Origin of the sequence: Ruminococcus sp. YRD2003, from assembly GCA_900109435.1 — a bacterium.
In the GTDB taxonomy this organism is placed as follows: domain Bacteria; phylum Bacillota; class Clostridia; order Oscillospirales; family Ruminococcaceae; genus Ruminococcus; species Ruminococcus flavefaciens_G.
In genome coordinates, this window is sequence record FNZT01000018.1 from 1 (window position 1) to 57671 (window position 57671).

47 protein-coding genes, 1 pseudogene and 1 riboswitch (1 of these 49 running past the window's edge) are annotated in these 57671 nt (G+C 45.8%); of the genes and pseudogenes, 18 read left to right on the forward strand and 30 right to left on the reverse strand.

What is annotated here, in order from left to right:
• Both BMX22_RS13735 and BMX22_RS13740 read right to left on the reverse strand, forming a co-directional pair.
• Window positions 1-638 (reverse strand): annotated as a pseudogene (locus BMX22_RS13735) (zinc-binding protein); the annotation flags it as partial.
• A 55-nt stretch (window positions 639-693) separates the two neighbouring features.
• Window positions 694-978: a DUF960 domain-containing protein gene (locus tag BMX22_RS13740; RefSeq protein ID WP_074742998.1), complete on the reverse strand. Its 285-nt coding sequence runs from the start codon at window positions 976-978 to the stop codon at window positions 694-696.
• A gap of 295 nt (window positions 979-1273) precedes the next feature.
• On the opposite strand from BMX22_RS13740, the gene BMX22_RS13745 reads away from it, so the two are divergent.
• The 6 genes from BMX22_RS13745 to BMX22_RS13790 all read left to right on the forward strand — a co-directional run bounded on the left by BMX22_RS13745 (window position 1274) and on the right by BMX22_RS13790 (window position 18559).
• Window positions 1274-1543 (forward strand): plasmid mobilization protein, encoded by a 270-nt coding sequence (locus BMX22_RS13745; protein ID WP_031562038.1) that lies wholly within the window; start codon window positions 1274-1276, stop codon window positions 1541-1543.
• Window positions 1534-2034 carry a relaxase/mobilization nuclease domain-containing protein gene (locus BMX22_RS13750; protein WP_074743000.1) on the forward strand — a complete coding sequence of 167 codons (501 nt, stop codon included), beginning with the start codon at window positions 1534-1536 and terminating at the stop codon, window positions 2032-2034. Before BMX22_RS13745 ends, BMX22_RS13750 begins: the two co-directional genes overlap by 10 nt.
• Window positions 2035-2524: 490 nt before the next feature.
• Complete coding sequence (locus BMX22_RS13755; protein WP_074743002.1) at window positions 2525-3088, forward strand: DUF6935 domain-containing protein; 564 nt, start codon at window positions 2525-2527, stop codon at window positions 3086-3088.
• A 49-nt stretch (window positions 3089-3137) separates the two neighbouring features.
• Complete coding sequence (locus BMX22_RS15930; protein WP_177173038.1) at window positions 3138-9347, forward strand: leucine-rich repeat protein; 6210 nt, start codon at window positions 3138-3140, stop codon at window positions 9345-9347.
• Between the two features lie 593 nt (window positions 9348-9940).
• Window positions 9941-10225: a hypothetical protein gene (locus BMX22_RS13785; RefSeq protein WP_029534795.1), complete on the forward strand. Its 285-nt coding sequence runs from the start codon at window positions 9941-9943 to the stop codon at window positions 10223-10225.
• 15 nt (window positions 10226-10240) lie between these two features.
• Window positions 10241-18559, forward strand: coding sequence for a YodL domain-containing protein (locus tag BMX22_RS13790; protein ID WP_074743004.1), 8319 nt, complete (start codon window positions 10241-10243; stop codon window positions 18557-18559).
• 24 nt (window positions 18560-18583) lie between these two features.
• Here BMX22_RS13790 and BMX22_RS13795 read toward each other — a convergent pair whose 3' ends face one another.
• The 5 genes from BMX22_RS13795 to BMX22_RS13815 all read right to left on the reverse strand — a co-directional run bounded on the left by BMX22_RS13795 (window position 18584) and on the right by BMX22_RS13815 (window position 22752).
• Window positions 18584-20137: a recombinase family protein gene (locus BMX22_RS13795; RefSeq protein WP_074743006.1), complete on the reverse strand. Its 1554-nt coding sequence runs from the start codon at window positions 20135-20137 to the stop codon at window positions 18584-18586.
• Window positions 20138-20258: 121 nt separating this feature from the next.
• A complete protein-coding gene (locus BMX22_RS13800; RefSeq protein ID WP_009985237.1) occupies window positions 20259-20447 on the reverse strand; it encodes a hypothetical protein in 189 nt (62 codons plus the stop codon).
• 4 nt (window positions 20448-20451) lie between these two features.
• Window positions 20452-20937 (reverse strand): hypothetical protein, encoded by a 486-nt coding sequence (locus tag BMX22_RS13805; RefSeq protein WP_074743008.1) that lies wholly within the window; start codon window positions 20935-20937, stop codon window positions 20452-20454.
• 17 nt (window positions 20938-20954) lie between these two features.
• The gene (locus tag BMX22_RS13810; RefSeq protein ID WP_074743010.1) at window positions 20955-21293 is read right to left on the reverse strand and encodes a hypothetical protein; all 339 of its coding nucleotides are present in this window, start codon (window positions 21291-21293) and stop codon (window positions 20955-20957) included.
• 214 nt (window positions 21294-21507) lie between these two features.
• On the reverse strand, window positions 21508-22752 hold the full coding sequence (locus BMX22_RS13815) for a hypothetical protein (protein WP_074743012.1): 1245 nt from the start codon (window positions 22750-22752) through the stop codon (window positions 21508-21510).
• 653 nt (window positions 22753-23405) lie between these two features.
• Here BMX22_RS13815 and BMX22_RS16200 point away from each other — a divergent pair.
• The 5 genes from BMX22_RS16200 to BMX22_RS13840 all read left to right on the forward strand — a co-directional run bounded on the left by BMX22_RS16200 (window position 23406) and on the right by BMX22_RS13840 (window position 27362).
• Window positions 23406-24158 (forward strand): plasmid mobilization relaxosome protein MobC, encoded by a 753-nt coding sequence (locus BMX22_RS16200; protein ID WP_074743014.1) that lies wholly within the window; start codon window positions 23406-23408, stop codon window positions 24156-24158.
• Window positions 24062-25369 (forward strand): relaxase/mobilization nuclease domain-containing protein, encoded by a 1308-nt coding sequence (locus tag BMX22_RS13825; RefSeq protein WP_074743016.1) that lies wholly within the window; start codon window positions 24062-24064, stop codon window positions 25367-25369. The genes BMX22_RS16200 and BMX22_RS13825 overlap by 97 nt, the downstream gene beginning before the upstream one ends.
• A gap of 15 nt (window positions 25370-25384) precedes the next feature.
• On the forward strand, window positions 25385-25978 hold the full coding sequence (locus BMX22_RS13830) for a recombinase family protein (protein ID WP_074743018.1): 594 nt from the start codon (window positions 25385-25387) through the stop codon (window positions 25976-25978).
• A 134-nt stretch (window positions 25979-26112) separates the two neighbouring features.
• Window positions 26113-26325, forward strand: a complete 213-nt coding sequence (locus BMX22_RS13835; RefSeq protein WP_074743020.1) for a hypothetical protein — start codon at window positions 26113-26115, stop codon at window positions 26323-26325.
• A gap of 281 nt (window positions 26326-26606) precedes the next feature.
• Window positions 26607-27362, forward strand: a complete 756-nt coding sequence (locus BMX22_RS13840) for a restriction endonuclease subunit S (protein WP_074743021.1) — start codon at window positions 26607-26609, stop codon at window positions 27360-27362.
• Here the strand turns inward: BMX22_RS13840 and BMX22_RS13845 are convergent.
• The 7 genes from BMX22_RS13845 to BMX22_RS13875 all read right to left on the reverse strand — a co-directional run bounded on the left by BMX22_RS13845 (window position 27341) and on the right by BMX22_RS13875 (window position 37449).
• Complete coding sequence (locus BMX22_RS13845) at window positions 27341-27901, reverse strand: restriction endonuclease subunit S (RefSeq protein ID WP_074743023.1); 561 nt, start codon at window positions 27899-27901, stop codon at window positions 27341-27343. The genes BMX22_RS13840 and BMX22_RS13845 overlap by 22 nt on opposite strands.
• 31 nt (window positions 27902-27932) lie before the next feature.
• Window positions 27933-29786 (reverse strand): DUF262 domain-containing protein, encoded by a 1854-nt coding sequence (locus tag BMX22_RS13850; RefSeq protein WP_074743025.1) that lies wholly within the window; start codon window positions 29784-29786, stop codon window positions 27933-27935.
• Between the two features lie 25 nt (window positions 29787-29811).
• On the reverse strand, window positions 29812-30795 hold the full coding sequence (xerA, locus tag BMX22_RS13855; RefSeq protein WP_074743026.1) for a site-specific tyrosine recombinase/integron integrase: 984 nt from the start codon (window positions 30793-30795) through the stop codon (window positions 29812-29814).
• 114 nt (window positions 30796-30909) lie between these two features.
• On the reverse strand, window positions 30910-32142 hold the full coding sequence (locus BMX22_RS13860; protein ID WP_074743028.1) for a restriction endonuclease subunit S: 1233 nt from the start codon (window positions 32140-32142) through the stop codon (window positions 30910-30912).
• Window positions 32135-33766 carry an HsdM family class I SAM-dependent methyltransferase gene (locus BMX22_RS13865; protein ID WP_074743030.1) on the reverse strand — a complete coding sequence of 544 codons (1632 nt, stop codon included), beginning with the start codon at window positions 33764-33766 and terminating at the stop codon, window positions 32135-32137. Before BMX22_RS13865 ends, BMX22_RS13860 begins: the two co-directional genes overlap by 8 nt.
• A 19-nt stretch (window positions 33767-33785) precedes the next feature.
• Window positions 33786-36977, reverse strand: a complete 3192-nt coding sequence (locus BMX22_RS13870; RefSeq protein ID WP_074743032.1) for a type I restriction endonuclease subunit R — start codon at window positions 36975-36977, stop codon at window positions 33786-33788.
• Between the two features lie 166 nt (window positions 36978-37143).
• On the reverse strand, window positions 37144-37449 hold the full coding sequence (locus BMX22_RS13875; protein ID WP_143055541.1) for a helix-turn-helix domain-containing protein: 306 nt from the start codon (window positions 37447-37449) through the stop codon (window positions 37144-37146).
• Between the two features lie 155 nt (window positions 37450-37604).
• On the opposite strand from BMX22_RS13875, the gene BMX22_RS16575 reads away from it, so the two are divergent.
• Window positions 37605-38078 carry a hypothetical protein gene (locus BMX22_RS16575; protein ID WP_318259764.1) on the forward strand — a complete coding sequence of 158 codons (474 nt, stop codon included), beginning with the start codon at window positions 37605-37607 and terminating at the stop codon, window positions 38076-38078.
• An 86-nt stretch (window positions 38079-38164) separates the two neighbouring features.
• Here BMX22_RS16575 and BMX22_RS13885 read toward each other — a convergent pair whose 3' ends face one another.
• The 6 genes from BMX22_RS13885 to BMX22_RS13915 all read right to left on the reverse strand — a co-directional run bounded on the left by BMX22_RS13885 (window position 38165) and on the right by BMX22_RS13915 (window position 42258).
• Entirely contained in the window at window positions 38165-38395 is a 231-nt protein-coding gene (locus BMX22_RS13885) for a DUF6809 family protein (protein ID WP_074743036.1), read from the reverse strand.
• 335 nt (window positions 38396-38730) lie between these two features.
• Window positions 38731-40356 (reverse strand): recombinase family protein, encoded by a 1626-nt coding sequence (locus BMX22_RS13895; protein WP_074743039.1) that lies wholly within the window; start codon window positions 40354-40356, stop codon window positions 38731-38733.
• 88 nt (window positions 40357-40444) lie between these two features.
• Window positions 40445-40651, reverse strand: a complete 207-nt coding sequence (locus tag BMX22_RS13900) for a hypothetical protein (protein ID WP_074743040.1) — start codon at window positions 40649-40651, stop codon at window positions 40445-40447.
• 144 nt (window positions 40652-40795) lie between these two features.
• Complete coding sequence (locus BMX22_RS13905) at window positions 40796-41245, reverse strand: hypothetical protein (protein ID WP_074743042.1); 450 nt, start codon at window positions 41243-41245, stop codon at window positions 40796-40798.
• 17 nt (window positions 41246-41262) lie between these two features.
• Window positions 41263-41601, reverse strand: coding sequence for a hypothetical protein (locus BMX22_RS13910; protein ID WP_074743044.1), 339 nt, complete (start codon window positions 41599-41601; stop codon window positions 41263-41265).
• 243 nt (window positions 41602-41844) lie between these two features.
• Window positions 41845-42258, reverse strand: a complete 414-nt coding sequence (locus BMX22_RS13915; protein WP_074743046.1) for a hypothetical protein — start codon at window positions 42256-42258, stop codon at window positions 41845-41847.
• Between the two features lie 661 nt (window positions 42259-42919).
• On the opposite strand from BMX22_RS13915, the gene mobC reads away from it, so the two are divergent.
• From mobC to BMX22_RS13930, 3 genes are read left to right on the forward strand one after another with little or no spacing between them, the layout of a single operon-like run.
• On the forward strand, window positions 42920-43672 hold the full coding sequence (gene mobC / locus BMX22_RS16205) for a plasmid mobilization relaxosome protein MobC (protein WP_074743048.1): 753 nt from the start codon (window positions 42920-42922) through the stop codon (window positions 43670-43672).
• Window positions 43576-44883, forward strand: a complete 1308-nt coding sequence (locus BMX22_RS13925; RefSeq protein WP_074743050.1) for a relaxase/mobilization nuclease domain-containing protein — start codon at window positions 43576-43578, stop codon at window positions 44881-44883. The genes mobC and BMX22_RS13925 overlap by 97 nt, the downstream gene beginning before the upstream one ends.
• 14 nt (window positions 44884-44897) lie before the next feature.
• The gene (locus BMX22_RS13930; protein WP_074743052.1) at window positions 44898-45491 is read left to right on the forward strand and encodes a recombinase family protein; all 594 of its coding nucleotides are present in this window, start codon (window positions 44898-44900) and stop codon (window positions 45489-45491) included.
• Between the two features lie 3 nt (window positions 45492-45494).
• Here BMX22_RS13930 and BMX22_RS13935 read toward each other — a convergent pair whose 3' ends face one another.
• From BMX22_RS13935 to BMX22_RS16210, 3 genes are all read right to left on the reverse strand, one after another.
• On the reverse strand, window positions 45495-46694 hold the full coding sequence (locus BMX22_RS13935; RefSeq protein WP_074743054.1) for a cation:proton antiporter: 1200 nt from the start codon (window positions 46692-46694) through the stop codon (window positions 45495-45497).
• Window positions 46695-46737: 43 nt separating this feature from the next.
• A riboswitch (Fluoride riboswitch) is annotated at window positions 46738-46811 on the reverse strand.
• A 282-nt stretch (window positions 46812-47093) separates the two neighbouring features.
• Window positions 47094-50150, reverse strand: a complete 3057-nt coding sequence (locus BMX22_RS13940; RefSeq protein WP_074743056.1) for a type I restriction endonuclease subunit R — start codon at window positions 50148-50150, stop codon at window positions 47094-47096.
• 12 nt (window positions 50151-50162) lie between these two features.
• Window positions 50163-50828 (reverse strand): hypothetical protein, encoded by a 666-nt coding sequence (locus BMX22_RS16210; protein ID WP_074743058.1) that lies wholly within the window; start codon window positions 50826-50828, stop codon window positions 50163-50165.
• On the opposite strand from BMX22_RS16210, the gene BMX22_RS13950 reads away from it, so the two are divergent.
• Complete coding sequence (locus BMX22_RS13950; RefSeq protein ID WP_207645886.1) at window positions 50816-51487, forward strand: restriction endonuclease subunit S; 672 nt, start codon at window positions 50816-50818, stop codon at window positions 51485-51487. The two genes, BMX22_RS16210 and BMX22_RS13950, sit on opposite strands and share 13 nt — an antisense overlap.
• Here the strand turns inward: BMX22_RS13950 and BMX22_RS13955 are convergent.
• Genes BMX22_RS13955 through BMX22_RS13965 form a run of 3 tightly spaced genes read right to left on the reverse strand, consistent with a single transcriptional unit; the run spans window position 51484 to window position 53578 of the window.
• Window positions 51484-52035 carry a restriction endonuclease subunit S gene (locus BMX22_RS13955; protein WP_074743062.1) on the reverse strand — a complete coding sequence of 184 codons (552 nt, stop codon included), beginning with the start codon at window positions 52033-52035 and terminating at the stop codon, window positions 51484-51486. The two genes, BMX22_RS13950 and BMX22_RS13955, sit on opposite strands and share 4 nt — an antisense overlap.
• 11 nt (window positions 52036-52046) lie before the next feature.
• Entirely contained in the window at window positions 52047-53033 is a 987-nt protein-coding gene (xerA, locus tag BMX22_RS13960) for a site-specific tyrosine recombinase/integron integrase (protein WP_074743064.1), read from the reverse strand.
• Window positions 53034-53080: 47 nt separating this feature from the next.
• Complete coding sequence (locus tag BMX22_RS13965) at window positions 53081-53578, reverse strand: hypothetical protein (protein WP_074743066.1); 498 nt, start codon at window positions 53576-53578, stop codon at window positions 53081-53083.
• Between the two features lie 93 nt (window positions 53579-53671).
• Between BMX22_RS13965 and BMX22_RS13970 the strand changes: the two genes are divergently transcribed.
• Entirely contained in the window at window positions 53672-54262 is a 591-nt protein-coding gene (locus BMX22_RS13970; RefSeq protein ID WP_318259770.1) for a restriction endonuclease subunit S, read from the forward strand.
• On the opposite strand, the gene BMX22_RS13975 is transcribed toward BMX22_RS13970, so the two are convergent.
• From BMX22_RS13975 to BMX22_RS13985, 3 genes are all read right to left on the reverse strand, one after another.
• The gene (locus BMX22_RS13975; protein WP_318259766.1) at window positions 54259-54816 is read right to left on the reverse strand and encodes a restriction endonuclease subunit S; all 558 of its coding nucleotides are present in this window, start codon (window positions 54814-54816) and stop codon (window positions 54259-54261) included. The two genes, BMX22_RS13970 and BMX22_RS13975, sit on opposite strands and share 4 nt — an antisense overlap.
• The gene (locus BMX22_RS13980) at window positions 54806-56314 is read right to left on the reverse strand and encodes a type I restriction-modification system subunit M (protein WP_074743069.1); all 1509 of its coding nucleotides are present in this window, start codon (window positions 56312-56314) and stop codon (window positions 54806-54808) included. Before BMX22_RS13980 ends, BMX22_RS13975 begins: the two co-directional genes overlap by 11 nt.
• A 157-nt stretch (window positions 56315-56471) precedes the next feature.
• Window positions 56472-56777, reverse strand: a complete 306-nt coding sequence (locus BMX22_RS13985) for a helix-turn-helix domain-containing protein (protein ID WP_143055541.1) — start codon at window positions 56775-56777, stop codon at window positions 56472-56474.
• Window positions 56778-56932: 155 nt separating this feature from the next.
• Here BMX22_RS13985 and BMX22_RS16580 point away from each other — a divergent pair, with 155 nt between their 5' ends.
• A complete protein-coding gene (locus tag BMX22_RS16580; protein WP_318259767.1) occupies window positions 56933-57406 on the forward strand; it encodes a hypothetical protein in 474 nt (157 codons plus the stop codon).
• A gap of 86 nt (window positions 57407-57492) precedes the next feature.
• On the opposite strand, the gene BMX22_RS13995 is transcribed toward BMX22_RS16580, so the two are convergent.
• A protein-coding gene (locus BMX22_RS13995; RefSeq protein ID WP_074743071.1) for a DUF6809 family protein crosses the window boundary here: on the reverse strand, window positions 57493-57671 show its 3' portion. Its footprint extends 52 nt past the window's final position; the window shows 179 of its 231 coding nt (coding positions 53-231); its start codon lies beyond the right edge, outside the window — the gene reads right to left on this strand; its stop codon occupies window positions 57493-57495.

Below are 57671 nucleotides of genomic sequence, written 5' to 3' on the forward strand. Positions count from 1 at the left end.
CGATTGACATGGATGTGAAGTCCACAGGTAGATGTCTGATGGCTGCGATATCCCAATGATATAGCCTTTTTCATCAGTTCCTCCCAGCAGAACTGCTTGTGATATTCCAGGGACATCGGGTGCGTGACAATTTCCATTCCGTCGTCTAATGATCCGTCACCTTTGATGTAGATATGATCCTCGTCCCTGTTGGCGATTGCAAGTATTTCATCAGCATTATCGCTGTCTTTTCCTGCACCGTCTATCTCCAGCTCAACGCCGAAGAAGCGATTGGAATCACCATACATGATAGGCTCAGGCTTGTAACCGTAGTCATGTATCGAACGATTTCTGTCAACCTCGTCATGATAGCATTCTCCACAATAATCTTCCCCGTCAAGGTGGTAGGCGTCATCCTCATGGAGCAGGGCGTCGCAGCAAGAACATCGTGTATAGTGGTTTTCGTAGCAGTGATGGCAGAGTGTTGTATATTCGTCGCCATAGCTGTCGTCTGTCCAGATGACCGATCCGCATCTGTCACAGGTAGTGGTGTGCCGCTCGTAGCAGTCGGTACACACGATTTCACCATTAACCTCTTCGTAGTCTTCATCCTCGCCGATAAGCGCTCCGCAGTGGGAGCAGTATAATTTTTCTTCCATTGTTTTACCTCCATAAATAGAAAGAACCAGCCCCCGAAGGGGCTGGCATTCGTGTTTAATATTCGTTTGCTAGGAGCATTGTGCTGTGATCGCCATCATCAATGATGTACAGCTTCTCTTTGATTGGAGTATCCAACGGGAGCAGGTACTCCATGTGATACTCCGGTTCTTCTGAACTGTGCGTTATCGACTGTAAGCTGCCAACAGGCTTCAGCTCGAACACCTGTAGATAGTCTTTCGGAGCAGGCAGTCGGTCAACACACTCCCACAGGAACAGCTGTAATTCAAGTGGTATAGTGCTGTCTACGCCGCACGTCAGATAGCGATTGTTATTGAACATTGCTGTTTCTCCTTTCTCAGTAATATCGATGATAACTGCTTTCATCACGATAATAATATATGTTTCTGGAAAGGAAAAAACAGGAATTTCATATGTATATAATTAAAGAGAAGAAGAAAATACCATAAATATCAAAAAAATACCACATTTGTATAATAAGGAGCGAAGCGACGCCTGCAAGAATAATTATAGATAATTATATTGATATAATTGGTAAGATGTAATGTCAATAGAATATCTATTAGCATAGATAGGCGTTATATCGCCCCTTAAATATACTTAGGAGGGCTTTTATATGAAAGCTGAAAATGACAAGAAAGACAAGAATACGTCCGTTTCAATGACGGCAGAGGACTTTGCTGTTATTAAGCAAAACGCTCAAGAGAGAGGGCTGAAAATCAGTCCATATTTGGTGGAATGCGGCGTTCACAGGCAAGATAGCATGAACCCTGAGAAAAGAGCAAAATTACAGAATCTTGTAAACAGAGCCTGCATGATAGTCGAAGAATCCTCCCCCGAGATGGTTGATGAAATAAGAAAGGAGGCCGCAGAGATATGGTCATAATCAAGTCAAAGAAGTATACTGACGGATTCCACAGCAATTACCTTTTGAACGCGCTAAACTATCTTTACGACAACGAAAAGGCGCTTCATATAGGCGGATACGGGGTTGACCCATATGACCTTAACAAGACCTATGAGCAGATGCTATATGTTAAAAATTATTACCATAAAACTCAGGACAATCCCCTGATGCACTTCATCGTCTCCTTTGGCGAGGAGGTACGTACATACGAGAAAGCTAAGGCGTGGGCGGTACTGATAGGAGCATTTTTCAAGAATGAATACCAGCTCCTATGGGCTGTTCACAAAAAGAAGCGTGGTGAGTCGCTGTTCCACGTTCATTTCATAATGAATACGGTGAGCTTCGTTGACGGCAAGCTCTACAATAGCTCCCGCGCACATCTCACAGACTTCTGCAAATATGTGGAGCGTGTCACTGGTACTCCTTGCAGATACTATTTTTCGGATCCGCGAACCTCAGATGATGTGTGAGATTTATTTAGTGAGCGACTACTATTAAAAATCAACTGACAAACAGCAAGGGTATTTGATCGTTTCCTCCCCATATGGGGAGGAGCTGTTTGTCAAATCATACCATGGCAAAGATGAAAAGACAAGTCAAATCTATGTCTTTCCTTGCAAGATTTAGTATTCACTCAAGATTATAGTATTCTCTCAAGTTCTATTGACTTTTTCTCTGATATATGGTAAAATAATACATTGAGGAATTGTAGTATTTGTTCTTCAACATCTACAATAGTTCTCTCAAAAGGGGTGGAAGGCGTATGACTATGCGGTATAACAGCACAATCAAGTACAGACAGCATAACTGCGCCCTTTTCAATGTTTTATACAATAACGCAAGCGTACTCTATGGGATAACTGCGTCCCGTGGGGTGCGCTTTTTATATTTTTTTAATCAGATAGGGTGGTCATATCAGGAAAAATTTGCCTTTTTTAGGTTAGGTTAAGGAGGAATACTATGGGACTATTTGACAAGCTGAAACAGGCGACCGAGAGTGTTGCCCGCGATGCGGTGCAGACAGCGTCCAACAAGTCTGTGGACGTGCAGTTCGCGAAGCTGCCCGACACGCTCGACGAGTTTAAGGCTCTGCCGCAGGCGCAGCTCGCGACGCCGTTCGATACGGCGGCAATGACGGTGCTTGCGCTCTGCTTCTACCCGCAGAATGCCGAGCTCTCGCTGCAAATGCTGGGCTATCTGAAGGGACCTCAGCCGCTGTCGGAGCACGACAAGCAGTTCATTCGCGACCGATTCAGGGACAAGGACTACGTTCCGCGCTCGTACTTCGTCGGAGCAACGCCGCAGAACGACTACACTCCCGCAGAGCCGTACACGGTCAAGGTCAGCGAGAACCCCTACTCGTATCAGGAGCAGGGTTATGCCAAGCTGTTCATACAGTCTGGCGGAGCTGATTCTCCGCGGTATGTGCAGCTCAGGCAGGCAAAGGACGGCAAATGGTATCTCTGGGAGCAGTTCCTGCTCGCGGACATAAGACAGCCCGACAGCGCAGACCCTTGGGCGTAAGGAGGAAAATATGGGAATCATAAAACGGAAAGTAACAAGAGGTAAAAAAATGGAATTCAAACGAATAGCTGCGGCAGCGCTCGCGGCGGTGACCGTGTTCGGCTACAGCGCGGGCTATTATCCTACGGGGCTTATCAAGCCCGCAAGCAGTATTACTGCGGAGGCGGCAGGAGAATATGGCACGGAGATAGGCTTTATTTCACAAACTGATTTTGAAAAATATCTTGATGACAATTTTTATTATACAAAACTGGATACAATATCAGGAACAGGTTATATTTCGCCTGATGTAAAGAACGTATATTGTTATTATATCAACAAATATAAAGGCTCAGATGCAAATGTTACTATCCCGCAGCCTGCGTTTCTCCACAAAGGAGCTGGAAAAAACGGATATTATGATGCATGTGCAGTTACCGGTATTAGCAATGACGCTTTCAAAAACAAAAACACTATTGAAAAAGTTTACATTCCATTTACCGTTGAAAGCATAGGGAAAAATGCTTTTGAAGGCTGTTCAAGTCTTACAACTGTTGATATTGGCGAATCTGTCATATTTATCGGTCACAGCTATCCAAACCCCAGTAAACTTGCAACTATCGGACAGTGGGCTTTCAAGGGCTGCTCAGCGCTCACATCATTCACTCTCCCCAAGAATGTGACATCTGTAGACAACTACGCATTCGAGGGCTGTTCGTCGCTCGCGAGCTTCAGCGTTGACGCGGATAATACTACGTTCTACACTGATAAGGACGGCGTTCTTTATCAGAACTATTCCGAGGAAAGCGGCAGCGGAAAAATGCTGCACTTTTTCCCGCCTGCAAATAATGCAGAGAGATATTACGTCCCCGATGATGTAGATTTGATTGGCTTAAATGCTTTTACCTCTGTAAACAACAAAAATCTGAGTGTTTACACCAATAAAGCTACAAGAATAGCCCCGCACGCATTCTATAACTGTAGTAATATCGGTAATGTTACCATACAAGGCTCTCCTCTTATCTATAACGAGTTCATGTACGAATCAAATGTGACGGACACGCTCACATTCGACGGCACGCCGAAATGGAATACGAGCGGCGATGAGGCTTACTGGTTCGAGAACTGCTCGCTGAAAAATGTCGTATTCACTAAGAATTTCGTGCTCAGACAGCCCACGGACAGCCTCACTGACTTTCAAAAATTCTCGTTGTTCGGTGTGTCAAACAAAAATGGCTGCTATGACCTAAAAGAGGGTCACACTTACGCTGATATGAAGGATTCCTACTACAACTCTATCGAAAAAGTACAGATAGAGGGTAAGTGGAACGTCAGATTCGCAGGCGAACTCTTACAGTTCAACACCGGCGAAAAACAGCACTTCTTCCACGGCGTAAAGAAGATACTTTTCACCGCCAACGCCTCCGACTTTGAGCTGGGCGAGATGATGTTCTGGGGCGACCCCGAGCTTGAAACGGTTCAGCTTCCCGCAAATCTGAAAGAGATACCCAAATACGCTTTCATGGACACATACAACCTCAAGGAGCTCAATATCCCCGAGACTGTTAAGACTATCGGCGCTTCTGCGTTCGAGAATACGGGGGTAACAGAGCTGTATATTCCCTATGGCATAGAGGAAACAGGCATAGGCACTAACGCATTCCAGATGACGAAAACAAAGTATATGCGCGACGACGAGATAACGCTGCATTCGCTCGTTGACCTCTATGTGCCGCCGTATGTTACGGATGGGACGCTGCTCGACGCTAACTACGGCAACTCGAAAGAGAAAGACAGTGAGAAGTATAAGGTCACTATCCATGCTCCCGCAAAAACTGCTGGTTTGCTGGAATCGGGCGCAAGCAAGTTCGCTAACGCAAACAAAAGCAACGTTAAATTCGATCCTATAATCGACCTCACGGATTATAAAGTAGACAAGGTTGACGGTGCTGCTCCCGTAACACACACTGGCGTGGACGGCTCGACCTACTACATCACTAACAGCGTAACCCCCACCTTTACATTATCAAACGGCACTTCTACCATGGATAATAGTCTTCTTGACATTAATATTGAAAAGGAGAATACTATCTCAGGTGGCGTAAGGGTAGGCATTGCTACTATAAAGTACAAGGACAAGACCAAAGCTATCGGCACTATAAAGATATACTTCCATAGCAACTTATGCAATGAGGAGCAATGTGCAAAGGGGCTTCACACCTACAACTTCGACCATATCTACACGGCAACTCCTACCTGCACTGAGGGCGGCTTTGATTTCTATCACTGCATCTTCTGCGCTGATAATATCATGAAGATATCGGGCACTGAGACCCCGTCCCTTGGCGGACACATATGGGGCGAGCCGCAGGTCGACGCCGAGACAGGCAGGAAATACCGCGAGTGCTCGGTTTGCGGCGAGAAGGAAATAATAAAGTCCGTTTCCTTTGACGAGGAGACAGGCACGCTCACGCTTCTTGCGGGCAATGTGTTCAAGGAAGATGTTCTGGAATATAAGAGCAACGAAAAAGTTAAGGCTGTTGTTGCTGAGACAGGCGCTGTCCTTCCAGAGGATTGTTCCATGATGTTCGCCAAATTTACCGCTGAAACTATCGACCTCTCAAAGGCAGATACAAGCAAAGTCACTGATATGAGCGAGATGTTCTCTCGTTGCAAGAATCTGACATCGCTTGATTTAAGCAGTTTTGATACAAGCAATGTTACTGATATGCACGGTATGTTCAGCAACGTTCCACTGATTTCTCTTGATTTGAGCAGTTTTAACACGCTCAACGTCACCGATATGTCCTATATGTTTGCGGGGTGCGACTATTTGACATCGCTCAATTTGAGCAAGTTTAATACAAGTAATGTTACTGATATGCAACGTATGTTTAGCGATTGCAAGAATCTGACAGTTCTCGATTTAAGCAGTTTTGATACAAGCAAAGTTACTTATATGGGCTATATGTTCGGGGATTGTCATAATCTGACAGCTATCAATTTAAGCAGCTTCGATACAAGCAATGTCACTGATATGGACGGTATGTTCAGCGGTTGTAAGAAGCTGACGGCACTCGATTTAAGCAGTTTTGATACAAGCAAAGTCTCTCATATGTATTCTATGTTTGTAAGTTGCGAAAATCTGAAAACTGTAATCGTTTCTGAGAAATGGACTACAGAAAAAGTGACAGATTCATTCAGAATGTTCGGCTATTCATACGGTAGTTCAGAATACTATGCAAAGAGCCTCGTCGGCGGAAACGGCACAGTATTCGACACCAAGCACACCGACGCTGAATACGCCCGCATAGACAAGCCCGGTCAGCCCGGCTACTTCACTGGCAAGCCCGCTATCGAGGCTGTTCCCGCAAAGGCGGCGACCTGCATCGAAGCAGGCAATATCGCTTACTGGCATGACACAGCAAACGACAAGTATTACTCCGATGAGGCTTGCACTAAGCAGATTACCAAGGAGGACACTGTCATTGCCGCAAAGGGTCACAAATGGGGCGAGTGGTCGCTCGACGAGACAGGCGCTGGCTCGACCTCCTGCGCAAACTGCGGCGAGAAGTTATACCGCATAGGTATAAAGTACACAGACGCCGATATCACGCAGAACAGCATTAAGGTGCAGTTTGTTGTCCCCGAGGGCGCAAAAATGCAGCCTCCTGTTATCTTAAAGAATGTCCCTGAGGTAGATACGGATAAATACCTGAAAGCGCTCGCGGAATATGATACAGCGCTCAGAGACGTCTCGGAAGACGAGCTCCCAACCGCTATGGCAGCGGCTCAGGCGGCTATCAAGGTGAAGTACGGCGAGACTATCCTCGAGGCAGTCCTTGCAGTGAACGAAGAAAATGTGATAAAGCCTGCACCTGAAGATTGTGATGAGGCTACTTACACGATAACAGTGAAGGGTCTCGAAAAGGATACTCTCTATTCATTCGCTTGTTCAGCCAAGCTCCCCAAGGGCGTGGACGAAGATATCCCCGAGGCAATAAACTTTGTTCAGATAAAGACAAAGGGCGACGTTGTAACGACCACTACCGAAACAACTACGACGACCACGACCACGACCACAACTACTACGACTGCTACAACTACTGCGACTACAACTACAACAGCAGCTACAACCTCTGCGGCTGCAACCACCACGACTACAGCCGTTACTACAGCGGCATCTACAACGACAGAATCCACAACGACCACAATTGCACGCATTAACGTTCCTATCTCAGCAGTTGACGTCAGCGACCTGCTGATAGAGGGTGCAAAGCTCCAGCTCACAGGCGTCAAGCCCGACGGCGTGACCCCGATAGTATTCAGCGATGAATTCGTACAGGTCGGAGAGGGCGGAATGCTCATCAACGCCGCAGGAGAGACTCTCGTATGGCTCAGCGGCAAGAATGCGACTATCGTATTCTCCGAGGACGGCACATACACGCTCAAGGAGCTTGTAGCTCCCACAGGCTATCTCATGGCGGACGATGTCACATTCATCGTCAGCGGCGGAAAGATACTGATAGCAGGCAATGAAGCCGCGGGCGTAAAGCTGGTGATGAACGCCGAGACTACGACCACATCAGCAACTACAGCAGCAACTACAACGGCAACTACGACAGCTCCCGAGACTACTACCACTGCTGCAGTAACAGCAGCTGCTACAACAGCTCCCGCGACAACTACGAATACAGTGGCGACAACACTTTCCGCGACAACTACGAATACAGTTGCGACAACACTTCCCGCTACAACTACGAATACAGTGGCGACTACACTTCCCGCTACAACTACGAATACAGTTGCGACCACACTTCCCGCGACAACGGCGAATACAGCAGCGACTACACTTCCCGCGACAACAGCGAATACAGCAGCAACTACACTTCCCACGACAACTGCGAATACTGTTGCGACTACACTTCCTGTGACAACTACGAATACAGTGGCGACAACACTTCCCGCGACTACTGCGAGCACAGCAGCGCCAGTATCGTCAGTTACGACAGCGGTTACAACTGCTACAACTGCTGCCTCCTCAACAGGCGTGCAGACGACTGCAAGCGGTGCTCAGACGACCTCAACAGGCGAAGCATCGACCACTACAGCGGCTCTCACATCTACCGCTACAGGCAACGTGACCGCGACAACTACGGCTGCGACCACCTCCGCGGGCACGACGCAGAGCACATCGCAGACCACGGCTTCGAGCGAAACTACCACGGGCACTGACACGACCTCCACAGGCACAACGACCGAGACAACATCGGCAACGTCCACAGGCGGCTCGTCCACTACAGCTCCCGAGACATCGACTACAGCGGCAGGCACGGAAACCACCACGACCGAAGTTCCCGCAACTACTACTGAAGGCACGGCAACCACCATTGAGGGTACAGCTACTACGACAGCCGCTCAGACGACAACGACAGATGCTCCCGCGTCCACGACAGAGGGCACAGCGACAACTGCTTCCGACATCGTGACAACTACAGCTTCCGACGTTGTGACTACGACAGCTACAGAGGCGGCTACGACAGCGGCTTCCGACGAGACTACAACAACGACCTCTTCAACAGCAGCGACCGCGACTGTTTCCGATGAGGCAACAACTACAACTACAGCCTCTACAGGTGCTGTAACGACAGTTTCCGATAAGGCTACCACTACAACAACTGCTTCGACAACGAGCGGCAGCGGCTCGACAACAACGACGGCTGCAACAACGGCACAGGGTGGCTCGACTACAGCTCCCGTCTCCACGACCGAGGCTCCCGCATCGACTACATCTGCTCCTGTTTCCACGACGGCTGCGGGCTATGCGGGCTCAACAGAAACAACTGCAACAGGCGCAGGCACTACAGTTCCCGCGCAGTCGAGCACAACTGGCACCGGTTCGGCAACGACAGCCACAGGCAGCGCAGCAACATCGACAAGCTCGACATCGCAGACAACTGCGGCTTCGACTACAGGCGAGGGCGGCACGACAACTACCGAGACCACGCCCACAACGCAGACTCTGCCTCTCGGCGACGTAAACGCCGACGGCAAGGTCGATGCGAAGGACGCTTCGTTCATCCTTGTTGCGTACGCTAAGGCTTCAACAGGCGGCGAGGACGGACTCACCGACGAGCAGCGTGTAGCAGCCGACGTCAACGGCGACGGCAGGGTAGACGCAAAGGACGCTTCAACAGTTCTTGCATACTACGCACTCATCTCTACGGCGACGGGAGAAGTTCCAACTCTCAAGGAATTTGCAAAACCTAAAGAATCATAACGTTAATAATGAGATGCCTCCCGTATGGGAGGCGTCTTTTTTATGTTGCGTTTATGGGGAGACCGGCTGTTTGTTGGCTCTTGTATCGTTCATAATCTGCAATATCTGTGCCTCAGATCATGCTCAAACAAACTATACACAATCATCAGATTTTGCTTGTATTTTTACATTTTATATGGTATTATCAAACCAATTTCACACTGAGTACCACCGAGTCACACTGAGTCACACAAAAAAATCCGATTCCATGGGGCTTTTTAATGGTAGAAAGCTCAAAAACAGCGAAACAGCGCTGTTCTGAAAATTCAAGCATTTTGAAGATTTTTGGTAGAAATTTGGTAGAAAGCCAACGGTAAAAAAGTTGGTAGAAACTTGGTAGAAGCCGAAAACAACCCTAAAACGGTAGAAAGTCTGTTGACAAAGCAAACTGAATAATGGACAATAGCGGACGGTGTTTCATAACAGAAGCGCTGTCCGCTATTTTTATGCCTAAAAATTGAATATTGCACATCGCTTCTCACTGAGCCTGTATGAAAACAGGTCGCTGAGGAGCTTTTTTTATTTCAGATGAACTATGTCAAGGAGGTCTTTCTATGCCGAACCCTACTGAAATCAGTCTGCTCAATTACAACTTTGAAGCTAAAGCCTGTAATGAACTGCTGACGGCAATGCTCAACCATTCAGACTTTGACTACGTTACGGTCGATGAGCTTCGCCGTTACAGTGAGCTTTCACAGTTCACCTTCGATGAGCTTCGTACCGCTGTGTATGAGCTTTGCAAGAGAGGTTTCCTCCTTGTAGTGCAGAAGCCGTATGGTCATGTCTATGCGGTCAACAAGCTGCGAATATCCAACATGGAATTTGTGTACGGAGCGTAAGCAGAGGTGAGAGAAATGGACAAGAAAACAAAAGCAAAAAAGACAATACCAGATACGATCTGCCGAGTACATAGGTCAGGCGGTTATGCCGTTCTGAGCAATTGCTTCGTGCGGTCAACAAATATCGGCTGCGATTCGATAGGTCTGCTCGGCAAGATCAATGACCTACCACCTACATGGAATTTCACGATTGCCGGACTTGTGGCTATCTGTGAGGACGGTGAAACAGCGATCAAGTCTCAACTTGCTGAACTGGAACAGTGGGGATATGTCAAAAAGACCTTGCTGATGCCAAACGAGTCTCCTACGGGCAGGATCAGCTATCTCTATGACTTCTATGAATACTCGGAACTGGACGATTCTATCCCGAAGTATGACATTGAAATGGAGACATTTACAGCAGATAACGCTACCCTGAACCGTGTGAAGAAGGACAGCAATTTCACTATTATCAGTGCAAAGCTCCTCAGAACCAATAAGATCAGAAACAAACTGATCGGCTTTATGCTGAAAGTTCTTTCTCTGCCGAATAGCTGGAATTTCTCTATGTCAGGACTGAAAGCTATCTGCAAAGAGGGCAAGACTGCCGTGCATAACGCTGTGAACAAACTCATTGATATGGGCTACCTTGTTCGCACAAAACTCCTGTCGAATGAGAGCGTGAACAATCATTTTGAATATGTTTACAGCTTTTTCGATGTACCCGTCAGCAAGGAAGAAGCAGACGAACTTGAAGCTGAGACCAGACGCAAGGCTATTACGATCCGTGAGGGCGGCAAGGCGAAAGCCGTTGTTTCTTCATCGGCTGAAAAACAGAAGGTGGAAAACCCGTATCTGGACACTCCGCCTGCTGAAACTCCGCTGTCTGAAAATCAGGGACAATATAATAACAACAATACAAAACAGAAAAATCAATTACTGTGTGATAAATCCTCTATCATTCCTGCGGTGGCAAAGCCAACTTTCAACATTCCGAGTGTTGAAAAATCTGCTGAGAGAGTGACTGACGGATATAACGCAGAAGAAGTAGAGTATTTCACAGAAGTTGTCAGAGATAATCTCGACTACTGGCATCTTGGTGACTGGCTCTGTCAGGACGGTCGGGACGGTTATGCAGAAGCTGATGAAATTGTCGGCTTTATCGTTGACGAAATATGTTCCCCTCTGCCATATACCACACTCAGAGGTCAGGCATTCCCCAGAGCAGTTATTCAGTCAAAGATGCTCAAAGCCAATATCTACATGGTAGAGAATGTCCTTGAGAATATGGCAAAGGTCGATAATATCAAGGATTTTCGCAGATATTTCATCAGTTCCCTCTACAACGAGGTTCTGACATATCATTTCAACGAAGGTTGTGAGAGCCGTAACATTGACGAACAGATCAGGCGTGATCTCGGTTATCATGACGGTGAGGATATTCGCCGTGAGCTTGCCCTCGGCCTGTTAGAGGGCGGCGGGGCCACAGATATTGAGTTTATCTTTGAACAGGGCGAGATCTCAGACCGCACCTATTATTATGCTGAAAACCTCCGTCACTCCCTGCATACGGAGAGGACTGAGGACGGCTTTATGTGCAGTTTCGGCGGTATGGAGCGTTTTGTTTCCTTTGAGGAGATCGGGCAGGCTTTCATTGACCGCACCCATGAGGAGTTCAATGACCTCGCTTTCTGGTGGGTTCGTGATGATATTCAGGCGGCTGTACCCGATATTGAAGATACAAAAATCGCTGACCTGCTTAACGCTTTTGGCGGCGCAGCTATGGCAGATTGGGAGAAAGGCGACAATAAGCCGAAGCTCAACCGTATCAAAAAGGCTCTCTATGGTATTCTTGGTGATGAAGCTCAGACCGAACAGGTATTTGCTATCATCGCAAAGGAAAAGTATCATGTAACTTTTGAGCCTGAAAGCTCTATCCACTTCGGTCTGTTAGGAAATGGTATTACGGCTTATGATGTATCCCGTACTGATCCCGAAACTCACGATTATCCTACTGTTGCTCATATTTCCGAGGAGGGCGTTGTATCTATTTATGACGATACTCTCTCGGAGAAAGATATGCAGCGTATTCAGGAACAGGCGCAGTCTGCCCGAAAGCAGTTTTTTGAGAGATGGAACAGGCTGTCAACAGAAGAACAGTATTATCAACTGCTTAACAATGCCGATATGACTACTTCTGTGAATATCACCAGAGATCATCTTCCGATGGAAAAAGCAATCGAAAAGTATATGCCGTTTGTTTTCTTCAAGGAGGGCGAACGTCCTGAACCTGAGCAGAAAGGAACTTTTCAGATTTATCAGCTCCCCGGCGGTGACAAGTATCACGGTATCCGCTTTGAGGGTATGGAACAGCTCAAAAATGACGGTGTTCAGCTCAACAAGGACGATTATGAGCTTGTCTATGAGGGCGAAGTCGGAGAGTTCAGGGGCAATGCTACTCTTGAAGCTCTCTTTGCTCAGTTCAATACCAATCACCCCGAAGATTTCAGAGGTCATTCTCTTTCAGTTTCCGATGTTATCGTCATTTCCGTTGACGGCAAGGATACAGCGTATTTCTGTGACAGCTTCGGCTTTACCAAAATGCCTGAGTTCTTCCGTGAAAAGGAGCTTGTGCAGGAAAAGCCCGAAACTGCAAAGGTGTCCGATCTTGCAGTCGGTGATATTATCATGTATGACGGCGCTCACCGTGAGGTCGAGAAGATCAGCGACAAGAGCATTTCCCTGAAAGACCTTGACGCACCCGACTACGGCGGTATCCTTCTCGGTACTTCCGATGTTCTTGCGTATGACGGCTGGCAGCAGGATATGGAGGAAAAGGGCTTTGAGATCATCAGCAAGGGCGGACAGCAGGCTGAAAAGGCTGAACCCGAAGATAAAGGTCCGGTATCGCTCCGCAAGGTCGGTGACTTCTACGAGATGCACGGCAAAAATGCGGAGATCGGTGCGGAAGTCCTCGGACTGCGTATGCTCTCCAAAAATGGGCAGCCTATGGTCGGTTTTCCGGCTCATGTCAAGGACGAATACTCCGACAAGCTGAGAGAAGCTGGATATACTGTCCTGATTGAACAGGCATTTGAGCTGAACCCTCCGAAGCGTGAAGCTGAGAAGCTCCAGACATTACAGCAGGTCGTTGACAAGTTCTTCGGGACTGACTGCGAATCTGCCGAAACGGAGCGTGGCACATGGAAACTGGCAATCGCTGACGGCGATAAGGTCGGTGAACTGTTCTATGACGGCGATCCCGTCTGCGGTATCTATAACCGTGGCGATAAAATGGAGATTGAGCCTTACCGTGAGATGACCACTTTCCCCGCACTCCTGCGTACTGCGATGCTTGAGCATAACCCCGACAAGCCCGTGGAGATCATGGATTTTCAGCATACTTTCGAGACTCCGCTTGATAAGGCAAAGTTCCTTATCAACGATTTTTGCGAAGCAGAGTACCGTGAGGGTGCTGATTTCTCCGATCTGCACAATGTCGGTCTTGCGTTTACCACTCTGACCGATGATGAGCTGCCCATTCAGGTGACGGCTGACCTTGTGGATTTCAAGTTCACTCACGAATTTGACGGCGAGGTATTCGATACAGAGCAATTTGACAGTATCGAGGATATGATCGAGAACGGTCTGACTGACTTGGACTTCTCTGACCTTGTATCCGTTCCCGATGAGGTTATCGACAGGCACACTGGCAAGGACGAACAGACGGTTGACCTTATGAGTGATGCCGCCGATGTTTCTGATACTTCTTCTCCTGCGGAAGATGTGCCGTCTATTACGCTGAAATACAAGGGTGATGCCGAGAGCCTTGACGAGATCAAGGATAAGGCACTTTCCCTCGGAGCTACTGTTATCATTGATAATGCCGAGGGCGTTATCTCTATCGACACCTATGAAAACCATCATGCTGAGATCGACGGAGCCGCCTATGAGCTTGGTCTAATGGCAGTCGATGATGCTCCAACGGTTTCAGAGGATATTGACAAGCCCCTGTTCACCGATGATGCTGTTATTGAGGAAATTCAGCGGAGTCAGAACGATGATATTCCGTTTTGGGAGAAGCCCGATATTCAGGGCGAACAGCTTTCTTTGTTTGGCGATCCCGAACCGCTGACATCTTCAAAGCCAGCAAAAGAAAAGCCTAAGTCCGAGTTTGCAAAAGGTCCGGTGGTGGACGGTGTTCAGGTCTATGAAGCACTTGCCGCCGAGATCGACCGTGGAACTGGCTTTGTTCACGGCAAGCTCCGTGTGCAGGACTTCTACGAAGAAAAGCACCCGACTATCCAGCAGCTTGCCGATTTCTTGAAAAAGGAGTATGGCACAGGCGGACACAGCGGTGAGGGCAAGATCTCACTCGTTGACTATAATTCTCAGGGTATCACATTCAGCTTTGAGAACGGCGAAAAATTCCGTCATTCGTGGTACAATGTCGCAACAATGACCGAATCACGGCTCAGGGACGATACCTACCTTTCTGCTGAACAGAAAGCTGAGAGGGCCGCACTCAAAGCGGAAAAGGCTGAGGAGCAGAGCCACAAGATCGTGGAAGTCGGTGACCGATTTCGTCACAAGATTACTGGCGAGGTTTCTGAGGTTATTTCGCTGACGGGCGCACTCCCGTTCTATTCGGACGATTGCACCATTCAGCGTGAAAGCAGCGGTTTCGCTGTGACGGAGAATATCTCCTATGATAAGCTCCTTTACAGCGGTCTGTATGAGTATATCGGCAGGGCTGAACCCGAAAAGGAAAAGTCTGAACCTGTGAAGCCTGAGCCTGTAAAGGCTGAGGTCAAACCGGATAATCCTGCTGTCGCGCATGAAACGGAAAAGACTGATATTCCTACGGTCAAGAACCTATCTCAGCTCAAAAAGTCATTGAAGCCAGGAATGATATTTGAGATCAGCGATCATCTCCGTCCTGAATGTATCGGAGAGCGCAGAATCGTCACGGGTGTAAGCACCGTTGATTTTACTTCCAGAAAGCTCGATGAAAACGGTGAACCTACGGGCAAAGACCTCCACATGGAGTTCGACCGTGCGAAGAACTGGACTTTTGACGGCGGTGAGCTGACTTCTCGGCTCGATAATGGCGATATGCTGATGTCATTCCATTTCATTGACAGCTTGGAGCGTGAGCAGACTGTTCAGGCTGAGAAAGAGCCGGAGGTCGCACCTGTTGTTGATGAGGTCGATGCTCCCACACCGGAAGCAACTGCACCCGATAAGGGCGAAAACTTCACCATTACTGATGATAACCTCGGTGACGGCGGTGCTAAGACAAAGTTCAGGGCGAATGTCGATGCAATCAAAACACTGAAAACACTTGAAGCTGAAAAGCGTCCTGCAACTGATGAGGAAAAGGAAACCCTGTCGAAATATGTCGGCTGGGGAGCTTTGGCAAAGGCTTTTGACAAGGACGATCCGAAGTGGGCCGCAGAATATAAGGAGCTTTCAGAGCTGCTGACTCCGCAGGAGTACGCTCAGGCTCGTTCAACGGTCAATGATGCTTTCTATACTTCTCCTACGGTTATTGACGGCATCTATGAAGCTCTCGGCAATTTCGGCTTTGACGGCGGTGCTGTCTTAGAGCCTGCAATGGGTATCGGAAACTTTTTCGGCAGAATGCCCGAAGATATGCAGGCACACTCCCAGCTTTACGGCGTGGAGATCGACTCGCTGTCTGGCAGGATCGCTCAGGCTCTTTATCCTGATGCGGATATTGCGATTCAGGGCTTTGAGCAGAACCGTTTTCAGAACGGCTGCTTTGATGTGGCTGTCGGCAATGTCCCGTTCGGTGAGCTTGGTTTCCGTGATACCGTCCACGATACCACGAAACTGCACGATTTCTTCTTTGCCGAAGCTCTCGACAAGCTGAAAAATGGCGGAATCATGGCATTTGTGACCTCGGCAGGCACACTCGATAAGCGTGACGAAAGCACTCGCCAGATGTTGGCTGACAAGGCTGATTTCATCGGTGCGATCCGACTGCCGGGTGGCAAGAACGGAGCTTTTAAGGATAATGCAGGCACAGAAGTGACCACTGATATTATCTTTTTACAGAAGCGTGAGGGCAAGTCTGTTGCCGAAATGTCCGATATTCCTGATTGGGTACATATCGGTGAAACGGCTGACGGTCTGCCGATCAACAAATACTTTGAACAGCACCCCGATATGGTGCTTGGTACGGTGGTCGAGGGCAATAAGCTCTACGGCAGCGGTACAATGGTTGTCGCTGAGGACGGCTTTGACCTGAGATCGGCACTTCATGAAGCAGTCGGTAAGCTGTCTGCGGAGATCAGTCATGAGCGTGGCAGAGATGTTTATGCGAAAACGGCTGACGGTGTGCAGGTGCAGATTCCCTCTAAACTGCGTAATTACAGCTTTTTCCTTTCTGACGATCAGGTTTTCTTCAAGAAAAATAACGCTGCCTGTGAGTTCCGTTTCGACAAGGGTACTGCACAGCACAAGCGTTTCAAGGCGTTTATTGAGCTTCGTGACCTCACCCGTGAGCTGATCGAAGCAATGGAGCTTGACAAGCCTGACAGCGTTATCAAGGATTTGCAGGCAAAACTGAATGTGGCATACGACGATTTCTATAAGAAATTCGGACTTATCCACTCTCAGACCAACAAGCGTTATTTTGCGGAAGATGTTTCGTATAACCTTGTGGCAGGACTGGAAAAGAGCTATGATAAGACTAAGCTCCTTGAAAAGTCCGATATTTTCACAAAGCGGACTATCGTGCCGCCGAAGGCTGTGGAACGAGTTGATACAGCACTTGAAGCACTCACGCTCTCCATTGCTGAGAAAGCACGGGTTGACTTTGAGTATATGGGAAAGCTCACAGGCATGACCGAGGACGAGCTGAAGCACGACCTTACTGGCGAAATTTTCAAGATTCCCCATACGGAGAATGACTATCAGACGGCTTCGGAGTACCTTTCGGGCGATATTCGCAAGAAGCTCCGTGAAGCTGAGGAGATCGCTGAGTATGATCCCGATTTCAATATCAACGTATCGGCGCTGAAACAGGCTATGCCTGAACCTCTGAAAGCCGGAGATATTGACATTAAGCTCGGTGCCGCTTGGCTCGATCCGAAGTATTACGAACAGTTCATGTATGAGCTGTTGCAGACTCCGGCATATCAGCGGAGTGACAGTCCGTCTGCACGTTGGAACAAGTCTGCTATCGTAGGGGTGGAATACTCCGTCCACGCTAATTCTTTCCATGTAAGCAACAAATCTTCCGACAGGTCGGTGCTTGCGACTCAAAAGTACGGCACACACAAGATGAACGCTTATGACATCTTTGAGCATTTGCTGAATCTGCAAGAGCCGAAGGTCTACAAGACGATCGAAGTGCCTGACGGCTTGGGCGATACAAAGGAAAAACGTGTGGTGGATATTGATGCTACCCGTGTGGTACAGCGTAAGGCTGACGATATTCGCAAGGCTTTCAAGGCTTGGATCTTCAAAGATCCGCAGCGCCGTGAAGCTATTGTAGAGCGTTACAATGAGCTGTTCAACAGTATCCGTCCCCGTGAGTTTGACGGCTCGGCTCTTTCTTTCCCGATGATGAACAGCGATATTCACTTGCACGATCATCAGAAAAATGCTATCGCTCACGCTATGTTTGGCGGAAACACCTTGTTCGCTCACTGTGTTGGCGCCGGAAAAACCTTTGAGATGATCGCTACTGCTATGGAAAGCAAGCGGTTAGGTCTGTGTACCAAGAGCCTGTTTGCCGTTCCAAACCACTTGACGGAGCAAATCGGTGACGATTTTCAGAAGCTCTATCCGGGAGCTAATATTCTTGTTGCGACCAAAAAGGACTTCAAGAAGGAAAATCGCCAGCAGCTTTTTGCAAAAATCGCTACTGGCAACTATGATGCGGTTATCATCGGTCACTCTCAGCTCGGTAAGATTCCTGTTTCCAAAGAGAGACAGGTCATGACCATTCAGAGCCAGATCGACGATATTCTGCAAGGCATTGAGGAACTGAAAAAGAGCGAAGGCTCTAAGTTCCAGATCAAGGCTATGGAGCGAACCCGAAAGAGTTTGCAGAAACAGCTTGACAAGCTCGAAAAAGCAGGACAGGACGATACGCTGACCTTTGAGCAGCTCGGAATCGACCGTTTGTTCGTCGATGAAGCCCACGAGTTCAAAAACCTGTTCGTCGCCACAAAATTGCAGAATGTAGCCGGAATTTCCAACTCGGCTTCACAGAAAGCACTCGATCTTTTCCTCAAATGCAGATACCTCGATGAAAAGACAGGCGGCAAGGGCGTTATCTTTGCAACTGGCACGCCCAACGCATCACCTTATCAACACTAAAAAATACCGAAATTCCGCACTTTTTCAAATGCTAAATTTCACCTCAATACCTGTTTCATCGGATATAAGCACGACATCGATCATAGCTGCCGCTACATCGTGCTTCTCCTGCACCGTCAGCTTATCCCACTGCTTCATAGGTTCTTCCAAAGGCTTTGTGTCGATCGCCTTACGCTTACGGCACATAGTCTGCATTTTTTTATCAAGCTCCGACTTCTGTTCGTGCAGGGCGCTCACACGCTTCTGAATGTAGTCAAAGAGTACGCTGTCCGCATCAGCGAGCTTTTCCATGAGTTTCTGAATTTCGCTGTCAATGCGAATGATCTCCGTCTTGATACTCTCCGTTTCGGTGTCGGGCTTGCTGTCCTCACGCTTTGCAATTTTTAACTGTTCAATACGCTTCTGCATTTCTTTCAGCACAGCGTCCTCGACCTGTCTCGGCTTTAACTGAATGGGCGGAGTGGGACAGCCGTTCAGCGTGAACTTGCCGTAGTCGATGAAGCGATGATACACAACACCTTTTCTGTTCGCACAGTGATTGAAGTGCATCGCATAGCCGCAGCAGGCACATTTCACCATACCCACAAGCCAAGAGTTCATAGCCTTGCCGTTTGTCGGGAACTTGCTCTGGTGCGACTTCCTGTCCTGCACTCTCAGCCACGTTTCCGCAGGCACAAGCCCCTCATGGTAGGCTACCTTGACGAAATGCGTATCATCAAGCCCGGCGTGAACGAACAAACCGTGAATACCGTCATAGGCTTCAATATCGTCAAGCATTTCATATCCTTTGGAAAGAAAATAGCGGTAGACCTCTTTGTCAGCCCTCACATAAAGCGGATTTTCAAGAATACGGCTCAGGTGCGATCTGTCAAGATTGGAAATGCCTGTTTTCGTGCGTGGTGTCGGTCTTGAAGCATTGATACCGTTCTCCGTCATGTAGCGGATAATATCGGTCAGAGAGTTTTCGGGATTCTGATACAGGTCATACGCCACACGCACCGCCTCGGCATTCTCCGAGGGAACAAGCACCGAGCCTGTTTTGCCGTTAATTGTTCTTCTTTCGGGAGTATAGCCGAACTGAACTTTACCGCCCTGATAGAAGCCTGTTTCTCTTGCCTTAGTCTGGAAGGCATCCGCTACACGGGCGGCGATCGTCTCACGCTCAAACTCCGCAAAATTCAGCAGATTGTTCCTCATCATACGTCCCTCTTTTGTCTCCGTATTGAACGGCTCTGAGAGCGAATAGACGGTCACACCGTAGCGGTCAAGCTCGTCCGTGATATTCAAGTATTCCCTCATATTTCTGCTGAAACGGTCATACTTTTTCACGATGATTCTACTGATAAGTCCCTCACGGGCATCGCTCATCATCTGCATAAATGCGGGACGGTGCATCACATCTTTGCCCGACTTGCCGTCATCGCAATAGATACGATAATCGCATTCTCCCACAAATCTGATACACTCCTCCTTCTGTGCGGAAATGGACAGCGAATTGTTGCCCTTATCCTTGTCGCTGACGGAGCGACGGACGTAGATCGCCGTGATACCGTCGTTTGTTTTAGTTGTTCTTTTCATTGTTGACCTCCAATTGCGTTTGCAATCGGACGGTTGGTTTTACATCTATATCATAGCGCAACCGTCCGAAAATTGCAACAGCGTTCTTGTAACTGTAATCATTTTTCGGCAGATTGCCAGATCATTCAGTTGTTTCTTCTGTTCCGTTGCGGCGCATTGCACCGAGGAAAATATCGTACATCTTGTTGATCTTCTGCTGTCTGATCGTTTCGGGAACATCATCAGGGTAAGAAACTCTCACCTTGATACCCTCATCAGATACATAGTCAACTGCCTTCTCTCTTTTCTCTACGGCAGATGTTGTATTCAAATTTTTAGTCCTTTCCGACAGCTTTATCTTTCTCGCTGTCTTTCATTTCGGGTTTGGTTATCAGCATCATAGCATCTTTCAGCTCATGCTGGATCGTGTAAGTATCGCAGTACCAGTTATCCACATACCGCTTGCAGACGGCAAGCTGAATATCAAGAGGTCTGCGGCGGAGCGTACCCTCTGTCATATGCAGGAGTTTTGCGACATCAGACAGGAAATAAAGGCAGTCATCGCCCTTATGCTCCGCTATCTCCCTGCGCTGTTCGGCATACTCGTCCGAGGTGAATTTTGCAATTATTTCATCAACGGACTCCTTGTAAATGCCGTCATAGTTGAACAGCATACGCTCTTTGTCGAACCGCCCTTTGAACGGGATACCGCTTGTGGCGAAGGCAATGCTTATCTGCTGTCCCTTGTCAGAATTTATTGAAACATATTCCTTGTTGTTGCTCTCATAATCGTCACCAACAAGGAAAACATAGTCACTCATTCAAAGCCCCCTTTCCGTCAATTACTGCCTGAGTAGCTATGGGGAAAACTGCTGTGCTTGACCGCAGTATCGTCCTGCTTGTCCTCATCGTCCGTGACCGAGGAAGTATCGTCCGTATCATCATCGGACTGCTCACTCTCACGGAGTTTTTCAAGCTGTTCATGCTCACGCTCGATAGCGGAGAACAGGTCTTTGCCACTCAGCTTAAACTTGCTTGCAAGAGCCGTCAGGTAGAGCTTGTTGTACTCCTCCATTTCCTTGTTGAGCTGCTCCTGTTCGTCAGCGATAGCTTTCTCACGCTTGGCGATTTTCTTTTCGAGTTTCGCCAGCTTGTCAGCGATAGAAGTCGTAGCCATATCATCACCACCATTCTGAAATTTTAGTTGAGCTGAATTATTCAACTCCATAGTAATATTATAGCGCGCTCGGATACCAAAAGTCTATTGGCAGTGCGCAAGAAATAGAGTGCGCCATAAAAGTTTTCTTATCGTGAAAATGTTATGGGGAAAATAAAAAAGCGGAACGCTTGTAACGCTCCGCATTAAGTAGATATTATTTCATTTGATTCTATTACTTTATGTTTGTAATAACCCAGTCGTGTTCTTCGTGCAAATATTCAGTGTTGCAGTACGGGCAGGCTTTCACATTGCGTGCATCGAAACTTCCACCGCATGACGGACAGCTAACGGCAGAGAAAGAGAAGCCAAGCTCGGTCGGGGCTTTGATATGCTTTCTGATACGCATTCTGTATTTGTCAGTTTTACTTTGGATTTTTCCTTTTTTGTAATGAAGACAGTCAAGAAAAAGCGTGACCTCAACATCGCAAACATTATCTTTTATTTTGCAACTGTTTATGTTGAAGTTGAATAGCTGTGCTTCAATGATGTCAGCCGCTTTTTCAGGACACTGACACTTACAGCAGGCAAGCTCTGTGGCATCCTTGCTGTAAACAGCCATTCTGAACAGTGATGTGATTTTATCTCGGAAGTATTCGATTGAAAACTCAGGATCATGCCGTTTGATCTTATTCGCATAAAACAGAGTTGAGCCTGTACCTCCTCCGCCCCTCATATTCTTGCCCATAAAGAATATGACCTCAAATAGCTTTTTGGTCCCAAACAACATAGCACCGACAATACCTCCGGCAACAATGCCACCGGTGATTTCTTCTATTGCGCTGCTGTTTTGACCTGTGAACAGGACGTAAATCATTGTCAGTAAAATGCTAACCGTTATAAAGATTGCCAACTCACGCTTGTTTTTAGCAGCATTTTTGTCTCTATTATATTCCTCGTTAATGAAAAAGTTCACGACTTTCGGATATAGTTCGCTCATAAGAAATCCGGTACCACAGTATTTACATCCAGATTCGAGTTCCCCAAGCGTAGACGGCGCACCGCAGTGAGGACAGCATAACGGCATAGAAGCCCTCGGCTGGGTATCATTTTTCAAGCTCTGGAATATCGTACTCAGACCGATGTTCGCTGTATTTTTATAGATCTGAGTCTGATTGCATCCGATGTTTCTTGTCATGCACATATTTCCGTTGACACTGCTGTTTGTGAATACTCTGTCGCTGTAAGAAGCGCCATAGATATTGCCTGTGGCTGATCCCGTATTTTTGAGATTGCATTGCATATCAAGTCCGAGCGATTGCAGCTTTTGTCTTTGCAGCTCTAAGGCAAAGCGAAGATCCTGACTCGCAAGTTCGGGCATTTCCCCTCCGTTGTACCATTTCGACATCTGCCTTACAAATGTTTTATATGGCTCTGCCAAATCAGAATGTTCCGTAAAACTAAAGCCAAAAATACTCATTTGTTATTCCTCTTTTCAATATTCAAGCCAAGCGCCTGTTGTTACCTCATTATTATACCACACCGTCCCTGAATAATCAATCCCATTTCTGAGAAAATCTCCCCTCCGAAATCGCCGTCATCATCAACAGAAATACCGTGTTGAAACTATGCAAGAGGGAGAATCGTCATGAACAAACTGTAAACTTTTCGGAAAATCATGAGCAAATCTTCAAAAATAGCGGTAGATAAGTAGAGGGTGTTTTTCATGGGCGGTCAGGCAGGGCAGAAATTTGAATGTAACGATAAGCATATCGACATTCAAAATCGGCTCAGGGAGAGCCGAGGAAATAGTTTCACCAGACTGCCGCCAACCCAGCATCATAACTGCGCCGAAGCCCGGTAAAATACCCTCAGAGCCGTGCGGAACAGAGAGAAAGTCGCATAGCTCCAATCACGCAGGAGCGTGAAAAATAGCCGTAGGAACGGCAAAAATACAGACACGGGCGGACACGCCCGACATATTTCACAAGCACGGTATAAAGTATTACGATTATGGAAAATCGTAAACTTTATACGGCTTGTCAGGGGAAAATTCCCCTAAGACCCCTGAGAGCGATTGCAGGAGCAATCGAAGAACGGCGGCAGAGCCGCCGAGAAAGTGAGGACAACACAATGTCAATATTCAAAAAATCGGGCGAGGGCTTCCTTGCAAAGCTGTTCAAGCACAAGCAAGTCGAGGAACTTGCGGAGGAACTTGCCCACACCTATGCGGACGAAATGCAGGCGGATATGCTGTCCGATAATACCGAAACGGATACCGCCGAGGACACCGCTGCCGAGCCTGTTCCAATGTTGGAAGTCACGGAATCAGGCGAGGTAGATTTCACTGAACCTCCCGACACCACCGAGGGCGAATCACCACCGCAGGACACCGAGCCGAGCGAGGTACGCAAGCACCTGATAACATTCCGAGTGAACGACATGGAGCTTGAAGCGATCAACCGCCGATATGCTGAAACATCATTCAGAAGTAGGGGCGATTTTTGCAGATATTCTGCACTCACCGTAATGAATGTTGAGGAAGATACCGAGGACATAAAACAGATAGCACGATACATTTCGTCTATCTCCAATTCGTTCAATCAGGTAGCCCATAGAGTGAATAAAGGCGGCAAGCTCTACGATGAAGATATTGCCGATATGAAAGCGAGGTTAGAGGAAGTTTGGCGATTACTCGTATCCATACGATCCACACGGGAACATACGGTGCAATTGCTTATATCTGCAACCCAGACAAAACCGCAGACGGCAAATATGTTGTTAGCAACTTGTGCGTATCTACTCCATGTGGAGCATCAGAACAGTTCAAAAATATCCGAGAGTGTGTCGGTACAGGACGAAGCCGAAGCGAGTGCCAGCACATAATACAATCGTTCGCCCCCGGAGAGGTAACTCCCGAACGGGCTTTGCTTATCGGACAGGAGCTTTGCAAGGCACTTTTCAATGACGAGTATCAGTATGTTTTAGCCGTCCATGTAGACCATGAACATATCCACAATCATGTGATAGTAAACAACGTAAATTTCTACACGGGCAAGACCTTTGAAACCGAGCATAATCAGGGGAAAATTCCCGACCGTGCGTGGAGCAAACTCCGCACGATTTCCGACGAACTTTGCAGAAAGCACGGGCTTTCTATCATCGAAAACCCGCATCTTTCAAAGGGGAAGAGCCATTGGGAGTGGGAGCTTGACAAGCAAAATCTTTCGTGGAAAGAACAGCTTAAACGAGCCATTGACGAGGTTATCAAGGTCAGCGAGGACTTTGAAGATTTCCTGCAAAAGTGCGCTGATTTCGGGATATTGGTGGACTACAATCCCGACCACAAAATAGACCTGAAATTTATGCTTGCGGAGCAGAAAGAACGCAATCCGAGAGCGAAGTTTACCCGTGCGAAAACGCTGGGCTACTTCTACGAGAGTCAGCAGATCAGAAGGCGTATCGAGAGCTACAAATACCAAATGTCGCACCGTCCGACAGCAAGAATTATCCGTACCACAGCCGAGAAATTTCAGCAGTCTCAGGACTTGACGAATTGGGCAGACCGTGAGAATATGAAGGCGGCGAGCAAAGCACTTAACGAGATGAACGCAAGCAACTCCACCCTTGAAGAATTGGAGAGTGCAGCCCACAGGGCGTTTGCTGAATTTATGGTCATGTCAACACCGCAGTTTGAATTGAGTGACCGTATCCACGCTTTGGAGGAGCAAATTCCGGCTATCGAGGAATACCGCAAGTATAAGGTCTATTACAAGAACTATTCTTCTTTGGAGGGAAAGGCTAAAAAGAAATATGGGGAGAACTGCCGTTACGAACTCGACCAGTATCATGAGTGTCGTAAAAAGCTGAAAGAACTGTTTCCCGACGGCATCATTCCCAAGATCAAGGACTTGCAGGACGAGCTGAAAAAAGCCCGTGAAGATTATGCCAAGATGAGTGCGGAGCGTAAAGCCATAAAGAAAGAAGCGGACAGGCTTTCAAGGCTTGCACAGCAGAAGCGTGACAGTCAGAGAACGCTTGCCCGATATATGCAGAACGAACAAGCTGCCAAGAGAAAGAAAGGTCAGCTTGAATAAAGAAAGGAAGATTTTATGAGTAGAATAGGGTATATCCGTGTATCTACGGAACATCAGGAGACAGCAAGACAGCAGGAGATCATGTGCGACTATCAGGTTGACCGTATCTTCTCCGAGAAGATTTCAGGAGCTAACACCGACCGCCCTCAGCTCAGGGCAATGCTTGACTATGTGCGTGAGGGCGATACGCTCTATATCGAGAGCATCAGCCGTTTGGGGCGCTCCACGAAAGACTTACTGAACATCATCGACACCCTCACTGAAAAAGGGGTAACACTCGTCAGCCATAAGGAGAATATCGACACGGACACTCCTACGGGCAAATTCATGTTGACCGTATTTGCAGCACTCTCACAGTTGGAGCGTGAACAGCTCAAACAGCGTCAGCGTGAGGGCATCGAGATCGCTAAGGCTCAGGGCAAGTACACAGGCAGAAAGCCCATTGAGATCGACTGGACAAGGTTCGGTCAGCTTTATGGGGAATGGAAGTCAAAGAGCATCACGGGCAGGGACTTTATGCGGAGAATGGGCTTGTCCGCTAACACCTTTTACCGCCGTGTCAGGGAGTATGAAGCGGAAAACGGGATAACCGAGTCTGTTTCTGCATGAGCATATTGCACCGGGGATTTTTATAATATTGCTGCGCCCTGCACAATTATTATTACAATTACTCCGCAGGGCTGGACTCCTGTCTTGTCATGGGATATAATGTATCTACAATAAAACACAGGAGGGATACAGCTATGTTAAAGATACCCGAATTGGCTATGCCGAGAACACGCAAGGTCACTACTGTCTGCAATGGTAAGCGTGAGGTCTGGACCGACTACGAAGAAGCAAAGGCATATTTCCTCGAAATGATGATGACCGCCGAGGGAGAGGAACGTGACCGAGCAGAGTGTGTTTACATTCAGCTACTTCACGGACTTGACGAGTGCAGCGATGAGGACGAGTAATCAGCGTAAGGGCTTTGCAGTAATGCAGAGCCTTTTGCTATGCTCAGACGAACGGAAACGCCCCTCTGAGCCGTCCGAGCCTGCGGAGCGGAAAACTTAACCGCCTGAAAAGAAAAGACCTGAGAAATGCTTGTAAGCTAATCTCAGGTCTTTGTGAGTTATTCAGTTCCAAAAGGGTATGCTGTCATTGTGGCGCGCGCCATAATGCTGATTTGAACCCCAGCGGAACGGAAAGTGAGTGTGTCATTAGACTTTGGGCTATTGGCGCTGATTTCGATAGCATGATAAACGATAATTTACAGCACCAGCTCAAGCTGTTGTACGACTATTGGTTCACTCAGTTTGATTTTCCTGACAAGAACGGCAAGCCGTATCGGGCTTCTGGCGGTGCTATGGTGTGGAATGAGCAGTTAAAGCGTGAAATACCGCAATATTGGAGCATAGGCACTGTTAGTGATTGCGTTGAGAAAATATCAACAGGCTTAAATCCACGAGATAATTTCGTACTCGGCAATGGTAGCATAAGATACATTACTGTAAAAAACCTTACCACAACAGGTAGTTTGGATTTTTCAGGGTGTGACATGATAGATGAAAAAGCAAGAGCTATTGTCCACAGAAGATCGGATATTAGTGTAGGAGACATTCTTTTTGCAAGTATAGCACCTTTAGGAAGATGCTATCTTATTCAGCAAGAGCCTACCAATTGGGATATAAACGAATCTGTGTTTTCTATCAGAAGTAAAACAGATAAGATTACCCCTGAATACTTATATCTTTTTTTCCAAAGCGATAGCTTCATACAGAAAGCAACAAATACTTCGACAGGAAGTATTTTCAAGGGCATACGCATAAACACTTTGCTTGATACCAAAATGATTATTCCCAACTTACAAGTGTGTAGGAACTTTACAGAAGCAATAAAACCGCTTTTAGCTGAGATCAATAACAATTCTGCTGAAACAGCGAGACTAACTGCTCTCCGTGACTGGCTCTTGCCAATGCTGATGAACGGTCAAGCTACCATATCTGATTGATACGATAAATTATCGTTTATCTTATTATTGCATTGAATTTTTTTATCTATGCAGGATAAAACATCGACAATAGCATTTTGCATAGCTATATCGTGAAGATTAACAGTCGTGTTTCGTAGAGAATTAAGAGTAATTGTCCTCTGAGCAGCTCCGATAGCCATTTTATCTGCAATATAATAAAAGTCAGGGTTCAGCATTACATAGTATAAATATCTTGAATTAACCTTATCATTAGGCTTAAAAATAGCAATATGTCGCTGAAAAACAAATCTTTTATCAAAGTCGATAAATACTGGTTTTCCAAACGAGCCAACGACAGAATAAAGAATATCTCCGATTCGAGCCTTCTTTTCCTCAGATAAGCTATCGTAATAGCTGTCAGGAACAAACATGGTGCCATTAAAATTTATCTGATTATCACCGTCAATATTTGAAATCGTAATGAACGGGACACCGCTTTGTGATTTAGGCGGTGGCAGATGATCGCCGTCTGAAATAGATTTACAACACTCAGACAGCTTTACTTTTTTATACTCCATATACAATACTCCATAACGTGTCTCTGTATCATTAAAGAGAGAAAATAAATTTAACAATTCTATCACTTGCTACATCAGTAGCATTTTCAATATCCTGCTTGCACCAATAAGGTTTAGTATCGTTCTCGTACCTCTTGACTAAGGCAGTTGCAACAGGATATTCGCTATCAATATAGCCTGTCTTATCGGAAAGCTTAGTAGACACCTTTGTTCTGAACCACTCGTTACCGATAGACCTGTTGATCTTTTCTTCAAGAAGTATTTTGTTGCCGAGCTTGTTGACTGTATCGTCAAACTCTTCCTTGCTGTCGATCTGGGCATCTTTTCTGATAGCATCAAGGTTTGCACCACTCTGAGGCATAATATGTTCTATGTCATACTTGCTGCCAAGAACGAATGTCAGCCCGTTTTCCTGAGCAAAAAGATACTCGTTCAGGTATACAAGCATATTCCTGTCATATTCAGACACATACTTCTTAATTTCGTCAGCTTGCCATTTCTCAGAGATATGCTTATCGAAATCAGCCTTAATATCCTGCACAGATACAGAGCTGTCAGCCATTTTAACTATCTCACCGAAAAGAAATGTCTTGAAAGTGCTGCTGGAATAGCCTATATCTACAAGCTCCAGTACAGTAAAAAGCCTTAACAGACAATTTGCAATTTCAATAACATCTTCTTCGGATATTTTGTCTGCATCGAAACGGTGAAAATAGCTTGCTAAGAACAGCTTTGCATTATCATTAAACTTCAAAAGAACCTGAATAACAGGATAAGCCGACGCTTTCTTCCATATCTTTGCAATATTTATCATTTGATTGCATAGTCCGATAGGATCATTGAGAAGCTCTTTGTTGTCATCTGTAAAGTATCTTCTAAGACCTGGTGTTGTTACATTTATTGAGCCGGTAGCTGTAACAATCTCATTGTTCTTGTTCTTTGCACGTTCAAAATACATCTGCTGCATAAGTATAGCATCAATATTGGCTATACCACTCTGCTTCAGCTCATCAATCAACTCGATCAGCTCTTTCCACAGCTTTGTAAATTCATCGCTGACCTTGCTCTTTTCCGCTTCGGCATAGAGCTTTGCTGAGATAATATCAGAATCGTAAAGCGGTAATCCGTCAGAATTCAGAGAGTTAAACATGGTAATAGCCTGCTCAACCTGCCAGCTCTTTATCTCGATGACTTCACAGCTATCCGTCAGAGTTTTTGCAAAGCTGTTAAGCTGAGAATCCGAAAGCTCCTTTGCTCTATCATAGAAAAACTTGAAGTTTCTAAAAAAGTTCGTATACTTATTATCTTTCTGCTTACGGGGAATTTTAATAACTTTGGACTCTGCTTCGGCGTAGTCAACAGCACTCAGTATAGTTTGCAATTCTGTTTTATAAAGCTCGTTGATAGAATAATTCTCAATGATAGGCTCACTGTTACAGATAGCTCTGTCCGTTGCAATATCGGGATCATCTGGAATGTCCTCTGTTTCTGCCTTATACAGAATACCCATGATCTTTCTGCGGCGCTCCTTAAGTCCTCTGCACAGATTCTCAGAGTCATCATCTTGACTTGTTGTGCCTATCGCTACATTGATACGAACTAAAAGAGCTTTCATCAGCAACAGAAATGTTGTTGTTCTCTGCTGCCCGTCTATAAGCCCCAATACTGTATCGTCCTTTTGGCAGTTGATGATGATTGTACCGAAGAAATATCTATCCTTACTGTCACTATCAATGAAGTCTGTAATATCCTGCCACAGCTTATCGCAGTTAGTGATAGACCATGAGTAAGGTCTTTGATACTCTGGTATGGTAAATTTCGTATCTTCTTCTAATTTGAGATATGCACCGATTTTTCTGAGCTTTGGCTCAATACTCTTTGCCATAACAATAACCCTTCTTTCTGTTATTTCACCCTATATACTTTCTATGGGCAATCTTGACATTACTCTGCTTCACCATAGCATACTGCAATGTGGTATCTATCCGCCTATGACCGAGAAGCTGTTGAAGCTGCTCAATCGGCATACCCTTGTCGATTGCCATTGTAGCTAATGTACGCCTGAATTTGTGAGGGTGTGCTTTCTGTATGTTCAGGCGTTTACCGATTTTTCTGATTCTTACTTCCACACCGCCGATATTAAGACGTTTGTGCGGAGCTTTCAGCGATACGAAAAGAGCTTCATTATCGTCCGTCCTGCCGTCAAGATACTGCTTCAAATGCAGTTTGGTACGGGCATCAAAATAGACGATGCGCTCTTTATTGCCCTTGCCGAGAACAACGCACTCACGCTCCTCAAAGTCAATATCGGAACGGTTTAGCAGAACAAGCTCTCCGACACGCATACCAGTTGAAGCAAGCATATCAATCAACGCTAAATCACGCAAATCCGTACAATCATCACGCATTTGCTCCAATGCTTCATCGGTATAGGTATCCTTGATCGTGCTTGTGGTCTTGATCTTATGTATCCTGCGTACAGGGCTTTTCATAATATAGTTTTCTTCTTCGAGCCAAGAGAAAAAGCTCGATAATATGCGCCGTATGTTATCTATTGTCACACGGCTTGAATTGTTTTCTTCCTGATAGCTTGTCAGGTATTTTCTTAAATCATCAGTATCAATGTGCTTTACCTGTTTGCCAACAGCATCGAGCATATTGGTAATGGTCTTTTGATAGTATTTCAGTGATTTCTCCGAACAGCCTTCTATCCGCTTAGACGAAATGAACGAGCCGACGATCTTATTGTTGCTATCTTCTTCTGTCTTATCGCAAGATACCGCAGTAATGCCAAAGAAAGCAATGTCCAGCACTTCCGATAGCTGTTCGAGCTGAAAATTATCCAACACCGACAGCATTTTCTGCATAATTTCGTTTTTGATCTCCTGTATCATAGCCAATTCTCCTTAGAATAAAATTCAAGAGAACGACTCCCAACGGCAGTCCCTTTTCATAGCTTCCGCCGTTGGAGGAAGATAGTGTAGTATTATAAACGATAATTTATCGTATCAATCGGATATGGTAGCCTGACCGTTCATCAGCATCGGTAAAAGCCAATCACGGAGAGCCGCAAGAGCTTGCGTTTCCGTTGGAATACCTGTTATTTTCATGAGCAGCGGTTGGATTGCCTTATCAAATCTCGCAAATACCTTTTGATCGTAGGGGAATTTATAAGACATACAATTATCTGGATCAATTCTTTTTCTACTTCCTGTTGAGGAGCTTGCGTTTTGAATTAGGTGAACAGAAAAAGCATCGCTGCACAGAAGTGAGTATAATGCATATACGCCTGTTTCTGTTGCTTTGACAGGTAAAAACTCAGTCGAACATATAGCGTTATCAGTAGAATCTATAATTAGCCAGATTCTTTTGAATTGAGGATTGAGTTTAGATACAAGAACACTGTTATCAGGAACGACATACTTATTGCTTGCAATAGCTTCACCATCTTCTACCGCTGGGCTATGTGTATCATCAAATGCAGGAATACTGTAATGATTGTAAGCTGTTCCTGCTTGTGGCATAACCGATTTCGCTTGTAATACCGCAATATCTGAAAGTGTGCTGACCTTCCAGCCTTTGGGGATTTCCCTTTGAAGTTCATCACACCACACCATAGCACCACCCGAAGCCCGATACGGCTTGCCGTTTTCATCGGGAAAATCGAACTGCGTGAACCAATAGTCATACAACAGCTTGAGCTGGTGCTGTAAATTATCGTTTATCTTATTATTGTATTGGATTTTTTTATCAATCGCACTCAAAACGGCAATTATTTTTCTTTGTATATCAATAGGTGGCACTTCTATATCAAACTCCTGCATAGCTCCAATGTAAAAGTGTTTTTGTACTCCACCTTCAGATATTTTCTTAATCCTGTTCTGAGTATGTGGATTGATTAAGTAATAGTACAAGAAATCTGGCAAAAGCCGGCTTGAATCACATTTTATAATACCTACGCTTCGAGAAAAATCGAAATTAATTTTTTCATCTCTAATAACTTGACATTTACCAATAGTACCGCAAGTAGCAATCACTATATCACCCGCAGCAAGTTTGGTACGCTTATGTATCCTATCAAACTCTGTAATAGAGATTCTTCTATCATCAGGTTTTATTATTATTCCGTTGCTCGTTATATTATTGTTATTCAGAAAATAATACTCTCCTGATAGATCTTCTTTAACCGAACCGTGTTCTCCGTCAGTGATGTTAATGCAGTACTCTTTCAGTTTACTCATACTTCACCTTGCCTAACTGCTTCATAATCTCAGCTTGCAAAGCATTGCCCTCATCGAAGAATGATTGCAGCTCAGTCTTGAATGCCGACATTTTAGCTTCAAATTCCTCTTGTGTAAGCTCAACATACTCTATCTTGACATCAAAATACTGTCCTGCTGCGAGAGAATACTTCTTTGCGATTATTTCATCATAGGTGACTGCAACCGAGAAATCGTCCACAGCTTCTTTGTTGCGGAATGTTGTGATGATCTTCTCTATCTCCTCCGGGCGAAGCCTGCGTTTCTGTAAATTGCCGTCCTTGTATTCCTCACCGAGCTTTGAAGCATCTATAAGCACTACCTTGTCAGCCGTTCTTGAATTATCAAAGAACAGAACGGAAACATTAGTGCCTGTGTTTGCAAATACGTTTGAAGGCATACTTACAGCACCATATACGATATGATCTTCAACGAGCTTCTTGAGGACAGCACCCTCGACACTGCTCTTTGCGGTCAGAAATCCCGTAGGAACAACGATAGCACCCTTACCTGTCTTTTTCAGAGAGTTTACAACGTGCTGAATGAAGCAAGTGTAGATAGCCATACTCTCTTTTTTCTTTGCAGGGACTTTCGGAACGCCAGCCCAAAAGCGAGCCGAGTATTTCTTCTCTATATCATCTCTGGTATCTGAAAAATCCATTTTGAACGGCGGATTGGATACAACGAAATCAAACTGCCTGAGAGCCTGCCCATCATCACTCTTATGATACGGAGCAAGGAGCGTATCGCCCTGGATAGCGTGATCGAGCGAAGATACAAGACCGTTCAGTATCAGATTGAGTTTCAGCATCTTGTTACTGCGCTGAGAAATGTCCTGAGCGAAGATAGTACACCTGTCCTCACCGATCTGATGACCGAGAGCCATTAACAGCGTCCCCGTACCTGCTGAGGGATCGTAGCACTCTATGTTATGCAAGTCGGCATCATCACCGACCAAAAGCCTTGCCATAATGGTAGCGATAGCGTGAGGAGTATAGTATTCCGCATACTTACCGCCGCCTGCCGTATTGTAGTCCTTGATAAGATACTCAAAGATAGCGGCAAAGAAGTCATAATGCTCCGAGAATGTTTCCTCAAAGGAGAAGTTTACGAGCTTGTCCACCAACGCACGGGCAAACGGCGCTCTCTGAGCTTCATCGGTAACGTATTGAGTGAGCCGTTCAAACAGCGGGATTTTTGTGTTCTGCGTGGTCTGAGTAGAGAATATATCTATATTCTTATCTGCTATGTCGATCATCGTCTGGTCGAAAATAAGGTCAAAATCGCCCTTTGCCTGCTGATTCCACAGGTGCGAGATAAGGTGTTCGGGATTAAGACGAGGAATATCGGGATTCATCGTGTCGAACAAGTCCTCACGTTCATCTTCCGAAAGCTCCGAATAAGCGATCTCCCACTTTTCAGCCTTAGCGATACGCTCATCGAGTTTCTTGATCTCATAGCCAAACTTATCATTCAGATACTTATACAGGAACACCTGAGTGATGATTTTATACTCATTACCGTCATTTCCCATACCATAGGTCTGGCAAGTTGATTTCAGTGAGTCGATAAGTGATATTGTTTTTTCTTTTATCTGCAAATCCATTGTTTATTACTCCTAATCATTAAGCTGAGGGGTATGTCGCATTGTACTGGCTAAGGTACTGAGAGGAAATTCTTGTCTGAATAAACACTCTGTCCTCTCTGGTCCCTCTAATACCCAATGTATCCATACCGTGCTTAATTTGTGACATTACGGTCTGCTCAAAATAAGCGTCTTTTTTGAGAATATCGTTACGGTCAAATACCTTTTGGTCAACGTCCGCTTTGATAGCTCTGAGGACTTCCATGATCGACTCGTCAAACTCTCCGATTATGGGGGAAAGTCCTTTTGCCTTTCTTTGAGCATTTTCTTCTCTTATCCTCTTATGCACTCTTGCGAATTTTGGATCACCGCTATATTTACGCATAAGAGCCTTATTCCGTTTCTGAAGCTCCGCCAACTTTTTGAGAACTTCATCTAATGCCTTTGAGCGTTCCGTGAACTCATGGACGGTATCGGCAGCGAAGCCGAACTCCTTGAATCTCTGCATAAACGCTTCTCTTATGGAGATAAATTCGGGATCGTCCTGGTCTATATTTTCCGTAAAGGACTGTATTGTCCTGCGCCATTTTTCGTGGAACTCCTCTTTACTCATGAAGCCCATCTGCAATTCCTCATCACCGATCTTTGAGAAATTAAAGGTAATGTCCTGCATTGCTTCGTTGATAAGCTGTCTTGTGGAGTCATCGCTGTCAAAGGCTTCTTTTTGATTTATCGTGTCGATCTGTCGCTGAACTTCTCGTATCATTTCGGGAAGTCTTGTGATTTCGAGCTTTGCAAAGGCTTGTTTCAGCTCATCATCGCCAAAGGTGCGGACTACATTACAGCAGTCACGGGCAGAGATAAGCACTTTTTTCAGCTTAATAAGCTCCTGCTTGTCCTCTATCGTGGATATTTCGGAACTGAACTCCTCAACATTATCTGTGGTATAGTCAAAGAGAACTTGCCGTACCTCACGCATCTGCTGAACAAGAGCCTCTTTATCCTCTATGACCTGAGTGAATGTATCGGTAACATTAGCGGCACCTACCTCATTCGGATCATTAAACCTGTTCAGCTCTTTCAGGTACGCTTCATTGGTCTGCTCGAAATTGCTCTTAATATCGGCAAAATCTATAATATATCCATACTTATTGTCCTTGTATGGTCTGTTTACACGGGTGATAGCCTGCAAAAGATTATGGTCTTTCAGCTTTCTGCCGAAATACAGCCTTTTCAGCCGAGGAGCATCAAATCCGGTCAGGAGCATATTGAATACGATCAGTATGTCAATGGTCATATTCTTCTTGAAATCCTTGACGATCTGCTTTCTGGTGTCCTTATCATCACTATCGTGCAGGATCAATCCAGCCTTGAAATGCGAAGGGTGTGAAGAATCGGCATTCAGCTCACGCTGTACCTCGTCAAAGAAAGCATATATCTTTCGTGCCTGTTCACTTGTTTCGCAGATAACCATACCGCCGAGCGTATCATCGCCCTGAATGGTACGGAAACGCTTCAAATCGCTGATGATATATCTTGTAAGTTCTTTGACATAGGAATCATGCTCAATGATCTGGTCACGCTTAATATCTTTTTTCTGCACAAGCGTTTCGAGCTTCTCATAGATAGCAGAGAGCTTTTCCTTATACTTTGTTTCAATATCCTCACGGATAATTTTCAAAGTATAGCCGTCCTGAATGGACTTATCATAATAATAGGTGTGGAAGTAGCTGCCGAATACCTTCCAAGACTCACGCTCATCAGCTAACAGCGGAGTGCCTGTCAATGCGATTTTTATAGAGTTTTCATCTGCATCGAAAAGGTTAGCAAGGAAACTGCCTTTAGGATTATATCCTCTGTGTGCTTCATCAATAATGAAGATACGTTGTAAATTTGTAGCGTAGGACGGCAGAGTTACTCTTTCCTTATCCTCAGCAAAACGCTGGATATTGACAACCGTGATCTCTTGCTGTCCGCTGTTGCCCTCCTGGGCTTGATTATTGCGGAACTGCTCCATAAGCTCTGCACGGCTATTAGCAGTCTTTACCACAAGTCCACGGGCTTCAAACTCCTGAGAAGCCTGTTCAAGCAGGTCAAGGCGGTCAACGATGAAATAGAACTTTGCTACTTTATTGTTCTGAGCAAAGTAATCGGAAAGAATATAGCTAAGATAATACGATAGTGCGGTTTTACCGCTGCCTTGCGTATGCCATACCACGCCGGACTTAACTCCCTCAGAGAGCTTTTCACGGATAGCAAAGGCAGCGAACATCTGCTGATACCGCATAATGTGTTTCTGATTGACTGTTTCAATCTTACCGTCAACCTCACGCTCCATATTCACATAAGCGATACCATATTTCAGAATAAACAGCAGTCGCTCAGGAGAACACATGGAAGTGATGATACGGTTCGTAGGAGTATTGACGTTCAAATTTGTCTGATATTCGGGAGAAGTATGAATAACCTGATTGTTAAAGTCTTTCAGTATCTTCTTCTCGACTTCTGCATCAATAGCACTATATGGGTATTCTTTGATGAATGGTGCTACATCTTCATTCAGAGGGTTTTCTTCACGGAAACAGTTAAACGGCGCACTCTGTTTAGCTGCTGTACAGTAAAACGCACCCTGAATAGGCACAATACCGCCCTCGGCATCATACTCCATGTTATTGGAGAAGATCATAAGCTGAGTGATATTGATAAATCTACGGAATTTCTTGTTAGGGAAACGCTTTCTGTTCATACGTTCACTCTCAGCGACCATACCGCCGTGATTATTGGGCTTCTTGACCTCAATAAACACTAACGGCAAACCGTTCACAAAGAGCGTAATATCGGGGCGAAACTCATCTTGACCGTTCTTGCAAGTGAACTCCGCCGTACAATGGAACACGTTGTTACGGGGATTTTCAAAATCTATCAGCCGGATAGGAGAGGTTGATTTCAGACGAGAATAAAAGCTCTTGCCGAGATCGTCAAAGCTAAGTTCCTGAATAATGGTTTTCAGGACTTGTTCAGCTTCGCCCTCATGTTCGGGATTCAGCTTCTTAAACTGAGTTAAAAAGACATCTTTCAATATATTTGTATCGGGATCATAGACTGTTCCAGCCATATCCTCGAAAATTCGACCATAGTATGTATATCCGAGCCTTGTCAGATGAACAAGTGCAGGCATCTGTACACGAGTCATCTCATTGAATAGGCTTTTGCCATTACTTGCTTTCTTCATAGATACGCTCCTTTCTGCCTTATGCTAAACTCGAACAGCAGGCAAATATACTCCGTAATATTATACCACATTTTGCACAAATAGTCAACCGTTCGGAAATGAAAAATCTCCATTTTTCACTGGGGATTTTACGAGCAAAACGAAAAGGCGGCTCCGTAGAACCGCCTTACTTCATTTCTTTTGCAATCGCTATCAGCATTTCAAGCTGTTTCGGGGACAGGGACTTGAATGTTGCAACAGCTTCATTCAATGTGCCGGGGCTTGTAACATCTTCCTCAAAGAAGTCCTTTGGCTCAACACCGAGGAACTCGCAGATATAGAGGAACATCTGCATTGAGGGCAGAGCCTTCTTGTTTTCGATATTGTTGATATAGCTTTGACTTTGACCTAAGCTCAGGCTCATATCCCGTGCGGATATATTCTTCTCCGTCCTCAGCTTTGCTATCCGGTCCGATATGAAGTCTGCATCAATCATTCGTATCACCACCTACATATAATTATAATATACGCAAGCTGAAATCTGCCTATACATTGTTTCAATTTGTATTGACTTAACAACAATAATTAGGTATAATTGATAGAGATACCGTTTTGAAATCGACATGGGACAATGTGAGGTGCATAGCGATGATGAACATTTACACAGTTTGCTTTTTTGGGCATAGATACATAGAGCGTGGAACGGAGATAGAAAACCGCCTTGACAAGCTCCTGCATGACCTGATAACGCAGAAAGAGTATGTTGACTTCCTGATCGGACGGGACGGCGATTTCGACTTGCTTGCTTCTGCTGCCATTAAGCGAGCTATCCGCAGTTACGGTTACGGCAATACTCATTTTACGCTCGTCCTGCCATACATGAAAGCGGAGTACCGTGACAACGAAAAGGAGTACCTTGACTATTATGATGAAGTCGAGGTGTGTGCCGAATCGTCCGAAGCTCACCCGAAGTCTGCTATCCAAGTCCGCAACCGCAGTATGATCGACCGAGCAGATCTTGTGGTATGCTGTATCCAGCACAAGAGCGGCGGAGCATACCGCACGATACAATACGCTGAGAAACAAGGCAAGAAGATAGTGAACCTTGCAGATGAAAACTGAATAGGCTTCTGAAAAGAAAAAATCAGGGCTATGCCTTCCGTACACGGTCACGGAGGACATAGCCCTTTCCTTATGCTGTAAATGTATCAGTTCTGAATCTCCTGCATCATAGTCGCACCGTCCTTGAAGCCGACCTTGTAGGCAGCTCTCATCTCAGCGGCGGAAGTTTCGCTCACGCAGTCAAGTATCTTGTGGAACACATCGATCTGTTCCTCACTCAGAGAATCTTCAAACGGTATGCAGAGCTTGTTGAAATCGTCTGAAAACTCAGCGGAGTGAATATCGCCCTGTCTGTAATTGTACATCGCATCAATCATTTGTATCTGTCCTTTCGGTTTTATTGCTGTAAAACCAACCGTCCAAACTTTACCAAATATTCGTTGCTAAGGTGTTGCTTACGGCACACCTCTGAGCAATTCTATCACAGAGCTGCACACCATGATGCGTTACTTGGAGTATGACTTCCTCCGTGACCACGGCTTACAGCACTTCGACAACTGGGTTGCGGTCTTTGGCGACCAGAAAACCGATTGGGAGCTAAAGCCTGCGGGCAATGGGATAACAGACCTATATGGACTGGGTATTGATTTCAAAAAAATAGCCATACGGCTTTTAGCGGTATATTGCGGATTTCGGGATATTTGCCCCTGCATTAAGCAAGGGCATTCGTTTTATCCCTAAGCGGTTTGTCGATCAGCTTGTAGTAAATGTGAATGTCACGCTGAGTTTTCATATCCACATATTTGTCGATGGTCACATACTCAATAAGTTCCAGACACATCTGTCTTGTAAGCTCCTCCGCACCTGCATAGCTTTTCAGACGGCGGATAAACTCGTCAACATCTTCTTCCTCACGCTTGTAGCCATCGAAGCGTTTACGCAGTTCATTAAGCTCTGCCTGCAAGTCCTCTTTTTCCTGCTGATACTGTTCAAGCAGCTCTGCACAAGCCTTGTCGGGCATATTGCCAAGCACTCTATCCTCATAGATCTTCTGCATCAGCTTTCCGAGGTCATCAAGTCGCTTTTCGATCTCACGCTTACGCTTGTTATCCTCCGCCATTACAAGAGCAATGTTGCCCTGCTTTCTGGCGAGGTATTTCGCCCTTGCCTTATCGTCATTGGTAACGAAGTCGATCTGTCTCCTAATATCCTCAAGGATAAGCTGTTCAAGGATAGTTCCACGAATGTTGTGCGAGGTGCAGAAGCTCTTGCCGTAGCGGACGTGAAGCCCACATCTGTAAGAGTAAGGACTTTTGCTTTCAGGTGTTTTCTGCATTTTCATTTTAGCACCACAGCTATCGCAGTAGCACAAACCCGAAAGCGGACTTGTGATCCTCTCCGTTGTGATCCTGCCACGGCTCACCGATCTGTCACGCTCACGCACCTTATCCCAAAGTTCCTGAGAAATGATAGGCTCATGATTGTTTTCAACGATCACCCACTCAGATTCATCGTTGCGGATAACCTTGTGATTCTTGTAGCTTACCGTGGTTTCTTTCATCTGAACGAGCTTGCCGAGGTACATCTGATTGTCCAGAATACGCCTTATCGTCTGAGCATTCCACAGGTGGTGCGAATACAGAGGATAAGTCCTGCCGAGCTTGTCGTACTTGTAATCAAGCGGAGGTGTGATATGCTCCTGATTGAGAGCATCGGCTATGGACTTATGTCCCATTCCGCTTGCCCTCATTTTGAAGATACGCTGAACAATGGCAGCGGCTTCGGGATCGATCAGCGGAGTACGCTTATCATCGTCAGCCTTGTAGTAGCCGTAGGTGCAGAACGTAGCCATATACTTGCCTGCCTTAGCGTTAGCGTGGAACACCGTTCTCAGCTTTTTGGAGGTGTTGGCGCAGTGCCATTCATTAAAGACATTCATGATCGGCATCATATCCATACTTGCACTATCTGAGTTTGCTGTATCAATGTTGTCAGTCAGTGCAATGAAGCGGATATTGTACATCGGGAACAGGTAATCTACATACTGTCCGACCTGGATATAGTTTCTTCCGAAACGGCTCATATCTTTGCAGAGTATCAGATTGATCTTGCCCGACTTTGCATCGTCAAGCAATCTCTGGACACCCGGTCTCTCGAAAGTAGTGCCTGAAATTCCGTCATCAATGTAGGTATCGTAAATGCTCCAACCGTTCTCCTGAACATAGTTTGTGAGTATTCTTCTCTGGTTTTCTATTGAAAGGGATTCGCCCTGTCTCTCATCGTCACGAGAGAGTCTCAGGTACATTCCCACTTTATAGTCGGTCTGCTTTGGTAACATCTATAACTCCTTTCTCCAAAGCGACCTTACCGATATATCCATTGTAGCGCAATATATCGGCAAAGTCAATAGGTTTCGGAAATTTTCATCAAGCTGTTACCGCAGACGGAACAGTGCCGAGCATTTCGCTCATAGCCCTGTCCTCAGCGTACTTTAACATCACATCGTTAATGTCCTTGTCACCGATGAAATGACTTGTAACTTTGTACTCCGTCCCGTCAATGACATAGGTGTTGACCTGAACGGGACAGTCCTTGTACTGCTCGTTCATTTCCTGCATAGTTTTCTGTTTCATAGCTTGTTACTCCTTAGCTTGTCTATCTCTATGCTTATAGAGCGAGGGGATCGCTTTCTCTATCTGCCCCTCTGTTGTGTTTGTTGTTTTATGATGATAGCCGTTCGGAACGGCAAACGCCGTCCCTCACACAGCTATTATTGCTTAGAATGTTTTCATTCTCAACATCAGAACATCTTCCAGTTCACGCTTGATCGTATCTTTATCGCAAAGCCAAACGTCCGTATAATGCTTGCACAAAGTGAGCTGAATATCCTCCGGTCTGTTGCGGAGCGTTCCCACCGTCATACGCAGGATATTCGCCACAGTCGGCAGGAAATAAAGACAATCCTCTCCGCTGTGTTCCTTGACCTCACGGAGCATTTCGTCAAACTCCTCCGAGCTTGCCTTTGCGATGATCTCCTGTGCAGCACTCTTATAATCAGCGTCATACGCAAAAGAGATCCTGTTCTTATCAAAGTGACCTGAAAACGGAATACCGCTTACCACAAGAGCAATTGTGATCCGCAATCCCTCACTTGTATTCATGCTCACATATTCCCGATTGAATTTCGGGAAGTTATCGTCACCGATCTCAAAAACATAGTCACTCATTCAAAGCCCCCTTTCCGTCAATTACCGCCTGAGTAGCTACGGGGAAAACTGCTGTGCTTGACGGCAGTATCGTCCTGCTTGTCCTTATCGTCCGTGACCGAGGAATTACTGTCCGCATCATCATCGGACTGCTCACCCTCACGGAGCTTTTCAAGCTGGTCATGCTCACGCTCGATAGCGGAGAAAAGTTCCTTGCCACTCAGCTTGTACTTGTCGGACAGGAACATGATGTAGAGCTTGTTATATTCTGCTCTATCCTTGTCAAGCTCCTTTGTCTCGTCAGCGATAGTTTTCTCACGCTTGGCGATCTTCTTTTCGAGCTTTGCCAGCTTGTCAGCGATAGAAGTCGTAGCCATATCATCACCACCATTCTGAAATTTTAGTCGAGCCGAACTACTCAGCCCATACTAAAATTATAGCGCACTTTCGGGGTGAAAGTCTATTCGCAGTGCGCATGAACTTGGGTGCGCCATAAAACTTTTCTTATCGTGAAAATGTTATGGGGAATTTTGAAATGGGCATAAAAAATGCAGAGCTGGTTTTGCTCTGCATAGGGTAGGTGTATATTCAGTTTTTGTGAGAATTGAAAAGAAGCGGCCTTAAAAACCTTCTATTTTATATCCTCCGCTCATATCGTAAACTCTAAACCAATGACACCAATCATTGGAGGCGGTGATATGAAATTCGTGTACATTATCAGCTTTGTAATCCTTACCCTCTTTTCTGTACGAATAAACTAATCCCATTTGGTCGGATTTATAGTAGCCTTTTTTCTGTAACAAATCATCGTAGATATATGAATGTCTGCCAATAAATACGCTATGATTTTCTTCTGTACTAACAGTGAAGCCGTCACTTAAATGAAGATATACAAGAGTTGTTTCAGGAAGTTCTTTCACACCGTAGCCATAGGACTTTAGGTTTTCATAAATAAAATATTCTACAAGTATTAAGAGAAACGCAAGTACTGTCAGTGATATTATAAGGATTCTTTTTATCCTCTTGGCTTTCATTATCTATCCCCCCATTTTGTAAATACGACAAGTAAGCCAACCGCCCACTCTTACCCTTAAATTATAACACACCGTCCCCGAAAAAGCAATCCCATTTCCGAGAAATCTCCCCTCCGAAATCACCGTCATCATCAACAGAAATCCCGTGTTGAAACTATGCAAGAGGGAGAATCGTCATGAACAAACTGTAAACTTTTCAGAAAATCATGAGCATTTTCTCAAAAACGTCGGTAGTAAAGTAGAAGGGTATTTTCATGGGCGGTCAGGCAGGGCAAAAATTTGAATGTAACGATAAGCATATCGACATTCAAAATCGGCTCAGTGAGAGCCGAACGGGAGGTTTCACCAGACTGCCGCCCACCCAGCATCATAACTGCGCCGAAGCCCGGTAAAATACTCTCAGAGCCGTGCGGATACAGAGAAAAGTCGCATAGCTCCAAACACGCAGGAGCGTGAAAAACAGCCGTGAAACGGCAAAATTCAAGTGAGGGCGTGAAACGCCCGATCAATTTTCACAAGCACGGTATAAAGTATTACGATTATGGAAAATCGTAAACTTTATACGGCTTGTCAGGGGAAATTTCCCCTAAGACCCCTGAGAGCGATTGCAGGAGCAATCGAAGAACGGCGGCAGAACCGCCGAGAAAGCGAGGACAACACAATGTCAATATTCAAAAAGCCCGAAAAAGGTTTCCTTGCAAAGCTGTTCAAGCATAAGCAAGTCGAGGAGCTTGCGGAAGAACTTGCCCACACCTATGCGGACGAAATGCAGGCGGATATGCTGTCCGATAATCCCGAAACAGATACCGCCGAGGACACCGCTGCCGAGCCTGTTCCAATGTTGGAAGTCACGGAATCGGGCGAGGTAGATTTCACTGAACCTCCCGACACCACCGAGGGCGAATCTCCACCGCAGGACATCGAGCCGAGCGAAGTCCGAAAGCACCTTATCACATTCCGAGTGAACGACATGGAGCTTGAAGCGATCAACCGCAGATATGCTGAAACATCGTTCAGAAGCAGGGGCGATTTTTGCAGATATTCTGCTCTCACCGTGATGAATGTTGAGGAAGATACCGAGGACATCAAACAGATAGCGAGGTACATTTCGTCTATCTCCAATTCATTCAATCAGGTAGCCCACCGTGTCAACAAAGGCGGCAAACTTTACGATGAAGATATTGCCGATATGAAAGAGAGGTTAGAAGAAGTTTGGCAATTACTCGTGTCCATACGATCCACACGGGAACATACGGTGCAATTGCTTATATCTGCAACCCAGACAAAACCGCAGACGGCAAATATGTTGTTAGCAACTTGTGCGTATCTTCTCCATGTGGAGCATCAGAACAGTTCAAAAATATCCGAGAGTGTGTCGGTACAGGGCGAAGCCGAAGCGAGTGCCAGCACATAATACAATCGTTTGCTCCGGGGGAAGTCACTCCCGAACGGGCTTTGCTTATCGGGCAGGAGCTTTGCAAAGCTCTTTTCAATGACGAGTATCAGTATGTGCTTGCCGTTCATGTAGACCACTCCCATGTGCATAATCACATCATCGTGAACAATGTAAATTTCTACACGGGCAAGACCTTTGAAACCGAGCATAATCAGGGCAAAATTCCAGACAGAGCGTGGAGCAAACTCCGCACGATTTCGGACGAACTTTGCAGAAAACACGGACTGTCTATCATCGAAAATCCGCATCTTTCAAAGGGCAAGAGCCATTGGGAGTGGGAGCTTGACAAGCAGAATTTGTCGTGGAAAGAACAGCTTAAACGAGCCATTGACGAGGTTATCAAGGTCAGCGAGGATTTTGAGGATTTCCTTGCAAAGTGTGCTGATTTCGGCATATTGGTTGACTACAATCCCGACCACAAAATAGACCTGAAATTTATGCTTGCGGAGCAAAAGGAACGCAATCCGAGGGCAAAATTCACAAGAGCCAAAACGCTGGGCTACTTCTACGAGAGCCAGCAGATTAGAAAGCGTATCGAGAGTTACAAGTACCAAATGTCGCACAGACCAACTGCAAGAATTATCCGCACAACAGCAGAGAAATTTCAGCAGTCACAGGGCTTGACCAACTGGGCAGACCGTGAGAATATGAAGGCGGCGAGCAAGGCACTTAATGAGATGAACGCAAGCAATTCTACGCTTGAAGAATTGGAGAGTGCAGCTCACAGGGCGTTAGCTGAATTTATGGTCATGTCAACACCGCAGTTTGAATTGAGCGACCGTATCCACAAATTGGAGAAGCAAATTCCGGCTATCGAGGAATATCGCAAGTATAAGGTCTATTACAAGAACTATTCTTCTTTGGAGGGAAAGGCTAAAAAGAAATATGGGGAGAACTGCCGTTACGAACTCGACCAGTATCATGAGTGTCATAAAAAGCTGAAAGAACTGTTTCCGAATGGCGTTATTCCCAAAATCAAGGACTTGCAAGACGAACTGAAAAAAGCCCGTGAAGATTATGCCAAGATGAGTGCGGAGCGTAAAGCCCTAAAGAAAGAAGCGGACAGGCTTTCAAGGCTTGCACAGCAGAAGCGTGACAGTCAGAGAACACTTGCCCGATATATGCAGAACGAACAAGCTGCCAAGAGAAAGAAAAGTCAGCTTGAATAAAGAAAGGAATTTTTATGAGTAGAATAGGTTATATCCGTGTTTCCACGGAACATCAGGAGACAGCAAGACAGCAGGAGATCATGGACAGCTATCAGGTTGACCGCATCTTCTCCGAGAAGATTTCGGGAGCGAACGCAGACCGCCCTCAGCTTAAAGCTATGCTGGACTATGTGCGTGAGGGTGACACCCTCTACATCGAGAGTATCAGCCGTTTAGGACGCTCCACAAAGGACTTACTGAACATCATCGACACCCTGACCGACAAGGGCGTTACGCTTATCAGCCACAAGGAGAAGATCGACACCGACACGCCTACGGGCAAATTCATGTTGACCGTGTTTGCTGCACTCTCACAGTTGGAGCGCGAACAGCTCAAACAGCGTCAGCGTGAGGGCATCGAGATCGCTAAAGCTCAGGGCAAGTATACGGGGCGGAAGCCTATTGAGATCGACTGGACGAGGTTCGGTCAGCTTTATGGGGAATGGAAGTCAAAGAGCATCACAGGGCGTGACTTTATGCGGAGAATGGGATTGTCGGCTAACACCTTTTACCGCCGAGTGAGGGAGTATGAAGCCACTCACGGCATTGCCGAGCTGACCTCTGCTTGATCATTATTTTTGAGTATCAAGCAACCGCATATAACTCCTGTCAATTCCAATTGCCCCAAGCGGAGCTGTTATCAGTATTGCAAGCACCGCCACCGACAGCACGATCTTTCCGCAGGGCAGACCAAGCGACAGCGGCACCGAGCCGATAGCCGCCTGCACCGTCGCTTTCGGAAGATAGGCTATCACGCAGAAGATTCGCTCCCTTGCGTTCAGCTCCGTACCAAGCAGACACAGGCACACGCCCACAGCCCTGAAAACAAGGGCAACGAATATCATCAGCACCGCCATTCCGCCTGCCGACAAGGTATAACGCACATCTACCGCCGCACCCACAAGCACGAACAGCATGACCTCGGCGGCAATCCACAGCTTGCCGAACTTTTCGGACAGCCGAGCAGAAACGCTACCCTCGGTTTTCCGCTTGACAACGCAAGCCATAGCCACAACAGCAAGCAGTCCCGATAATGCAATATAGGGTTTTACAAGCGTTTCAATGCTCATCAGTAGGAACGCTGTGCCAAGCAGGATAATGACCTTCGTGCTGTTCCTGATCTTGTGTCTGTGCTGATAAGACTTCTCAAACAGCAGATACACATCTGATCCCACTACTGCGCCGAGCAGAACACCAAGCACAATGGATATGGGGATATTCAGGAAGTCCGTGACCTTTGCCGAGCCGCCCTGTGCCATAGTTACAAATGTGGAGAACAGCACGATCACAAAAATATCATCGCAGGACGCTCCTGCAAGTATCATCTGGGGTATGCTTTTTTTCGTACCCCATTTATCCTCAATCAGCTTCACCATTCGTGGTACGACCACCGCAGGAGAAACCGCACTCAGCACTGCCCCCATGACGGCGGCTTCGATACGGTTCACATCAAGCAACAGCGGAGCGAACAACACATAACCGACGATCTCACAGCAGGCAGGCACAAATGACATCAACACCGCAGGTCTGCCGACTTTTTTCAGGTCAGACAAATTCAGCGAAAGTCCTGCCTTTATCAATATGATGATAAGTGCTATCTGCCGAAGCTCCGAGGAGATACCGAGTATTTTCGGATCGAGCAGATCAAGCACATAGGGGCTTACAAGAATTCCAATAGCGAGCATACCGATGATGCGTGGCAAGCCTATCCGTTCAAAGATAGCAGCGGCAGAAAGCCCGACAAGAAAAATGATCGCAAGTGATAACAGCATAGAAATTCCTCCAATAAAAATAAAAAAGCCGACAACTATTGCGTAAAACGCAGAAGTCATCAGCTTATGTTAAGCGGTTTCGGTTTCCCGTGGGAGAACATCATTCCCATATGAAATTTTCTGTTATTATTATATCACCGCAAAAGAGAATTGTCAATAGTGGTTTTCAAATTCTCAGACGAACGGAAACGCCCCTCAGAGCCGTCTGAGCTTGCGGAGCGGAAAACTAACCGCCTGAAAAGAAAAGACCTGAGAAATGCTTGTGTAAGCAAATCTCAGGTCTTTGTCTGATATTACAGTTCCAATAGAGTATGCTGTTATTTTGGCGCACGCCATAATGCTGATTTGAACCTCAGCGGAACGGAAAGTGAGTGTGTCATTAGACTTTGGGCTATTGGCTCATACGCTCATGATATTATCCGCCCACAGCTCACACTGCTGCATAACAGTTGCCACCGCATCGTCCATACCCTCCGGCGGATAGCGATGACTTTTCAGAAGTTTCTTTATCATCATACGCATTCTGGCTCTCGCACTCTCACGCTTCTGCCAGTCGATCGTTCGATTACGGCGGAGCGTATCGGCAAGTTCTTTTGTAATAGCGATAAGTTCCTCATTCTCATAGAAGTCCTTGATTGCCTGCGGTTTTGTGAGGGCATCATAGAACGCAAGCTCATCAGCGGTCAGACCGAGATCTTCGCCTGCTTTTTGGGCTTCTCTGATCTGCTTTGCGAGGTTGAGCATTTCCTGAATGACTTCCTCATTGGTCAGCATACCGTTGAGATAGCGGTTCATAGCACTCTGCATGATCTCGCTGAACTTCTCTGATTTTACGAGGTTTGTCCGCTTATAGATATGCACCTGTTCAGCAATCAGGCGTTTCAGCAGCTCAACGGCAAGGTTCTTTTCCTTCATTTTGGAGATCTCCTCCAAGAATTTTGGATCAAACAGCGAGAAGTCCTGTTCCTTGTCTGAGAAAAGGTTGATAACACCGTCACTCTTGATACTTTGTTTCAGCAGTTCATTGATCTTAGCGTTGATTTCGGGGAGTGAGAGCTTTTTGCCGCCGCCCTGATTGAGGATACGCATCAACAGAACACGCACCGCTTCAAAGAAAGCGGCTTCTTCACGCTCATCTTCCTCAGCAATAGAGGAACACAGCGAGAGTGCCTGTTTCAGCAGCAGGGCTTCTTTCGTGTAGCTTTCTCTGTCTTTCTCCCTCTTTCTGTCCATAAGGAAGTTGACCGCACCTGTGATCGTGCGTCCTGCCGTTAGCTCATTACCGCCGAAAAATGCAGAATAATCATATTCATGGAGCAGATCTCGGCAGACTTGCAGTTTCTCCTGAAACTTCGGATATGCCACCTTTGCAATATCTGTGTTGCCGTAATTCTTCTTGTCTCGAACGGTATAATCGTTCATCGCCTGTTTCAATGCGCCTGCAATGCCGACATAATCAACGACCAGACCGCCCTCCTTGTCACGGAACACTCTGTTTACACGGGCGATAGCCTGCATCAAATTATAGCCCATCATCGGTTTGTAGACATACATTGTCGCAAGGGACGGCACATCAAAGCCTGTCAGCCACATATCGACCACGATAGCGATCTTCAGCGGACTGTCATTGTCCTTGAATTTTGTTGCAAGCTCCTCCTTGTGGCGCTTGTTTCCGATGATGCTATGCCATTCTTCGGGATCTTTGTTAGAAGCCGTCATGACCACAGCGACCTTTTCCTCCCAGCCGGGGCGAATCTCAAGAATACGCTTGTATATCTTCATAGCGATAGCACGGGAGTAGGCAACGATCATTGCCTTACCAGTCAGCAGGTTCTCACGATAGCTCTCATAATGATCGAGAATATCGTCAACAAGGGACTTAATCGTATCATCGTGACCGAGGATAGCTTCCATTTGCCCAAGTTCACGCTTGCTTTTCTCTATTACATCGGCATCGGCATTCTGTGCCATGATCTCATATTCGGTGTCGATCAGTTTCAGGGTGCTTTCATCGAGTTTCAGTTTCATGACACGGCTCTCGTAGTAAACAGGACGAGTAGCACCGTCCTCGACAGCCTGCGTCATATCGTAAATGTCGATATAGTCACCGAACACCTCACGGGTGTTTCTATCTTCTCTTGATATAGGAGTACCCGTAAAGCCGATATATGTAGCATTTGGAAGCGTATCACGGATAATTCGAGCTGTACCGATGACCTTACGGGCAACAAGTTCGCCGTCCTCATTCTTCGTCATCTTGATCTTTTCGGTAAGACCGTACTGTCCTCTGTGGGCTTCATCAGCCATAACGATGATATTTCTTCTTTCAGACAGCGGTTCGCCCGATTCCTCAAACTTCTGCATCGTAGTGAAGATAATGCCGTTAGCTTTGCGACCGTCAAGAAGCGTTTTCAGGTGTTCACGGCTCTCGGCATGAACAGGCTCCTGACGCAAAAACGCCTTGCACTTCGCAAACTGCGAATAGAGCTGATCGTCAAGATCGTTTCTGTCCGTGATAACAACGATAGTCGGGCTTTCAAGGGCGGATTGGAGCAAATGGGCATAAAACACCATTGACAGCGACTTTCCCGAACCCTGCGTATGCCAGAACACACCGCCTTTACCGTCGGTGACAGTAGCCTTTTTCGTGGATTCGATAGCCTTGCGAACGGCGAAATACTGATGATAGCCAGCAAGTATCTTGTAACTCTGCAAGCCCTCATTGGAGAACAGGATAAAGTTTTTCAGGATATCCAGTAGGCGTGCTTTCTGGAAGATACCCTCGAAGAACGTGTCAAATTGAGCATACTGCGTATTTTCATAGCTGCCGTCTTTTGTCTTCCATTCCATATAGCGATCTTCGCCGGAAGTGATAGTACCAGCACGGTTCTCCGAGAGGTCACTCATAACGCAGATCGCATTATAGATGAACATAGAGGGAATGGAGTGCATATAGTTCCTGATCTGCGTATAGGCTTCGGAAGCGTCCGTTTCCTCACGGGACGGAGATTTCAGCTCCATCAGCACCACAGGCAGACCGTTGATGAACAGCAGAACATCGGGGCGCTTCTCTTCATTCTCGATGAAAGTCCACTGATTTGCCACAATAAAGGAGTTGTTGTCCGTGTTTGCGTAGTCCACAAGATAGCAAAGCGCAGATCGTTCCTCGCCTTTGTCGGTATAGCGGACTTCAATGCCGTTTTGCAGATAGTCCATGAATACAGCGTTTTTCTGCACAAGCTCGCCGTTTTCAAAGTTTTGCAGCTTAAAGAGTGCATCGCTGATCGCATCATCGGGGAGCGCGGGATTGAGCCGATAGAGCGCTGCCGTCAGCTCTTCCATATACAGCGGGATACGATAATCACGGTCGATCGCCGGACCGTAGGCGTGGGTGTAGCCCATTTCTTCAAAAAGCTGTATAATAGCGTTTTCGTATTTTTCTTCGGTGTAGGGCATAAATATCTCACCTCAAATTCTTTTATAAGCTATATCCCGTAGTCTTTGCAGAAATTCTTTGTATCTGTTGTTAAGCATTTCTGCAAAAGCTTCTAATTCGTTGATTCTGATCGGAAAATGAATGGTATTCTCATCATGGCGAGTTGCTGTCCATAGACGAGATGAAAAGTCATAGCCACCTTCGATTTTATGATAGTTCTTAAAATCGGTTATCGGATTATAGCCGATAGGAGTATCAGCAAACCGCTTTTCCTTGGTATTTGGCTCGCTAAGATTGATAGGGTGCGCGCTGAGAAGTGCGCGTATTTCTTTGAAATACTGCCTATCATCGAGTGCCTTGTATAACTCCGGACGATTCAAGAAAACAGTATCGTCAGACAAAGGCATTGGCTTCTTTTCCTTATATAATACACGATATATCTGGTCTGTTGCTTCAAGCAGTATATCAATATAAGTTATAAGCAAAATCAGGTGATTAAGATCATGATTATGTGTATTATTGAAATCAATGAAATTAAGCTGTTTTACTGCTTCACGACTCCATATAATGCCTGAATGGACTGTATTAGCCCTTGAATGGTTGTCTTTGTCGTGAATATAGTAGCTGATACGACAATCCAACAGCCTATTACAATAACATTCAGCGAATTTTTCGATATATTCTGTTGGTAAATTCATATCGTACTCCTAACATAAATGAAAATTTAGAACAGCAGGCGCAGGCTCTGTTCAAGGCTTGGTTTGTTAATTTTGAGCCGTTTGGCGGAATAATGCCCGATGATTGGAGAATAGGAACCGCATCGGAAATCATTGAACTCCATGATTCTAAACGAGTTCCTTTATCTGGCGCAGAGCGCGATAAAATGGATAAAATCTATCCTTATTATGGAGCAACCTCAAGAATGGACTATGTAGATAATTACCTGTTTGATGGTATTTACCTACTGCTCGGTGAAGACGGAACCGTTATAGACGCAAACGGTTTTCCCATACTCCAATACGTCTATGGAAAGTTTTGGGTAAATAATCACGCCCATATAATCACTGGCAAGCTCGGATATACGGTGGAGAGCCTTTATCTGCTTTTTAGCCTAACAAACATCAAACATATTGTAACGGGAGCAGTACAGCAAAAGGTTAGTCAAGCAAACTTAAAAAAAGTGCCTGTCATAATTCCAAATGCTCATTCTTTGGAACGATTCAATACGATAATACAACCTATTTTTGCTACTATTCGCAATTATCGTGATGAAAACGAACGCCTTGCCGCTCTCCGTGACACGCTGCTGCCGAAGCTGATGAACGGCGAGATTGACATATCAGCGGTGCGGATTTAGGCTGCTTGTAAGCGTAAATTTTCATTTATCGCAATATTCAGCTTAATTTTTTCGTCTATTCTTGAAAGTATCGACACAGCTTTTTCCATATAGTCGCCCTCAAAAAACGGAATGGGCATAGACTCAAGCGATTTTATGTTAAGAGTGGGCTGAACAGTTGTGTTCAAATTAGTATCTATGTAAAGCTGACCGCCAGGGGAATCAATATAGTATTTTACCCACAAAGCGATTGTTTCATCGGGAATATCAACTAATGCAGTTGCTCTAACCAAATTACAGCCTGCAAACGACATAGGAACAATAGCAGTTCTTCCGACAGTACCGACAACACTGACGATTAGTTCGCCGCCGTTTAGTTTTGTACGAGAATACTTTGCCGCATTTTCGGCTTTTGTTGTATCCAGGCTGTCAATAGATTTCAGCCCTGCAAGAATATTAAAAACCTTTATGACAGGAACACCATTGGGAACACTGTCACCAGGCTGTACTATTCCGTAGCCTATCTTTCTATTTACAAGCGAGGAAAGCGCTTTATATGTTATTTCCATTATAAACCGTCCTATCCAATATATTTCCTATGCGCCAGTTTCACATTGCTTTGCTTCACCATCGCATATTGTAGTGTAGTATCAATTCTTTGATGACCGAGCAACCTTTGAAGCTGTTCGATCGGCATACCTTTGTCGATAGCCATAGTCGCAAGCGTTCGTCTGAATTTGTGAGGGTGTACCTTGTTGATACCGAGTTTTCGCCCCATTTCCCGCAATCGCAGCTCTATCGCACCTATCGTCAACCGCTTATGGGGAGATCGGAGCGACACGAACAAGGCAGGATCGCTGTCAGTCCGTGAAGCAAGGTAGCTTTGCAAATGGAGCTTTGTACGGGCATCGAAGTACACCATACGCTCCTTATCGCCCTTGCCAACCACCACGCACTCACGCTCGTTGAAATCAATGTCGCTGCGGTTTAGCAAGACCATTTCACCGACACGCATACCCGTAGAAGCGAGCATATCAATCATCGCTAAATCCCGCAATTCTACGCAGTTATCACGCATCAACTCCAAGTTTTCGTCCGTGTAGGTTTCCTTGATCGTCTTGCTTGTCTTGACCTTGTGAATGCGCCGAACGGGACTTTTGATGATATAGTCCTCGTCCTCCAGCCAAGAGAAGAAGCTCGATAGGATACGGCGGATATTATCCATAGTGACCTTACTGGACTTCTTCTCTGCCTGATAGTCGGTCAGATACGCCCTCAGATCGTCCGTTGTGATATGCTTGATACCCTTGCTGATTCTGTCAAGAGCTGCCGTGATCGTCTTGCGGTAATAGTTCAGGGTCTTCTCCGAACACCCCTCTATCCGCTTTGCAGAGAGGAATTCCTCTAATATCTCCGTATTGTCGGGTGCTTTGTCAGCATCAGCCACAGCCGTGACCGACACACCCTTGAAAGCCTGCACAAGAACCTCGTGCAAGGCTTGAAGTTGTGCGTTATCGAGCTTTTTCAGCATAGCCTGCTCGATAGTGGTGATAAGCGTAGTTTTCATTGTTGGTACTCCTTTCAAAGTACCAACATCGCTACAATCCATTTTATTTATTGTATTTCTATATGATATCTTGAAAAGTCGGATTTGTGTTTGTTGTAGTATTTTTCGGCAACATCGCATATTATATTACAAAAACGTGTTGTGTTGAGATATACATAACTCGTTGTTTTGGACTTGCCGTTCGATGTGACTGTTTCCACAGCAGAACAAGTTTCACCATCTTTAGTTAACTTAAATTCATTGAAGTTAATGGCGTTTATTTCTATATTTCCAGAATGTAAAACAGCACACCTTAATTTATAGCAGTTTTCCGCTGTAAAGTCGGGCAATTTAGGTAGTGTTGTAACAACATTCGGAGATTGCGGTCCGTTATATTCAGTACAGCAATACTTATTATACCAATCTTTATACCTTTTTCCAACTTTGCTTTCATTCGGAAATTCAACTTGTCCACAAATATCAGGTATAGTCAACGCAAGTGCTAAAGCAGCAAGATAATTGTCGTTAGCAAGGGATTTCCTAATTGACTTAATTTTGTCTATCATATTGTTTCTCCTAACATAAATGAAAATTTAGAGCAGCAGGCACAGGCGTATTTCGTAGACCTGTTTATCACCAATGCTGATCCGAATTGGAGAATAGGCACTATTTCCGATTTGGGCAATGTAGTCGGTGGAGGTACTCCGTCAAAAAAGGTTGAGGAATACTATACAAGCGACGGAATAGCGTGGATTACCCCTAAAGACTTATCTAATGACAAATACAAATTTGTTGCTCACGGCGAAACAGATATTACAGAATTAGGGCTTGCCAAAAGCAGTGCTACTCTTATGCCGAAAGGCACTGTACTGTTCAGTTCTCGTGCGCCTATCGGGTATATTGCTATTGCAGACGGTCAAGTATGCACAAATCAGGGCTTCAAGTCTATTGTTCCATTGGATAATGTAGGTACTGCTTTTGTTTATTATTTTCTAAAAGAAAACCTTTCTGCAATTGAAAATGTTGCTTCGGGTTCTACATTTAAGGAAGTATCAGGCAGTACCATGAAGAGTTTTACGGCAATCATTCCTGATAACGATACATTAGCTGAATTTCAGCGGTTTTGCAGTCCTCTATTTGAACAGCAGCGAGCTTTAGAGTACGAAAATCGTTATCTTGCGTCTATTCGAGATACGCTCCTGCCGAAGCTGATGAACGGCGAGATCGACGTGTCGGCGGTCAAGATTTAGGCGGCTTGCAGGCGTAAATTTTCATTTATCGCAGTATTCAACTCTATCTTATCGTCAATTGCAGACAACACTGCACCTATCCTGCGCTGTTCGTCTATATCAACAGGCACACATACTTTGATTGACTTCATAGTATTGCCTGATACTTCCTTGAATGTAGTACCGCTTCCCATATTTTCGATGTTATCCCTATTGTATTTCAGCAGATAATAAAGAAACATAAAGTCCGTATCAGTATTTGGGATAACACTCTTAAAGCCCTGATTGGTACACATCTCCTTAGCTGCGATAGCAACATATCCTATCGGAGCGCGAGAAGAAAACAATACCGTGTTAGGTGGTAAGAGCCTTGTAGAACAGCTATTTAAGCCAATTTCCGTAATATTTCTTTCGCCATGAAAAATAAATCTTCCGCTGAAAGTAGATAAATCTTTTGGAGTAATCCAAGATATATCGCCGTTTTCATAATTCTCAGGTTTTTTTGTAGAGGGAGTAGCACCGCCGACAACTTCACCTAAGTCAGCTATGGTGCATTCTTTCCAATCAGACATCATACCCAATCGCCCCCAGCTTCTCCCTGATCTCGTTTTCAAGCTCATGGGACTTCTTGAACATATCCGAAAGCTCCGAAGTCAGGCGCTTCATTTTCTCGTCGAACGGCTCGCCGTCATCTTCCTGCTCCTCAATTCCGACATAGCGGCCGGGGGTGAGAATGTAGTCCTGTGCAGCGATAGTCTGAATGTCAGCCACCGCACAGAATCCCTTGACTTCCTCTAATGTGCCGTCCTGAAATGCCTTGAACGTGTCAGCGAGTTTCTGAATGTCCTCGTCCGTAAAGTCACGGTGCTTGCGGTCAACCATATAGCCCATTTTACGGGCATCAATGAACAGCGTTTTGCCTTTCTGCTTCTTGCCCTTTGTGATGAACCACAGCGTTACGGGGATAGTGACGGAGTAGAAAAGCTGTGTCGGCATCGCAACGATACCCTCGACCAAGTCAGCTTCAATGATATTCTTACGAATATCGCCCTCACCGCTGGACTGCGTAGACAGCGCACCATTCGCAAGCACCAGACCGATCTTGCCGTTTGGTGCAAGGTGGTGTATCATGTGCTGAATCCACGCATAGTTGGCGTTTCCGGCAGGCGGTACACCGTATTTCCAGCGAATATCATCTTTCAGCTTATCCTGTCCCCAGTTGGAGAGGTTGAACGGCGGATTTGCCATGATAAAGTCGGCTTTCAGCGTCTTGTGCAGATCGTTGAAAAATGTATCTGACTGATAATCACCCAAATTAGCTCCTATACCATGAATCGCCATGTTGATCTTAGCCATTTTCCATGTGTCAGCGTTTGACTCCTGTCCATAAACAGAAATGCTGTCTCTTTTTCCACTATGAGCTTCTACAAAATCTGCTGACTGTACGAACATACCGCCACTACCACAACAAGGGTCATACACACGACAATTCTCAAATGGCTGTAGTATCGCAACGATTGTTTTTACAATGCTTTCAGGTGTGTAGAATTCGCCTCCCTTAACGCCCTCATACGCAGCGAATTGTTTAATGCAGTACTGATATGTTGTGCCGAGCAGATCTTTATGCTTATCGGTTGTTTGTGTCATATCCATATTGGTGAACAGATCGACCACATCACCGAGAACACGCTTGTCAAGATCGGGACTTGCGTAGTTCTTCGGCAGAACGTTCTTCAAAGTCTTGTTCTCGTCCTCGATAGCTCTCATAGCATCGTCAATGACAGAGCCGATCTCAGGAGTATGAGCCGCAGCGGACACCACCGACCACCGAGCCTTTTCAGGCACGAAGAAGATATTGTCCATAAGGTAGGCATCAGGCTCGTCCTCGAAGCCGTCACCCTCAGCCACAAGCTCATTATAACGCTTCTCAAAAGCACTCGATATGTAACGCAGGAAGATAAGTCCTACGATAACTTTTCTATATTCGGCAGCCGGAATATGCCCCCACAACACGCAGGCAGCGTCCCAGATCTGCTTTTCAAAGCCAATATTGGCGGTATTCTTTTCAGCCATAGTATTTACACCTCTTAAACCTACGCTTACAGCGAGGTATTATCCATTATATTATAGCACAATCTGCACAAATAGTCAATCATTCGACAATGAAAAATCTATATATTTCACTGGGGATTTTACGGGCAAAACGAAAAGGCGGCTCCGTAGAACCGCCTTACTTCATTTCTTTTGCAATCGCTATCAGCATTTCAAGCTGTTTCGGGGACAGGGACTTGAATGTTGCAACAGCTTCATTCAATGTGCCGGGGCTTGTAACATCTTCCTCAAAGAAGTCCTTTGGCTCAACACCGAGGAACTCGCAGATATAGAGGAACATCTGCATTGAGGGCAGAGCCTTCTTGTTTTCGATATTGTTGATATAGCTTTGACTTTGACCTAAGCTCAGGCTCATATCCCGTGCGGATATATTCTTCTCCGTCCTCAGCTTTGCTATCCGGTCCGATATGAAGTCTGCATCAATCATTCGTATCACCACCTACATATAATTATAATATACGCAAGTTGAAATCTACCTATACATTGTTTCAATTTGTATTGACTTAACAACAATATTTAGGTATAATTGATAGAGATACCGTTTTGAAATCGACACGGGACAATGTGAGGTGCATAGCGATGATGAACATTTACACAGTTTGCTTTTTCGGGCATAGATACATAGAGCGCAGAACGGAGATCAGTGACCGCCTTGACAAGCTCCTGCATGACCTGATAACGCAGAAGGAGTATGTTGACTTCCTGATCGGACGGGACGGAGAATTTGACTTGCTTGCTTCTGCTGCCATTAAGCGAGCTATCCGCAGTTACAGTTACGGCAATACCCATTTTACACTTGTCCTCCCGTACATGAAAGCGGAGTACCGTGACAACGAAAAGGAGTACCTTGACTATTACGATGAAGTCGAGGTGTGTGCTGAATCGTCTGAAGCTCACCCAAAGTCTGCTATCCAAGTCCGCAACCGCAGTATGATCGACCGATCAGACCTTGTGGTATGCTGTATACAGCATAAAAGCGGAGGAGCATACCGCACGATACAATACGCTGAGAAACAGGGCAAGAAGATAGTGAACCTTGCAGACGAAAACTGAATAGGCTTCTGAAAAGAAAAAATCAGGGCTATGCCTTCCGTACACGGTCACGGAGGACATAGCCCTTTCCTTATGCTGTGATTGTATCAGTCCTGAATCTCCTGCATCATAGTCGCACCGTCCTTGAAGCCGACCTTGTAGGCAGCTCTCATCTCAGCGGCGGCGGTATCGCTCACACAGTCGAGGAGCTTGTGAAACACATCAATCTGTTCCTCACTCAGCGAATCTTCAAAGGGGATACAGAGCTTGTTGAACTCGTCAGAGA

Coding starts and splice junctions, on each gene's coding strand:
- BMX22_RS13740 (WP_074742998.1), bottom strand. CDS start 978: ATGTTCAATAACAATCGCTATCTGACGTGCGGCGTAGACAGCACTATA.
- BMX22_RS13745 (WP_031562038.1), top strand. CDS start 1,274: ATGAAAGCTGAAAATGACAAGAAAGACAAGAATACGTCCGTTTCAATG.
- BMX22_RS13750 (WP_074743000.1), top strand. CDS start 1,534: ATGGTCATAATCAAGTCAAAGAAGTATACTGACGGATTCCACAGCAAT.
- BMX22_RS13755 (WP_074743002.1), top strand. CDS start 2,525: ATGGGACTATTTGACAAGCTGAAACAGGCGACCGAGAGTGTTGCCCGC.
- BMX22_RS15930 (WP_177173038.1), top strand. CDS start 3,138: ATGGAATTCAAACGAATAGCTGCGGCAGCGCTCGCGGCGGTGACCGTG.
- BMX22_RS13785 (WP_029534795.1), top strand. CDS start 9,941: ATGCCGAACCCTACTGAAATCAGTCTGCTCAATTACAACTTTGAAGCT.
- BMX22_RS13790 (WP_074743004.1), top strand. CDS start 10,241: ATGGACAAGAAAACAAAAGCAAAAAAGACAATACCAGATACGATCTGC.
- BMX22_RS13795 (WP_074743006.1), bottom strand. CDS start 20,137: ATGAAAAGAACAACTAAAACAAACGACGGTATCACGGCGATCTACGTC.
- BMX22_RS13805 (WP_074743008.1), bottom strand. CDS start 20,937: ATGAGTGACTATGTTTTCCTTGTTGGTGACGATTATGAGAGCAACAAC.
- BMX22_RS13810 (WP_074743010.1), bottom strand. CDS start 21,293: ATGGCTACGACTTCTATCGCTGACAAGCTGGCGAAACTCGAAAAGAAA.
- BMX22_RS13815 (WP_074743012.1), bottom strand. CDS start 22,752: ATGAGTATTTTTGGCTTTAGTTTTACGGAACATTCTGATTTGGCAGAG.
- BMX22_RS16200 (WP_074743014.1), top strand. CDS start 23,406: ATGTCAATATTCAAAAAATCGGGCGAGGGCTTCCTTGCAAAGCTGTTC.
- BMX22_RS13830 (WP_074743018.1), top strand. CDS start 25,385: ATGAGTAGAATAGGGTATATCCGTGTATCTACGGAACATCAGGAGACA.
- BMX22_RS13835 (WP_074743020.1), top strand. CDS start 26,113: ATGTTAAAGATACCCGAATTGGCTATGCCGAGAACACGCAAGGTCACT.
- BMX22_RS13840 (WP_074743021.1), top strand. CDS start 26,607: ATGATAAACGATAATTTACAGCACCAGCTCAAGCTGTTGTACGACTAT.
- BMX22_RS13845 (WP_074743023.1), bottom strand. CDS start 27,901: ATGGAGTATAAAAAAGTAAAGCTGTCTGAGTGTTGTAAATCTATTTCA.
- BMX22_RS13850 (WP_074743025.1), bottom strand. CDS start 29,786: ATGGCAAAGAGTATTGAGCCAAAGCTCAGAAAAATCGGTGCATATCTC.
- xerA (WP_074743026.1), bottom strand. CDS start 30,795: ATGATACAGGAGATCAAAAACGAAATTATGCAGAAAATGCTGTCGGTG.
- BMX22_RS13860 (WP_074743028.1), bottom strand. CDS start 32,142: ATGAGTAAACTGAAAGAGTACTGCATTAACATCACTGACGGAGAACAC.
- BMX22_RS13865 (WP_074743030.1), bottom strand. CDS start 33,766: ATGGATTTGCAGATAAAAGAAAAAACAATATCACTTATCGACTCACTG.
- BMX22_RS13870 (WP_074743032.1), bottom strand. CDS start 36,977: ATGAAGAAAGCAAGTAATGGCAAAAGCCTATTCAATGAGATGACTCGT.
- BMX22_RS16575 (WP_318259764.1), top strand. CDS start 37,605: ATGATGAACATTTACACAGTTTGCTTTTTTGGGCATAGATACATAGAG.
- BMX22_RS13885 (WP_074743036.1), bottom strand. CDS start 38,395: ATGATTGATGCGATGTACAATTACAGACAGGGCGATATTCACTCCGCT.
- BMX22_RS13895 (WP_074743039.1), bottom strand. CDS start 40,356: ATGTTACCAAAGCAGACCGACTATAAAGTGGGAATGTACCTGAGACTC.
- BMX22_RS13900 (WP_074743040.1), bottom strand. CDS start 40,651: ATGAAACAGAAAACTATGCAGGAAATGAACGAGCAGTACAAGGACTGT.
- BMX22_RS13905 (WP_074743042.1), bottom strand. CDS start 41,245: ATGAGTGACTATGTTTTTGAGATCGGTGACGATAACTTCCCGAAATTC.
- BMX22_RS13910 (WP_074743044.1), bottom strand. CDS start 41,601: ATGGCTACGACTTCTATCGCTGACAAGCTGGCAAAGCTCGAAAAGAAG.
- BMX22_RS13915 (WP_074743046.1), bottom strand. CDS start 42,258: ATGAAAGCCAAGAGGATAAAAAGAATCCTTATAATATCACTGACAGTA.
- mobC (WP_074743048.1), top strand. CDS start 42,920: ATGTCAATATTCAAAAAGCCCGAAAAAGGTTTCCTTGCAAAGCTGTTC.
- BMX22_RS13930 (WP_074743052.1), top strand. CDS start 44,898: ATGAGTAGAATAGGTTATATCCGTGTTTCCACGGAACATCAGGAGACA.
- BMX22_RS13935 (WP_074743054.1), bottom strand. CDS start 46,694: ATGCTGTTATCACTTGCGATCATTTTTCTTGTCGGGCTTTCTGCCGCT.
- BMX22_RS13940 (WP_074743056.1), bottom strand. CDS start 50,150: ATGCCCTACACCGAAGAAAAATACGAAAACGCTATTATACAGCTTTTT.
- BMX22_RS16210 (WP_074743058.1), bottom strand. CDS start 50,828: ATGAATTTACCAACAGAATATATCGAAAAATTCGCTGAATGTTATTGT.
- BMX22_RS13955 (WP_074743062.1), bottom strand. CDS start 52,035: ATGGAAATAACATATAAAGCGCTTTCCTCGCTTGTAAATAGAAAGATA.
- xerA (WP_074743064.1), bottom strand. CDS start 53,033: ATGAAAACTACGCTTATCACCACTATCGAGCAGGCTATGCTGAAAAAG.
- BMX22_RS13965 (WP_074743066.1), bottom strand. CDS start 53,578: ATGATAGACAAAATTAAGTCAATTAGGAAATCCCTTGCTAACGACAAT.
- BMX22_RS13975 (WP_318259766.1), bottom strand. CDS start 54,816: ATGATGTCTGATTGGAAAGAATGCACCATAGCTGACTTAGGTGAAGTT.
- BMX22_RS13980 (WP_074743069.1), bottom strand. CDS start 56,314: ATGGCTGAAAAGAATACCGCCAATATTGGCTTTGAAAAGCAGATCTGG.
- BMX22_RS16580 (WP_318259767.1), top strand. CDS start 56,933: ATGATGAACATTTACACAGTTTGCTTTTTCGGGCATAGATACATAGAG.